The organism is Streptomyces sp. H39-C1 (assembly GCF_027158125.1).
Taxonomy (GTDB): Bacteria; Actinomycetota; Actinomycetes; order Streptomycetales; family Streptomycetaceae; genus Actinacidiphila; species Actinacidiphila fildesensis.
In genome coordinates, this window is the sequence record NZ_JAPVLS010000010.1 from 1 (window position 1) to 57,671 (window position 57,671).

At 70.9% G+C, this 57,671-nt stretch carries 45 protein-coding genes and 1 pseudogene (1 of these 46 running past the window's edge); 24 read left to right on the forward strand and 22 right to left on the reverse strand.

The window, feature by feature from the left end; genetic code table 11:
* Positions 1-31 precede the first annotated feature (31 nt).
* The 4 genes from O3W51_RS08930 to O3W51_RS08945 are packed head-to-tail and all read right to left on the reverse strand — an operon-like array spanning position 32 to position 3,706.
* Entirely contained in the window at positions 32-1,123 is a 1,092-nt protein-coding gene (locus tag O3W51_RS08930) for a hypothetical protein (RefSeq protein WP_138354904.1), read from the reverse strand.
* Between the two features lie 60 nt (positions 1,124-1,183).
* Positions 1,184-2,530: an aldehyde dehydrogenase family protein gene (locus O3W51_RS08935; protein ID WP_198357689.1), complete on the reverse strand. Its 1,347-nt coding sequence runs from the start codon at positions 2,528-2,530 to the stop codon at positions 1,184-1,186.
* Between the two features lies 1 nt (position 2,531).
* Positions 2,532-2,999 carry a hypothetical protein gene (locus O3W51_RS08940; RefSeq protein WP_269285073.1) on the reverse strand — a complete coding sequence of 156 codons (468 nt, stop codon included), beginning with the start codon at positions 2,997-2,999 and terminating at the stop codon, positions 2,532-2,534.
* Positions 3,000-3,034: 35 nt separating this feature from the next.
* A complete protein-coding gene (locus O3W51_RS08945) occupies positions 3,035-3,706 on the reverse strand; it encodes a cyclase family protein (RefSeq protein WP_138354946.1) in 672 nt (223 codons plus the stop codon).
* A 277-nt stretch (positions 3,707-3,983) separates the two neighbouring features.
* Between O3W51_RS08945 and aroF the strand changes: the two genes are divergently transcribed.
* Genes aroF through O3W51_RS08965 form a run of 4 tightly spaced genes read left to right on the forward strand, consistent with a single transcriptional unit; the run spans position 3,984 to position 8,965 of the window.
* Positions 3,984-5,027, forward strand: a complete 1,044-nt coding sequence (aroF, locus tag O3W51_RS08950; RefSeq protein WP_269285077.1) for a 3-deoxy-7-phosphoheptulonate synthase — start codon at positions 3,984-3,986, stop codon at positions 5,025-5,027.
* A gap of 25 nt (positions 5,028-5,052) precedes the next feature.
* Positions 5,053-6,150, forward strand: a complete 1,098-nt coding sequence (locus tag O3W51_RS08955) for an AMP-binding protein (RefSeq protein WP_138354900.1) — start codon at positions 5,053-5,055, stop codon at positions 6,148-6,150.
* 2 nt (positions 6,151-6,152) lie between these two features.
* Positions 6,153-7,652 (forward strand): isochorismate synthase, encoded by a 1,500-nt coding sequence (locus tag O3W51_RS08960; protein WP_198357687.1) that lies wholly within the window; start codon positions 6,153-6,155, stop codon positions 7,650-7,652.
* Positions 7,653-7,705: 53 nt separating this feature from the next.
* Positions 7,706-8,965 carry an ATP-grasp domain-containing protein gene (locus O3W51_RS08965; RefSeq protein WP_164296628.1) on the forward strand — a complete coding sequence of 420 codons (1,260 nt, stop codon included), beginning with the start codon at positions 7,706-7,708 and terminating at the stop codon, positions 8,963-8,965.
* Between the two features lie 79 nt (positions 8,966-9,044).
* Here O3W51_RS08965 and O3W51_RS08970 read toward each other — a convergent pair whose 3' ends face one another.
* Positions 9,045-9,257 (reverse strand): EF-hand domain-containing protein, encoded by a 213-nt coding sequence (locus O3W51_RS08970; protein WP_138354897.1) that lies wholly within the window; start codon positions 9,255-9,257, stop codon positions 9,045-9,047.
* 106 nt (positions 9,258-9,363) lie between these two features.
* Between O3W51_RS08970 and O3W51_RS08975 the strand changes: the two genes are divergently transcribed.
* Both O3W51_RS08975 and O3W51_RS08980 read left to right on the forward strand, forming a co-directional pair.
* Entirely contained in the window at positions 9,364-10,008 is a 645-nt protein-coding gene (locus O3W51_RS08975) for a TetR/AcrR family transcriptional regulator (RefSeq protein ID WP_198357685.1), read from the forward strand.
* Between the two features lie 3 nt (positions 10,009-10,011).
* Positions 10,012-10,491: an acyl-CoA thioesterase gene (locus tag O3W51_RS08980; protein WP_138354895.1), complete on the forward strand. Its 480-nt coding sequence runs from the start codon at positions 10,012-10,014 to the stop codon at positions 10,489-10,491.
* A gap of 304 nt (positions 10,492-10,795) precedes the next feature.
* On the opposite strand, the gene O3W51_RS08985 is transcribed toward O3W51_RS08980, so the two are convergent.
* From O3W51_RS08985 to O3W51_RS09000, 4 genes are all read right to left on the reverse strand, one after another.
* Positions 10,796-11,290: an ATP-binding protein gene (locus O3W51_RS08985; protein ID WP_138354894.1), complete on the reverse strand. Its 495-nt coding sequence runs from the start codon at positions 11,288-11,290 to the stop codon at positions 10,796-10,798.
* A gap of 319 nt (positions 11,291-11,609) precedes the next feature.
* Positions 11,610-12,377, reverse strand: a complete 768-nt coding sequence (locus tag O3W51_RS08990; protein WP_138354893.1) for an enoyl-CoA hydratase/isomerase family protein — start codon at positions 12,375-12,377, stop codon at positions 11,610-11,612.
* Between the two features lie 79 nt (positions 12,378-12,456).
* Positions 12,457-13,731, reverse strand: a complete 1,275-nt coding sequence (locus O3W51_RS08995; protein WP_443048258.1) for a L,D-transpeptidase — start codon at positions 13,729-13,731, stop codon at positions 12,457-12,459.
* Positions 13,732-14,049: 318 nt separating this feature from the next.
* Complete coding sequence (locus O3W51_RS09000) at positions 14,050-15,318, reverse strand: L,D-transpeptidase (RefSeq protein ID WP_138354892.1); 1,269 nt, start codon at positions 15,316-15,318, stop codon at positions 14,050-14,052.
* Positions 15,319-15,586: 268 nt separating this feature from the next.
* On the opposite strand from O3W51_RS09000, the gene glgX reads away from it, so the two are divergent.
* The 7 genes from glgX (at position 15,587) to O3W51_RS09035 (ending at position 27,866) form a co-directional block, all read left to right on the forward strand.
* Entirely contained in the window at positions 15,587-17,938 is a 2,352-nt protein-coding gene (gene glgX, locus O3W51_RS09005; protein WP_381586249.1) for a glycogen debranching protein GlgX, read from the forward strand.
* A gap of 44 nt (positions 17,939-17,982) precedes the next feature.
* Complete coding sequence (locus O3W51_RS09010) at positions 17,983-19,296, forward strand: MFS transporter (protein WP_381586248.1); 1,314 nt, start codon at positions 17,983-17,985, stop codon at positions 19,294-19,296.
* A gap of 33 nt (positions 19,297-19,329) precedes the next feature.
* Entirely contained in the window at positions 19,330-21,123 is a 1,794-nt protein-coding gene (locus tag O3W51_RS09015; protein ID WP_269285091.1) for an ABC transporter ATP-binding protein, read from the forward strand.
* Positions 21,120-23,000, forward strand: a complete 1,881-nt coding sequence (locus O3W51_RS09020) for an ABC transporter ATP-binding protein (protein ID WP_138354890.1) — start codon at positions 21,120-21,122, stop codon at positions 22,998-23,000. Before O3W51_RS09015 ends, O3W51_RS09020 begins: the two co-directional genes overlap by 4 nt.
* Before the next feature lie 328 nt (positions 23,001-23,328).
* Positions 23,329-25,608: a M4 family metallopeptidase gene (locus O3W51_RS09025; RefSeq protein WP_244809439.1), complete on the forward strand. Its 2,280-nt coding sequence runs from the start codon at positions 23,329-23,331 to the stop codon at positions 25,606-25,608.
* A 309-nt stretch (positions 25,609-25,917) separates the two neighbouring features.
* Complete coding sequence (locus tag O3W51_RS09030; RefSeq protein WP_138354888.1) at positions 25,918-26,121, forward strand: cold-shock protein; 204 nt, start codon at positions 25,918-25,920, stop codon at positions 26,119-26,121.
* Between the two features lie 17 nt (positions 26,122-26,138).
* Positions 26,139-27,866 (forward strand): DEAD/DEAH box helicase, encoded by a 1,728-nt coding sequence (locus O3W51_RS09035; RefSeq protein WP_443048261.1) that lies wholly within the window; start codon positions 26,139-26,141, stop codon positions 27,864-27,866.
* A gap of 84 nt (positions 27,867-27,950) precedes the next feature.
* Here O3W51_RS09035 and glgP read toward each other — a convergent pair whose 3' ends face one another.
* The gene (glgP, locus tag O3W51_RS09040; RefSeq protein WP_138354886.1) at positions 27,951-30,569 is read right to left on the reverse strand and encodes an alpha-glucan family phosphorylase; all 2,619 of its coding nucleotides are present in this window, start codon (positions 30,567-30,569) and stop codon (positions 27,951-27,953) included.
* 184 nt (positions 30,570-30,753) lie between these two features.
* Between glgP and O3W51_RS09045 the strand changes: the two genes are divergently transcribed.
* Positions 30,754-31,383 carry a mycothiol-dependent nitroreductase Rv2466c family protein gene (locus tag O3W51_RS09045; protein ID WP_138354885.1) on the forward strand — a complete coding sequence of 210 codons (630 nt, stop codon included), beginning with the start codon at positions 30,754-30,756 and terminating at the stop codon, positions 31,381-31,383.
* A 25-nt stretch (positions 31,384-31,408) separates the two neighbouring features.
* On the opposite strand, the gene O3W51_RS09050 is transcribed toward O3W51_RS09045, so the two are convergent.
* From O3W51_RS09050 to O3W51_RS09070, 5 genes are all read right to left on the reverse strand, one after another.
* Positions 31,409-32,710, reverse strand: a complete 1,302-nt coding sequence (locus O3W51_RS09050; RefSeq protein ID WP_138354884.1) for a flavin-dependent oxidoreductase — start codon at positions 32,708-32,710, stop codon at positions 31,409-31,411.
* Positions 32,707-33,801 (reverse strand): monodechloroaminopyrrolnitrin synthase PrnB family protein, encoded by a 1,095-nt coding sequence (locus tag O3W51_RS09055; RefSeq protein WP_187145028.1) that lies wholly within the window; start codon positions 33,799-33,801, stop codon positions 32,707-32,709. The genes O3W51_RS09050 and O3W51_RS09055 overlap by 4 nt, the downstream gene beginning before the upstream one ends.
* Positions 33,802-33,824: 23 nt before the next feature.
* Positions 33,825-35,267 carry an MFS transporter gene (locus O3W51_RS09060; RefSeq protein WP_138354883.1) on the reverse strand — a complete coding sequence of 481 codons (1,443 nt, stop codon included), beginning with the start codon at positions 35,265-35,267 and terminating at the stop codon, positions 33,825-33,827.
* A gap of 4 nt (positions 35,268-35,271) precedes the next feature.
* Positions 35,272-36,729: a 4-hydroxyphenylacetate 3-hydroxylase family protein gene (locus tag O3W51_RS09065; protein WP_269285098.1), complete on the reverse strand. Its 1,458-nt coding sequence runs from the start codon at positions 36,727-36,729 to the stop codon at positions 35,272-35,274.
* Positions 36,730-36,790: 61 nt separating this feature from the next.
* Complete coding sequence (locus O3W51_RS09070) at positions 36,791-37,756, reverse strand: AraC family transcriptional regulator (protein ID WP_138354881.1); 966 nt, start codon at positions 37,754-37,756, stop codon at positions 36,791-36,793.
* A 111-nt stretch (positions 37,757-37,867) separates the two neighbouring features.
* On the opposite strand from O3W51_RS09070, the gene O3W51_RS09075 reads away from it, so the two are divergent.
* The 6 genes from O3W51_RS09075 to O3W51_RS09100 all read left to right on the forward strand — a co-directional run bounded on the left by O3W51_RS09075 (position 37,868) and on the right by O3W51_RS09100 (position 47,967).
* Positions 37,868-38,785: an SDR family oxidoreductase gene (locus tag O3W51_RS09075; protein WP_164299399.1), complete on the forward strand. Its 918-nt coding sequence runs from the start codon at positions 37,868-37,870 to the stop codon at positions 38,783-38,785.
* A gap of 367 nt (positions 38,786-39,152) precedes the next feature.
* Entirely contained in the window at positions 39,153-41,138 is a 1,986-nt protein-coding gene (locus tag O3W51_RS09080) for an alpha-1,4-glucan--maltose-1-phosphate maltosyltransferase (RefSeq protein WP_269285102.1), read from the forward strand.
* Positions 41,135-42,835: a maltose alpha-D-glucosyltransferase gene (gene treS, locus O3W51_RS09085; protein WP_138354878.1), complete on the forward strand. Its 1,701-nt coding sequence runs from the start codon at positions 41,135-41,137 to the stop codon at positions 42,833-42,835. Before O3W51_RS09080 ends, treS begins: the two co-directional genes overlap by 4 nt.
* 224 nt (positions 42,836-43,059) lie before the next feature.
* The gene (locus tag O3W51_RS09090) at positions 43,060-44,520 is read left to right on the forward strand and encodes a maltokinase N-terminal cap-like domain-containing protein (RefSeq protein ID WP_138354877.1); all 1,461 of its coding nucleotides are present in this window, start codon (positions 43,060-43,062) and stop codon (positions 44,518-44,520) included.
* A complete protein-coding gene (gene glgB, locus O3W51_RS09095; protein WP_269285104.1) occupies positions 44,517-47,168 on the forward strand; it encodes a 1,4-alpha-glucan branching enzyme in 2,652 nt (883 codons plus the stop codon). Before O3W51_RS09090 ends, glgB begins: the two co-directional genes overlap by 4 nt.
* Before the next feature lie 103 nt (positions 47,169-47,271).
* Positions 47,272-47,967, forward strand: a complete 696-nt coding sequence (locus O3W51_RS09100; RefSeq protein ID WP_244809438.1) for a helix-turn-helix domain-containing protein — start codon at positions 47,272-47,274, stop codon at positions 47,965-47,967.
* 17 nt (positions 47,968-47,984) lie between these two features.
* Here O3W51_RS09100 and O3W51_RS09105 read toward each other — a convergent pair whose 3' ends face one another.
* Positions 47,985-49,385 (reverse strand): cation:dicarboxylate symporter family transporter, encoded by a 1,401-nt coding sequence (locus tag O3W51_RS09105; protein ID WP_381586239.1) that lies wholly within the window; start codon positions 49,383-49,385, stop codon positions 47,985-47,987.
* Between the two features lie 106 nt (positions 49,386-49,491).
* Between O3W51_RS09105 and O3W51_RS09110 the strand changes: the two genes are divergently transcribed.
* From O3W51_RS09110 to O3W51_RS09120, 3 genes are all read left to right on the forward strand, one after another.
* Positions 49,492-51,114: a sensor histidine kinase gene (locus O3W51_RS09110; RefSeq protein WP_232485222.1), complete on the forward strand. Its 1,623-nt coding sequence runs from the start codon at positions 49,492-49,494 to the stop codon at positions 51,112-51,114.
* On the forward strand, positions 51,111-51,860 hold the full coding sequence (locus O3W51_RS09115) for a response regulator (RefSeq protein WP_164293406.1): 750 nt from the start codon (positions 51,111-51,113) through the stop codon (positions 51,858-51,860). The genes O3W51_RS09110 and O3W51_RS09115 overlap by 4 nt, the downstream gene beginning before the upstream one ends.
* 126 nt (positions 51,861-51,986) lie before the next feature.
* Positions 51,987-53,015: a chitinase gene (locus O3W51_RS09120; RefSeq protein ID WP_269285106.1), complete on the forward strand. Its 1,029-nt coding sequence runs from the start codon at positions 51,987-51,989 to the stop codon at positions 53,013-53,015.
* A 79-nt stretch (positions 53,016-53,094) separates the two neighbouring features.
* On the opposite strand, the gene O3W51_RS09125 is transcribed toward O3W51_RS09120, so the two are convergent.
* A complete protein-coding gene (locus O3W51_RS09125) occupies positions 53,095-53,568 on the reverse strand; it encodes a hypothetical protein (protein ID WP_138357112.1) in 474 nt (157 codons plus the stop codon).
* Between the two features lie 68 nt (positions 53,569-53,636).
* A complete protein-coding gene (locus tag O3W51_RS09130; RefSeq protein ID WP_331284053.1) occupies positions 53,637-53,930 on the reverse strand; it encodes a response regulator transcription factor in 294 nt (97 codons plus the stop codon).
* A 175-nt stretch (positions 53,931-54,105) separates the two neighbouring features.
* On the opposite strand from O3W51_RS09130, the gene O3W51_RS09135 reads away from it, so the two are divergent.
* Positions 54,106-55,029 carry an NADP-dependent oxidoreductase gene (locus O3W51_RS09135; RefSeq protein WP_198357683.1) on the forward strand — a complete coding sequence of 308 codons (924 nt, stop codon included), beginning with the start codon at positions 54,106-54,108 and terminating at the stop codon, positions 55,027-55,029.
* Positions 55,030-55,090: 61 nt separating this feature from the next.
* Here the strand turns inward: O3W51_RS09135 and O3W51_RS09140 are convergent, their stop codons facing one another.
* The 4 genes and pseudogenes from O3W51_RS09140 to O3W51_RS48410 form a co-directional block, all read right to left on the reverse strand.
* The gene (locus O3W51_RS09140) at positions 55,091-56,116 is read right to left on the reverse strand and encodes an ATP-dependent 6-phosphofructokinase (RefSeq protein WP_164293403.1); all 1,026 of its coding nucleotides are present in this window, start codon (positions 56,114-56,116) and stop codon (positions 55,091-55,093) included.
* 38 nt (positions 56,117-56,154) lie between these two features.
* Positions 56,155-57,174, reverse strand: a complete 1,020-nt coding sequence (locus O3W51_RS09145) for a 2-hydroxyacid dehydrogenase (RefSeq protein WP_164607134.1) — start codon at positions 57,172-57,174, stop codon at positions 56,155-56,157.
* Positions 57,175-57,200: 26 nt separating this feature from the next.
* On the reverse strand, positions 57,201-57,515 hold the full coding sequence (locus O3W51_RS48405) for a hypothetical protein (protein WP_331284052.1): 315 nt from the start codon (positions 57,513-57,515) through the stop codon (positions 57,201-57,203).
* Between the two features lie 21 nt (positions 57,516-57,536).
* Positions 57,537-57,671: pseudogene (locus O3W51_RS48410) on the reverse strand (pyruvate formate-lyase-activating protein); its annotated part runs 66 nt beyond the window's last position; the annotation flags it as partial.

The following is a 57,671-nucleotide window of genomic DNA, read 5'->3' on the forward strand; positions in this document are numbered from 1 at the left end:
CGGCCGGACCGCCCGGTCAACTCTGCGTCGTTCAGGCCCCGATGAGGGTCACCGGGTCACCGAACCTCATCAGGTCGCGGTACAGCTCCGCCCGGGAGTGCCGCATGGTGCGCAGCACGCCGACCGCGCTCTCGGCCGACGCCTCGCCCTGGACGATCGAGCGGTCGTCACCGACCAGACCGGCCGTCACGCTGATGTGCCGCTCGATGTCCTGCAGATCGGCCTCGAGCAACGCGTCGCGGGCGAGCGCCAGTTCGGGGTCGGTCGCCGCCAGTTCGGCGAAGGGTTGCGCGGAGACCTTGACGAGGTTCCGCATGGCTTTGCGGAACGCCTTGTGCTCGGGCTGCGTCCGGCCGGTGAGTGCCACCGGCACGGCCGGCGGTTGCATGGTCGGGCGGACCTTCGCGTCGTAGCACGGAGCCGACATGTCCCCGGAGTGGATCATGGCCGCGGTGAAGCCGCGGACATAGGCGATCGCCTCCTGGAGGGCGTCGAAGGCTGCGTCGCGGTCCCCGTCCACCAGCCCGGCGGCCGCCCGGGAGACGGCCTCGGCCGCCGCGAGGTTGAGCACGAAGTAGAAGTGGTGGGTGATGACCCACCGCGTCAGCTCGTCGTTGCCCGGAACGTACGGGCTCCGGCCCCCCGTGGGGGTCCCGCCGGAGGGCGCCGCGGCGTCGCGCGGCGCCAGGCCCTCCAGGATCTTGGCCATGGCGTGGACCTCGTAGGCCTGATCGTTCAGATCCAGCCGCGCGTCGCGCAGATCGCGGAGCGTCCGCGCGATGATCGTCGTCACTTCCGAGACGAGCCGGGCGTCGTCGACCGGCGCCGTGCGGACCCCGAAGTACTCGTGGTTGGGAACGATCGGCTTCAGCGCCGCGGCGTCCATCGGGACGACCATGGCCTCGACGGCGAGCCGGTCGGTCTCCTCGACCGCCGCGTCCATCGCCTTGCGGACCGCGTCGCCGGCTCCCGCCGGGTTCAGCAGTTCGCCGTGCAGACGCATCAACGCGTCGGTGGCCGTGGTCAGGGCGGTACCGACCGGTGCGGCCGGGCTGGTGCGGCCGCGCACCACGTTGTTCTCGGGAAGGACGACGATCGGGATGTCGGGACAGGCAGCAGACATGTCCATCACCTCACTATCTTCTGAATGACCTGGGAGCGGTCGGTCGGGGCACCGCTGGTTTCACGACCCGGCGAAACCACGGGCCTCCTTGAGGAACTGCCCGATGTACCCGTCGTGCGGCAGATACGGATCCCGGTACCAGCCCGGGACCCTGCCGTGCAGGACCGTGCGGATGCCGGGGGTGTCCAGGGCTTCGTCGACGAGCGCCGCGTTGTCGGTGAGGAGGGTCAGGGCCAGGGAGTCGTCCAGCGGGCCGATGCCCTCCGACGGCTGCCAGGGCGCCACCCATACGCAGGGGAACGGCAGTTCCGTGCCGAGCCCCGGGTGGTCGGACCGGTCCACGCACATCACCGCGGGCCGCAGGGCCGCGGCGTCCTCGTCGACGACGGTCACCGGACCGCCGTCCGCCTCGTAGTACCGCTCCGTCAGATCGACGGCGCCCTGTGCCGCCCGGTCGAGGGCCGCCCGCAGGCCCGCCGCCTCCTTGCGAGGACGGACGGGAAGGACGGCCCCCTCGTCGGTGACCGGAAGGGCCGGCAGCGAGGCCAGTCTTTCGGCCAACGCCTCGGCCAGGGCACGGTGGTCGCCCGAGGTGAGGACCGCGGTGGTGTTGGTGCACCGCACCCCGCCGTCCGCGGAGATCTCGGCGACGAGATGGTCCAGGACCGCCTCGTCGACCGGACCGTCCACGAGGATCTTGCTCCGGCCGGGACCGCGGACCAGCACCCGGTCGTTGCCGCGCAGCCGGGCCACCGTGGCCTCGCTGCCGTAGACCAGGGCCAGATCGGCCGCGTCCACGAGAGCGTCGGCGGCGGCGTGCGACCCGGGCAGCAGGCTGATCCAGCCGGGATCGAGACCTGCCTCCAGCAACGCCCGGACCAGGCGCAGCGGGGTGACGGGGTCACGGGTGCCAGGGCGCACCACGACCCGGTACCCCAGCGCCACGGCCTGGAGCCAGGCTCCGTGGGTGGCCGGGTGGTTGCTGGGGGCCACGACACCGAAGACGGAACCGCGGCGCACCCAGCGGGCGGTGCGGCCTGCGCCGACCGGGGACTGCCGCGCGACGACGTCGCCGAGCAGCCCGCAGTCGTTCTGCATCCGGCCGAGGGTCTGGCGGGCCACGCTGATGGGCACACCGGAGACGAGTGCCTGGATACGGCAGTACTCCTCCGGGGTCTGTCCGCCCAGGGTGGCCCCGGCGAACCGGCGGCCCGCGTCGGCGAGCACCGCGAGGCGCTCGTCCGACGTCATCCGCGGTGCTTCGCGCATGCGTTTGACGGTGAGCCTGGTCACCAGGGCGGGTGCTTCATGGACGGTGGCAAGGGGAGCGCCGTTCACGCCGTGCAGCACACGCGTGTCGCGGGAGCTCCGCTCCTCCCCGTCGCGGAGCACGGGTATGGACAACACGTCAGACCAACTCCTCGGGTACCGGCCGGGAAAGGGGACGCGAGAAGAAATCACCCTCGGTGACGATATCGGGAACGGCGTTCAGCGCCCGCAACGATCTTGCGCTGCAAACCTGCACAATGCGTAACGGCGGGCCGGCGGAACCGGCCACCGGAGCGCACTTGTGGAACTGGCTTTCGCGCGGTAGTTCCTGGTGCACCGGGGTGCACCCGGCAATGCGAACTTCAGCACCGCGCGCGGACGCGCGTATAGCCCGCGCCGGCAGCAGTTCCGGCCGCAGACACGAGCCTGTCCGAAAACCCGGTTTTCGCTGGATCGTGTTTGGCTTGATGACGACACGGTCGCCTCTGCCGGTGTCCGGTAATGGATCACCGAGCAGATCCAGCGCCGCTTCGAGGCCTTCGTCGATGGCGGCGGCTGTTTGGTTCCCGGCTTCTTTCAGAGAAACGGCTGTCTGATTTCCAGCCATGTGGACCCCCTTGTGTGAGTGTTCCGCCGAGGGGGTCAGACCGGCCATCCGTCGAACACCACGGCGCGGGCCGGGGCGGCTTCCACGCCGGAAATCTTGATGGGAAGCGCCATCAGCTGGGCGACCTGGTTGTCGATCTGGTCGAGGTTCTGGATGTTCTCCAGGATCGGGATGTTGGCGGCCAGCAGCCGCCGGTGCACCTGCCCGCTGCGGTCGTCCGGCCGCTCCGTGATGCAGTCCATGCCGACGAGCCGGACGTCGTTGTCGACCATCCAGTCCGCCGAGGACAGGGTGAGATAGGGCGGCTTGTCCCAGTAGTCCTCACGCCCCAGGTACCGGTTCGGGTGGTCGGTACGGATCAGCAGACGGTCGCCGGCCTGCCATACGTCGCGGACCGCCTTCTCCAGTTCGTCGCCGGTGACGGGGTCGAGGTCACGGTGGCCGGAAAGGTCCGCGATGACCACCCGGCCGACGAAGGTCTCCAGCGGGACCTCGTCGATTTTCGCGCCGTCCTCGTAGAAGTGGAATCCGGATTCCACATGGGTTCCGTTGTGCGGGAAAATCTGCAGATCCGAGAAGGTCCGGCCGCCGCCGGCCGGGTCGGTCTCCGGGGTCATCGCCTTGCGTATACCAAACTTCGGATACCACGAGGCGTTATAGGAAGGCATTCCCTCGTACCAACCCTGGCTGATATCGACCATCTTCATGTCGTACCCCCGCTGTTCATGTTGTTCGGTTTCGGCCAACGAAACATCTTTCGGCCAACGGCATCCGCCCTGCCTGAGGACGGCACGGCGATGACAGCACAGGAAGAATACGCTTGGCAATCCCTTCACTTCTGGGTTACTGTCCGGAAGAAGATCTTTCCGGGGGGACGAGTCTCAGTGAAAAGCGATGCCACGACCACGACTGGGTGGCACTCCCCCTGAGCTCCATCGGAGCACTCCCGACAGTCCCTTGGAAGGCACTCCCATGATTGTGGTAATGAGTCCGCAGGCTGCCCGCGAACAAGTTGAATCCGTAAATGAATTACTTCGGGGCAGTGGCCTGATTCCGATATCCAGCACTGTGGCGGGCGTCACAGTGCTCATCACAGAAGGAACCGACGGGCCTGATCTGGCAACGGTTCTGGAGAAGGCGCCCGGCGTCGACCGGGTGGTCGTGGTGTCCGGATCGCAGCGGTTGACCAGCCGGGTGTTCCGTCCCGAGGACACCCAGGTGACGCTCGGCTCCGCCGGCGGAGCGGTGTTCGGCGGCACCGGATTCGCCGTCATCGCCGGTCCCTGCGCGGTCGAGAGCCCGGCGCAGATGAACGCCGTGGTGGACTCGGTCGTCGCGAGTGGCGCCGTCATGCTGCGCGGCGGCGCGTTCAAGCCCCGGACCTCCCCGTACAGCTTCCAGGGGCTGGGACTCGCGGGGCTGACCCTCCTCGCCGAGCAGCGGAAGCGGACCGGCCTGCCGGTCGTCACCGAGGTCGTGACCCCGGGAGACGTGGAATCCGTCGCCGAGGAGAGCGACATGCTCCAGATCGGTGCGCGCAACATGCAGAACTTCGAGCTGCTGCGCGAGGCGGGAGCCTCCGGCCGGCCCGTCCTCCTCAAGCGCGGGATGTCCGCCACCATCGAGGAGTGGCTGCTCGCGGCCGAGTACGTGCTGCACATGGGGAACAGCGACGTCGTCCTGTGCGAGCGCGGTATCCGCAGCTTCGAGCGCGGCACCCGGTTCACCCTGGACCTCAGTGCGGTGGCCGAGGCCAAGCGGCTCACCCATCTGCCGGTGATCGTCGACCCGAGCCACAGCACGGGCAAGCCGCACCTCGTCGCGCCGATGTCCCTGGCGGCGGCCGCGTGCGGCGCCGACGGACTGATCGTCGATGTCCACACGGACGCCTCGAACGCGATGTGCGACGGCGCCCAGGCCCTCAGCGGTGAGCAGTTCGGCACCCTCATGGGCCGGCTCAAGCCGGTCGTGGAGGCCGTGGGGCGCACCCTGTCGCCGGCCCTCACCCACTCCCTCGCCCGGGTCTGATCCCCACCTTCCTTGGAGACACCGCATGTCCGAGCACATCGTCGACCCGTTAACCGCCGATCTCGCGCCTGAGGACTTCATCCACGCCGCGATGCAGTGGCACTTCTCCCCCGCCACCGGCTCGCCGTACTGGGTGAAGCGCGCGGCCGAGCTGGACTTCAATCCGCTCACCGACGTCCACACCTGGGACGACCTCGACCTCTTCCCGGACGTCAGCGACGAGTGGAAGGACGTCCCGGTCGACGCGCTGGTCCCCGCCGGGATCGGCAGGGAGGGCTGGGACTTCCAGGTCTTCGACAGCGGGGGCACCACGGGACGGCCCAAACGCATCGTGGAATCGCGGTCGCGCCGCAACGGTGTCCACTGGGTGAGCGAGGTGCTCGCCGATCACAAGGTCCCGGGCGAGGGCGAGGGCCACTGGCTGCATCTCGGCCCCACCGGACCGCACATCGTCGGCCGTTCCATCGGGCTGCTGGCGCAAATGCGCGGCACGTTCTGCCACTACATCGACTTCGACCCGCGCTGGGTCAAGAACAGCGTCAAGCAGGGCAGGACCGATGAGGCCGCCCGCTATGTGAAGCACATCCTGGCGCAGGCCCAGGACATCCTCTCCACCCAGCCCGTCTCCGTCCTCTTCGCCACCCCGCCGGTGCTCGAAGCGCTGGCCGCCGACGAGAAGCTGCTGGATCTGGTGCAGCGGAAGGTGCGCGGCATCATCTGGGCCGGCACCAGCGTGAGCCCCGAGACGCTCCGGGTCTTCGAGGACGAGCTCTTCCCCGATGCCGCCGTGGTCGGCCTGTACGGCAACACCATGATGGGCATCGCCCCGCAGCGCCCGCGGGACGGCGAACGGGACGACGAACGCTGTGTCTTCATCCCCTTCCACCCGTTCAGCCGGGTCAAGGTGGTGGACCCCGAGAACACCGGCACCTCCGTGGCCCACGGCGAGCGCGGGCAGGCGAAGATCAGCCTCGTCTCCCGGGACCTGCTGCTGCCCTGGACGCTGGAGCGCGACTCCGTACTGCGCATCGCGCCCACCGCGAAGTACCCCCAGGACGGGCTGGCCGACATCAGGCCGCTCACCGTGGCCGGCGGCCAGACCGCTGTCGAAGGGGTGTACTAGGCATGACCTCCGCTGCCGCACCAGTGGTCACCCGTGAACGACCCGTCGCGTTGCTCGACCGCGCCGACCGGGACAGCCTCCTCGCCACCTGCCGGCGCGCCCTCGACCAGGCCCGCCGCAGCCAGCGTCTGGTCCTCGTCAGCTGGGCCAAACCGCTCACCCTCGCCGACCCCGTCGCCATCTGGAGCCGTGCCCGTCGCGGTACGCCGCGTTCGTTCCTGTGGCAGTCGGCATGGGACCGCGGATCCGTCGTCGCGATCGGATCGGCGCGCGATCTGCGGGGACGGGGCGAGAACCGTGTCGCGTCCGTCCGCGACGGATGGCAGGCGCTGACCCGGGACCTCGTCACCGGCGGAACGGCGGTCGCCGAACTGCCCACGGGCGAAGGCCCGCTGGCCATCGGCGGTTTCGCCTTCAGCCCCGAGAACGCCCCGGAGAAGGGACGCCTTCCGGACGCCCTGATGTGGGTGCCCGCCCTGCAGATCCGTGGCACGGTGCCCGACCAGGCCGCCGCCGACCGGCCCGGTCCGGCCGAACTGCGCCTGAACGCCGTTCTGTTGCACGACAGCGACCCCGAGCAGGTGGCCAACGGCCTGCTCCACCTCGCCGACCTCTGCCTTCCGCCCGAAGCCGCCGCCGAAGCCCGGAAACTGGCGTACGCGGACGAACGGACGCACACCAGCGCCGAGTTGCCCGACGCCGACCACTGGAAGGGCCTGGTCCGCCGCGCGACCGGCCGGATCCGGGACGGCGACTTCGAGAAGGTGGTGCTGGCGCGCGAGCTGCGGGTCACAGCTTCCAGCCCGTTCGACGTGCCGACCGCGGTGAACCGGCTGCGCAGCGCCTATCCCGGCACCACCGTCTTCGCGGTGGACCACGAGGAGTACACCTTCCTCGGCGCGACCCCCGAATACCTCGTACGGGTCAACCGCCGGGCGGTGCACGCGCTGGGACTGGCCGGTACGGCGCCCCGCGGGCTCACCCCGGAACAGGACGCGGCTCTCGCCCTCGAACTGGCCGGCAGCGCCAAGATCCAGCACGAGCACGACGTCGTGGTGCAGATGCTCCGCGACGCGCTGCGGGACTCGTGCGTCAATGTCGCCTCCGACGCGGAGCCGAGCGTGGTCAAGCTCGCCAACGTCCAGCATCTGTCCACGAAGGTCCGCGGCGAGCTGGCCGCGGACTCCACCGCGGGAATCCTGGACTTCGTCGACCGTCTCCACCCGACCCCGGCCCTCGGCGGCCACCCCCGCAAGGAGTCGCTGAGCTGGCTCTCCGACAACGAGGGGCTGGACCGGAGCTGGTACGCGGGAGTGGTCGGCTGGGCCGACGGCTCCGGGCAGGGCCAGTTCGCGGTCACCATCCGGTCCGCCCTGGTCGACGGCCCCTCCGCCTCGCTGTACGCCGGCTGCGGCATCGTGGCCGACTCCGATCCCGAGGCGGAGTACGCGGAGTCCTGCGCGAAGCTGCGCCCGATGATGTCCGCCCTGGGAATCGAGTGACCAGCCCGCGTCGCCCCGTCCGTCCTGCCGGATCGCCCATTGGTGAGGTAAGAATGACCGTCAAGCCCGCCGCTCCCCGCGTGGTCGTCATCGTCGACGCGTATTCGAGCGCACGATCCCTTGCCCCGCTCTTCCAGGCGCGCGGCTATGAATGCGTCCACGTCCAGAGCACCCCGGCGATTCCGATGGTGTACGAGAAGAGCTTCCGGGCCTCGGACTTCACCGCCAACATCGTGCACGCGGGGGATGTCGCCGCGACGGTCGCGGCCCTCGCCGCGCACGCGCCGGTCAGTCTGCTGGCGGGCATCGAGAGCGGGGTCGAGGTCGCGGACGTGCTCAGCGAGGCGCTCGGCCTGCGGACGAACGGCACGGCGCTGAGCCCGTCCCGCCGGGACAAGTTCCGCATGATGGAGACGGTCAAGGAGGCCGGGGTGCCGGGCACCGGCCAGATCCTGGCCACCGACCTCGACACGCTGCTCGCCTGGCACAGCGAGGCCGAAGGCCGGGTCGTGCTGAAGCCGTTGAAGAGCGCGGGAAGCGACGGCATCTTCTTCTGCGACGACGCGGACCAGGTGCGCGCCGCGTTCGAGGCGCTGCTCGGCTCCGAGAGCGCGCTGGAGCTGCACAACCACGCGGTGCTGGCGCAGGAGTACCTGGTCGGCAGCGAGTACATCGTGAACACCGTGAGCCTGGACGGGAAGCACCACGTCACGGACATCTGGAAGATGCACCACCTCGGCGCCAACGGGGTGCACGACATGGCGGCCGGCGCCCAGCTGATGCCCCGTCATGGCGTGGAGCAGGACGCGCTGGTCGAGTACAACTGCCTGGTCCTGGACGCCCTGGGGGTGCGCAACGGTCCCGCGCACACCGAGCTCAAGCTGACGCCGCAGGGCCCGCGGCTGGTCGAGAGCGCCGCCCGGATCTGCGGTGCGGACGTGCATGTGCCGGCCAAGGGCGCGATCGGCGAGAGCCAGCTGGACTGGACCGTGGACGCGTACGTCGACCCCGAGCGCTTCCTGGAGCGCTGGGAAGCCGGATATGAACTCGCCCGGCACGCCGGGATCGTCAACATGGTCTCGCCGGCGGCCGGCAAGCTCGTCGGCTATCCGAAGATGGCCGAGCTCCGCGGGCTGGAGAGCTTCCACGACATCACGCTGAACGTGCACCCCGGCGACGAGATCCACCGCTCGATCGACGACTGGACGTACCCGATGCGCGTGTACCTCGTGCACGAGACCGAGAGCGTCGTCATGCACAACATCCTGTCGGCGCGGTACATGGACGGTGAAGGCTTCTACGACATCGTCTGAGCGAGACCCGCCCTCGCGGCAGGAACAGGAACGAGTGGGGCCCGGCACCGGTCATGGTGCCGGGCCCCACTTCTGTGCGTCAGCCCTGCAGCTTGGCCCAGAACTCGTCCCACGAGAGCTGCCCGTCACCGTCGGTGTCGTCGGCGTTGATCACGGCCTGGGCGACCGACTCGGTGGTGTGGAAGTCCCCGAGCTCGGCCATGACCTTCTTGTACTCGGCCGCGGTGATCTGACCGTCCTTGTCGAGGTCATACCGGTCGAATGCCCTCTTCGCTGCCTCGATGTCCGCCACGTGACCCGCCCCTTCTCTGTGCCTGATGGTCGGGCTCAGATTATCGGGGTTTCCGGGCCCAACAATAAGTGCGACCGGTCGGTCGTCTTTCTGTTACGGTGAGGCCATGGCAGACAGCGAGCGGCCCGACGGCAGACGCGTACGCGGAGAGCGCACGCGGCAAGCCGTGCTGGACACGGCCGTGGCGCTCGCCTCGGTGGACGGACTGGACGGACTCTCGCTGGCACGGCTGTCCGGAGCGCTCGGGGTGAGCAAGTCCGGACTGTTCACACACTGGCGGGACAAGGAGCAGCTCCAGCTCGACGTGATCGACCGGGCCCGCAAGCAGTGGGGCGCGCTCGTGATGCGGCCGGCGCAGGACGCGCCGGCCGGCGTGCGGCGGCTGCTCGCGCTGCACGAGGCACGGCTGGCCTTCTACGCCGAGGACGTACTGCCCGGCGGCTGCTTCTTCGCCGCGGTGCAGACGGAGTTCGACGACCGGCCGGGCGCGGTGCGCGACCGCGTCGCGCAGTCGATCGTCGACTGGGTGCGGCACATCCAGGACCTCGTCGAGGAGGCGATCGCCCTCGGCGAGCTGCGGGCGGACGTGGACGCCGCGCAGCTGACGTTCGAGATCGACGCGCTCGGCGAGGCCGTCGTCACCCGCTCCCGGCTCATGGACCGGGCCACCGTCCTCGCCCAGGCGCACCGGGCCGTCCTGGAACGGCTCAGATCCTGCTGCACCGACCCTTCGATCCTCCCGGAGAGCTGAGACATGACGACCACCGCCCAGCCACCGGCCACCCAAGAGGCACCGGCCGCACAGATCTTCCCCGTCCAGATCCACTTCGACGATCTCGACGCCCTGGGAATGGTCCACAACGCCCGCTACGCCCTGTTCGTCGAGCGCGCGATCACCGCCTACTGGGTCGACCGGGGCTGGTCGTACACCGCCGACCGCACCGAGTACGACGACACCTTCCTCGCGGTGCGCGAGTTCCGCATCGAGTACCTGGCGCCGATCCTGGGCGCGGGCGACGGGGCCGTGCACATCTGGATCGAGCACCTGGGCCGCACCAGCATCGTCTACGGCTTCCACGTGCTGTCCGCCGACCACCAGGTGGTGCACGCGTCGGGACGCCGCGCCCAGGTCAAGCTGGACCCGGCCACCCTGCGCCCCAGCCCGCTGAGCGACGAGCTGCGCGCGGCGGCGGCTCCCTTGATGGGCGCGCGGCCCATACGCTCCACTGCATAGCGAATCGTTCGAATGCAAGATCGATACACTGCTTATCCGCTATTTACAAGGCAAGTGGCGCAGTTCACTCCCTTATACGCAAGTGATTGATGAAGAATATTAGCTAATGTCCGATATGTGGGTTTGCCTGCTCCGTACCCCCTGTGTCAGAGTCGGTGCCAACGGCCCCCACTGACCCGGGCTGAGCCGTTCCCAAGGCGCCGCGGACCACACCCCCCTTGCTCCGCGGCGGTACGAAGAGGCCCTCCCTGTGTCGCACTGCGACACCGGAGGGCTTCTTCGCGTTGTGGCGGAGAACGGGCGCTCAGCGGTCCAGGACGCGCAGTTCGAACCACGTCGTCTTGCCGCGTGGCTGGAGGTCGACGCCCCAGCGGTCGGAGAGCTTGTCGACGAGGAAGAGGCCGCGGCCGCTGATGTCGAGCTCGCGGACCGGCAGCAGACAGGGCAGCGCCCGCGAGGGATCGCGGACCTCGACGCGGATCCAGCCGCGGCGGTGCAGCATCCGGATCCCGAAGGTGCGGGCGCCGGTGTGCCGGACGGCGTTGCCGACGAGTTCCGAGACCAGTAACTCGACGGTGTCGGAGAGCTGCGGAAGCGACCACCGGCGCAGCACCGAGACGGAGAGCCGGCGCGCGGTCGAGGCGGATTCGGGGCGCGAGGTCAGCCGGACCTCTTCCACCGACGGATCCCCGACCAGATCGAGGGCTTTGGCAGCGGCCTCGTCGGCGGCCGCCGACGGCCACGCCGCAGCGGCGATGCTCACCCGCTGCGGTTGCTCGGATGCTCCCCGGCCCGCCATGCGTTCATCATGGCCGCACAGGAGGCGGTTCGGGGTGGATCCGGGGGAATTGGCCGACCGGAATGAGGGGTTCCATAAGCGTGTTCAGGCATATGCCATGGACAATGATCGCCCTCGAGAAGCCGTGATGACCTGCAGTGATGAGTCGTTGACGATCAGCTACAGGCTACTGAGGGCAGGGATTCTTTAAGGTTCGCTTAAGACTGCGTTAAGGTCGGCCCACCCGGTCGGCCCAACGTCAACAGGCCCTCGAAAGAGGGGTGATGGGCCGGCCGAGGGTCCACGGCGGACCCTCGGCCGACCCGTCGGCACGACAGGACTAACGGAACTTCGCCTTGCCCGGTCCGTCCTCGACGAAGCTGCGCATGCCCGTCTCGCGGTCGGCCGTCGCGAACAGACCGGCGAACAGGGTGCGTTCGATGGTCAGCCCGGTCTCCAGGTCGGTCTCCAGACCGCCGTCGATCGCTTCCTTGGCCGCGCGCAGCGCGTACGCCGGGCCGCGGGCGAGGCGTTCCGCCCAGGCGCGCGCCTCGGCGTAGACCTGCTCGGCGGGCACGACCTTGTCGACCAGGCCGATGGCCAGCGCCTCCTCGGCCTTCACCATCCGGCCGGTGAAGATCAGGTCCTTGGCCCGGGAGGGACCCACCAGGCGGCTCAGCCGCTGGGTGCCGCCGGCGCCCGGGATCAGACCGAGCAGAATCTCCGGCTGGCCCAGCTTGGCGTTCTCCGCCGCGACGCGGATGTCGGCGCAGAGCGCCAGTTCGCAGCCGCCGCCCAGCGCGTAGCCGGTGATCGCGGCGACCACCGGCTTGGGGATGCGGGCGACCGCGGTGAACGACTCCTGGAGGGCGCGCGAGCGGTCGACCATGCCCTCGTAGGACATGGCCTGCATCTCCTTGATGTCCGCGCCGGCGGCGAACACCTTCTCCCCGCCCCAGACGATCACGGCGCGTACGTCGTCGCGCCGCCCCGCCTCCTCCGCGACCACCTTCAGCCGGTCCTGGGTGGCGATGTCCAGTGCGTTCATCGGCGGGCGGTCGATGCGGATCGTGCCGACGCCTTCGGCGACTTCGAGGCTCACAGTCATGGTCCGGAGACTACTTCGCCGGGCGGGCCCGAAGAACAGGCCCGCCCGGCGACGGAGGTCACATCGACTGGTCAGCGGGTCAGCTGGTCCACTCGCTCCAGGAGAGGTTCCAGCCGTTGAGGCCGTTGTACCACTGCACCGTCTTGTCCTTGGAGTTGATCACCTGGACGACGTCGCCCACGATCGACTGGTTGTAGAACCAGGCGGCCGGGGTGGACGGGTCACCGGCACCGCGGGTGTCGGACAGCCCCACACAGCCGTGGCTGGTGTTGGAGTTGCCGAAGATCGACTTGGCCGCCCAGTAGTTGCCGTGGATGAAGGTGCCCGAGTTGGTCAGGCGGATGGCGTGCGGTACGTCCTTGATGTCGTACTCGCCGCCGAAGCCGACCGTGTCGCCGTTCATCCGGGTCACGTCGTACTTCTCGGTCATCACCATCTTGCCGTTGTACGTGGTGTGCGCCGGGGCGCCCGAGCTGATCGGAATGGTGCGGATCACCGAGCCGTTACGGCTGACCGTCATGGTGTGCTTCGCGGCGTCGACCACGCTGACCTGGCTGCGGCCGATGGCGAACTTCACGTCCTTGGACTGCTTGCCATAGACGCCGGGGGCGCCTTCGACGCCGTCCAGCCGCAGGCTCAGCGTCACCTTGGTGCCCGCCGCCCAGTACTGCTCGGGGCGCAGGTCCAGACGCTGGTTGCCGTACCAGTGGCCCTTGACGGGGACGGACGGAGAAGCGGTGACCTGGACGGCCGCCTCGACGGCCTTCTTGTTGGTGATCGCCCGGTTGAAGTTGAGCGAGACCTCCATGCCGACGCCGACGGTCTGGCCGTCCTCCGGCGTGTAGAAGCCGACGAAGGAATCCTTCGGCGTGATCGTGGTGAACACCGCGTGCTTGGCGGACTCACGGCCGTCGGCGTCCTTGGCGATCGCGTCCACCGTGTACTTGGTGGAGGTGCCCAGGTGCTCGTCCGGCGCCCAGCTGGCACCGTCCGCGGCTGTCTCGCCCTTGACCGACGTGCCCTTGTCGTCCTTGACGATGACCGAGGTGAGCTTGCCGCTCGCGGCCGTCACCTTCAACGCGCCACTGGTGGCCACGTTGTTCGCGCCGTCCTTCGGCGTGATGGTGACCACCGCCGCCGAGGCCTTGGTGTCGGCGCTCGTGCCGGCCTGCGCACCGGCCGGCTTGTTACCACCGGCACCGCCGGTGCTGCCGGTGTTCGTGCCGCCGCCACCGCATGCGGTGGTCATCAACAGCAGCGCCCCCAGCGCCAGTGCCAGCAACGTCTGCCTGGCGCCCGGCGCCGCCTGTATCGGCTTCAACTTTCTGCTCCCCTCACACGGCCGCCCGCCCACGCGTCCGGAATGCCCAGCTACGGCACCCCTGGTAGCGATTCTGCCCGGCCGATCCGACCCTGACCCCCCGGTGCGTGGCCGCTGCAGAGCCGCTGGGGCTTCTGCGCGTAATACCGCTCACGCAAACGACAGATAATCACACGCAAGGTAGGCCCGGTGACACGGGAATGTCACCATTCCGTCCCAGTCGGCTGTGAACGCGCCACGAGGCAGGATCCGGCCCCGGAACCGCTTCCGGAACGGACTCCGGGCCCGGCCCCCACCCGGTGGTCGACCGGGGGCGGACCGGGCCCGGAAGGGACCGCGGGGAGCGCCGCGTCAGGGGTTGGAGCCGGATTCCGGGGACGCGGCGGAGTCGAGGGACGCGGCGGAACCCGCGCGCCACTCCTGCCAGCTGAGGTTCCAGCCGCCCATGCCGTTGTCCGCCGCGACCGTGCGGTCGTGGGAGTTGATCACCTCGACGGTGTCGCCGACGAGCGAGTGCTCGAAGAGCCAGCCCGCCGGCGTCGTCGAGCGGCCGCCCTTCACATCGGCGAGCCCGACACAGCCGTGGCTGGTGTTGGTGACGCCGAAGGTCCCGGGCGCGGCCCAGTAGTTGCCGTGCAGGAACGTCCCGGAGCGGGTGAGGCGCATGGCGTGCGGAACATCCGGAATGTCGTACTCCCCACCGAAACCGACCGTCTGGCCGTTCATCCGGGTGAGGGCGAACTTCTCGGCGATCACCATCGTGCCCTGGTACGTGGGGTGCCCCGGGCTGCCGGCCGAGATCGGCAGCGTCTTGAACAACTGGCCCTCGCGCCGCACGGTCATGGTGTGCGCGTCCGCGTCGACGGTGCTGGTCTGGTCGCGGCCGATGGTGAACCGGACGTCCTTGGACTGGGTGCCGTACATGCCGTCGGCGCCCTCGACATCCTTGAGCCGCAGCGACATGGTCACCTCGGTGCCGGCCCGCCAGTGCTTCCTGGGGCGCAGGTCGAGGCGCCGGCTGCCGAACCAGTGCGGGGCCACGTCCACCGCGGGCTTCGCGTGGACGGTGATCGCCCGCTCGACCGCCGCACGGTCGGTGACCGGCCGGTTGAAGTTGATGGTGATGATCATGCCGGTACCGACGGTGGATCCGGCCTCGGGTGTGTAGAAGCCGATGAACTTGTGCTTGGGCACCAGCGTCGTGAACACGGCGTGCTTGGCGGCCCGGCGGCCCTGGCCGTCCACCGCGTAGGCGTCCACCGTGTACTGGGTGGAGAGCGCCAGCTTGCCCGTGGGCAGCCAGCCGCTGTGGTCCGCGGCGAGGGTGCCGGGGACCGGTACGCCCTCGGCGTCGGCCACCTTGACCTGCGTCAACTCGCCCTTCTCCACTCCGACCCGCAGCTGCCCGTCGGGCAGCACATCGTGCGCCGCGTCGTCCGGCGTGATGCTGATGACCGCTTCCGACACCTGCGGGACGACGTCCCTCGGGGCGGCGTCGTCGCTCCTGCTGCCGACGTCGCCACCGCCTCCCGCCCCGCATCCGGCGAGGAGCCCGCCGAGTACTACCGCTCCTACCAGTCCCGCCCCGGCGCGCAGGGCGCGCCTCACCACATTCGTCACGCAGGGTCAACGAGAGCGGCACCCCCGGGGAAACGTGTCACCGCCCATGTGTACGGGAACAGCAGGGCAACAGGGACGACACCGATCACACGGGTGACTGCACGCGTCCGGAGGGGAAGGAATGGTAGGAGGAGACGGCACCGACCCGGCACGGGACGCCGGGAAGGGCCGCGCCCGGCCAGGGCTTTAGTGGGACGCGTGGGGTTCCGCCGTACCGTGGCCGCGGTCGCGTACGGCTGGATCCTGTCGAGCCGCGGGAGGCGAGCACGTGTCAGAGACACGCGAGCACGAGGCCATGGAGGCCGTTGAGGCGGTCCCCCGGCCGAACGGCCTGCGGACGAGCCCTCCGCCGGCCGTCCCCGGGCCCGCTCAGGAGCAGGCTCCGGGGACGACCCCGGACCCCGGGGCGGCAGGCGGCCCCGAGCCCGGGAGCGCGCCCCGTACGGTCTGGCCCGGCAGTTCCGAACCGCTCGGCGCGCGCTTCCGCACCGGCCCCGACGGCCGGCCGGGCACCAACTTCGCGCTGTGGGCGGGCGGCGCCGAATCCGTGGAGCTGTGCCTCTTCGAGGCGGACGGCACCGAGACCCGGGCGCCGCTCACCGAGCTGACGCACGAGATCTGGCACGGCTTCGTGCCCGGCGTGCTGCCCGGCCAGCGCTACGGCTACCGGGTCAGCGGCCGCTGGGACCCGTGGACCGGCGCCCGCTGGAATCCCGCCAAGCTGCTGCTGGACCCGTACGCCCGCGCGGTGGACGGCGACTTCACGCTGCCCTCCGAGGTCTACGCGCACGTCCGTGACTGGCCGGAGCGGCAGATCGCCGACACCGTCCGCGACAACCGGGACTCGGCCCCGCTCGTGCCCAAGGGCGTCGTCGTCCACGATGACGACGACTGGTCCGACGACCACCGTCCCAAGACGCCGTGGTCCGACTCCGTCATCTACGAACTGCACGTCAAGGGCTTCACCAAGCGCCATCCCGGCATACCGGAGGAGCTGCGCGGCACCTACGCGGGGCTGGCGCACCCGGCCGCGATCGAGCACCTCACCGGGCTGGGCGTCACCGCCGTCGAGCTGCTGCCCGTCCACCAGTTCGCCCATGAGGAGCACCTGGAGCGGGCCGGGCTGAAGAACTACTGGGGCTACAACTCCATCGGCTACTTCGCGCCGCACTCCGGCTACGCGGCCGGCGGCACCCGCGGTGAGCAGGTCGGCGAGTTCAAGCGGATGGTGCGCGCCCTGCACGCCGCCGGTATCGAGGTCATCCTGGACGTCGTCTACAACCACACCGCCGAGGGCGGTGAGCTGGGCCCGACGCTCTCGCTGCGCGGGATCGACAACCGCGGCTACTACCGGCTGCAGGACGACCCGCGCCGCTACGCCGACTACACCGGCTGCGGCAACACCCTGCACGTCGTGCAGCCGCACGTCCTGCGGCTCATCACCGACTCGCTGCGCTACTGGGTGACGGAGATGGGCGTCGACGGCTTCCGCTTCGACCTCGCCGCTGCGCTCGCCCGCTCGATGCACGACGTCGACATGCTCTCGCCGTTCCTCGCCGTCATCGCCCAGGACCCGGTCCTGCGGCGGGTGAAACTGATCGCCGAGCCGTGGGACGTCGGGATGGGCGGCTACCAGGTCGGCGCGTTCCCCCCGCTGTGGACGGAATGGAACGACCGCTACCGGGACGCGGTGCGCGACTTCTGGCGCGGCGCCCAGCACGACGTACGCGACCTCGGCTACCGGCTCTCCGGCTCCAGCGACCTGTACGCCTGGGGCGGCCGGCGGCCGTACGCCTCGGTCAACTTCATCACCGCGCACGACGGCTTCACCCTGCGCGACCTGGTCTCCTACGAGTCCAAGCACAACGAGGCCAACGGCGAGAACAACAACGACGGCACCCACGACAACCGCTCCTGGAACTGCGGCGCCGAGGGCGCGACCACCGACCCCGGGATCAACACCCTGCGCCGCCGGCAGCTGCGCAACCTGCTCTCGACGCTGCTGCTGTCCACCGGCGTCCCCATGCTGGTGGCCGGTGACGAGATGGGCCGCACCCAGGGCGGCAACAACAACGCGTACTGCCAGGACAACGAGATCAGCTGGATCGACTGGTCGCTGCTGGACGACCCCGACTGGCGGGGGCTCAGCACGCTGGCCGCGCGTGTCATCGCACTGCGCCGCGCCCACCCGGTGCTGCGCCGCCGCGCGTTCTTCTCCGGCCGCTCCCAGACCCCCGGCGGGCTGCCCGACCTCACCTGGTTCACCGCCGGGGGCCAGGAGATGACCGACGACGACTGGTTCGCCTCGTCGCACACCATCGGCATGTACCTCTCCGGCGACGACATCCCGCAGCGCGACGCCCAGGGCGTCCCCATCACCGACGACAGCTTCCTGATCATCGCCCACGCCTCGCACCGCCCCGCCCGCTTCGCCCTCCCCGGCCACCCCTGGGCCGACTCCTACGAACTCCTCCTCGACACCACCGCCGAGGACCAGTCCCGGCCACCGGGCACCGGATACCCGGCGGGCGGCTCGGTGACGGTGCCGGGGCGCTCCCTCCTGCTGCTGCGCGCCCTCCCGGCCACCACCACTCCGGCCCCACGGACGTCCAGCCACTGAAACCCCTGGACACGGAGAATTGGTCCAGTCCACACTCGATCCCTGTGACCTCCTCCGCGCCACAGCCCTGCGAGAACCCTCTCCTCATCGATCCGCCGACCGGGCCGGCGGCGGGGTCCGTCACAGCGCCCGCGAAGGGCCCGGGGCTGTGGTCGGCCAACTTCCGGCTGTACTTCACCGCGCGCTCGGTCGCCATGCTCGGCGACTCCATGCTGCCGGTGGCGATGGCCGCCGGGCTGCTGCAGTACGGGTACGGGGCCGGTGCCATCGGGCTGGTGATGGCGTCGTACATGGGGTGCTTCGCCGGGCTGGTGATATTCGGCGGCGTGATCGCGGACCGGTTCAACGCCCGGCTGCTGATGATCGGCGCCGACCTCGTACGGCTCGGCATGATGGCGCTGCTGGCCGGTCTGTTCTTCGCCGACCACGTGGTGCTGTGGCAGGTGTGCGCGATCACCGCCGTCAACGGGGTCGCCGCGGCGATGTTCCAGCCCGGCGTGGCCAGTACGGTGCCGCGGGTCGCCACCGATGTGCAGGGTGCCAACGGGGTGGTGCGGACCGCCGAGTCGATGATGGCGCTGGCCGGTCCCGCGGTCGCCGGGCTGCTGGTGGCGTTCGCGTCGGCGGGCGGCGTGATCGCGGTGGACGCGGTCACCTTCGGGGTGAGCGCGGTCTGTGTGTTCCTGCTCCGGCTGCCGCCGGTCGCCCATGAGACCACCGGGCCGAAGACCAGTACCTTCCGGGCCGATCTCGTCGAGGGGTGGCGGGAGTTCCGGGGCCGCACCTGGATGTGGACGGTCATCGTGATCTGGATGGTCTTCATGGTGACGGTGATGGGCCCGGTGACGCCGCTCACGGCCGGTGAGATCCTGCCGGCGCACGGCCCGAAGGCGTACGGCCTGGTCAACTCCTGCCTGGGCGCGGGCACCGCGCTCGGTGCGCTGCTCGCGATGCGGTTCCGGTCGCACTTCCCGCTGCGGGCGGGAGCCACCGCCCTCTTCGGCAGCGCGCTGTACCCGGCGTCCGTCGGTCTGCACCTGCCGGTACCGGCCATCTGCGGCTGCATCTTCGTCGCCGGTTCCGCCTGGGCGTACTGGGGCGTGAACTGGGCGACCAGCGTGCAGACCCAGGTGCCCGGCGAGATCCTGAACCGGATCCACGCCTACGAGGTCGCCGGGTCGGTCGCGATGCTGCCGGTGGGCCAGGCGCTGTCCGGGCCGGCGTCGTCCGCGTTCGGCGCGCGCCATGTGCTGCTGGCGGGCAGCGTGGTGTCCCTGGTGGTCTGTGTGTCGCTGTTGTCGGTGCCGGCGATCCGCAATCTGCGGCGGGTGGCACAACCGGCCGGAAAAACCGGATGAGCGCTGTCGGTGGTCGCCCGTATCGTCGAATCGATGCCTGAAGCGACTTCTGACCCCGCGCCCCCCGGACCCCGATCCGCCGTCCGCTCCCTGCTGCGGCTGTGGCCGTATGTACGCCCCATCCGCGGCCGGTTGGCCGGCTCCGCGGTGGCGGCCGTCCTCGCGTCGAGCATGGCGCTGCTGATCCCGCTCGTCCTGAAATGGATGGTGGACGGCCCGGTCGCGGACCACGACCCGTCCGGGGTGTGGCTCGGCGGCGGCGTGTTGCTGCTCCTCGGCCTGCTGGAGGCCGGGCTGTTCGGGCTGCGGCGCTGGCTGGTGGCGCGGCCGCTGGCGAGCGTCGAGGCGTCGATGCGCTCCGCCCTGTACGGGCATCTGCAGCGGCTGCCCGTCGCCTTCCACGACCGCTGGGCCTCCGGGCAGTTGCTGTCGCGCGCCACGATGGACCTGCAGATCCTGCGGATGTTCCTGGCGTTCCCGCTGGTGTTCCTGGTGGTGAACGGCGCCGCGATCGTGCTGGGCTTCGCGATCCTGTTCTCCCAGGCCTGGACGCTCGGGCTGGTCCTGCTGCTGCCGATCGTCCCGCTGGTGATCCTCTGCTCGGTGTTCGAGGCCCGGTACTCGCTGGCCGCCCGCTCCGCGCAGGACCAGGCCGGCGACCTGGCCACGGTGGTCGAGGAGTCGGTGCTCGGCGTGCGGATCATCAAGGCGTTCGGCCGGCACCGCAGCCAGACCGAGGCGTTCCGGGCGAAGGCGCACGGGCTGCGAAGTACCGAACTGCACAAGGCGACGTTGCTGGCGGACATCTGGGCGCTGATCATGACGCTGCCCGAGGTCGCCATCGGCGCGGCGCTGATCCTCGGGATCATGCAGGTGTCCGACGGCGAGCTCTCGGCCGGCACCCTCGTCGCGTTCCTGACCACCGCGCTCGCGCTGCGCTGGCCGGTGGAGTCGCTCGGCTTCCTGCTGGCGATCAGCAACGAGTCGGCGACGGCGGCCGACCGGTTCTTCGAGGCGATCGACGCCGCGGAGGCCGACGCCGCCGGCCTCGGCGCCGAGCCCGCCGGGGCCCTGGACGGGGTGCGGTTCGAGGACGTCCGCTTCCGTTACCCGGACGCGCCGGAGAACACCCCCGACCTGCTGCACGGCATCGATCTGCACATCCGCCCCGGCGAGACGATGGCGCTGGTCGGCGCCACCGGCTGCGGCAAGACCACGCTCACCGCGCTGATCCCCCGGCTGCACGACGCCACCGGTGGCCGGATCACGCTCGACGGCGCCGACATCGCCTCGCTGTCCCGGGAGCGGCTGCGCGAACTGGTCGCGGTCGCCTTCGAGGAGCCGACGCTGTTCTCCGCGACCGTGCGGGAGAACGTGGCGATGGGCGCGGGGCCGGGCGGCGCCGACGAGGCCGCCGTCCTGCGGGCGCTGGAGACGGCCCAGTGCGACTTCGTCGCCCGGCTGCCGCACGGTCTGGACACCCAGGTCGGCGAGCAGGGGCTGAGCCTGTCGGGCGGCCAGCGGCAGCGGCTCGCGCTGGCCCGTGCCGTCGTCGGCAGTCCGGCCTTCCTGGTGCTGGACGACCCGCTGTCCGCGCTGGACGTGCACACCGAGGCGCTCGTCGAGGCCGCGCTGCGCGAGGTCCTGGCGGAGACCACCGCGCTCGTCGTGGCGCACCGGCCGTCCACGGTCATGCTCGCCGACCGCGTCGCCCTGATGTCCGAGGGCCGCATCACCGCCGTCGGCACCCATCACGAACTGCTGACCGACAGCGCGGAGTACCGCCATCTGATGTCCGGCGACAGCGAGAGGAGCGTGGCCCGATGACCTCCGTGGCCGAACAGACCGGGCAGGCCGGTTCCGGGGAGGAGCCGGCCGGCGCCGTGGACGACCCGATCCGGCCGCCGGCCCCGGACGACCCGTTCACGAAGGATGTGCTCCCCTCCCCCAAGGGCGCGCAGCTCACCCTGCTGAAGTCGCTGCTGACGCCGCACACCCGCCGGGTCTGGGTGGCGACGGTGCTGCTGCTGGTGCAGCAGGCCGCCGTGCAGGCCGGGCCGCTGCTGGTGGCGTACGCCATCGACCGGGCGATCCCGGCGCTGCGCGACGGCCGGCACGGCCCGCTGATCCTGCTCGCCTGCGTCTACCTGGGCTGCGCGCTGGCCTCCGGGCTGCTGCAACGGGCGTTCATCCGGGTCGCGGCCCGGGTGAGCCAGGATGTGCTGATCGATCTGCGCGGCCGGATCTTCCGGCACGCGCAGGCGCTCAGCCTGGACTTCCACGAGCGCTACACCTCGGGCCGGCTGATCGCGCGCGCCACCTCGGACGTCGAATCGCTGCGCGAGCTGCTGACCGAGGGCATGGAGGAGCTGCTCGGCGTCGTCCTGTCGTCGGTCTACATCTCGGTGATCCTGCTCTGGCTGGACTGGAAGCTGGGACTGGCGGCGCTGTTCTCCTGCGCCCCGCTGTATCTGATGATCCGGTCCTTCCAGAAGCGCTCGATGGTCGTCTACCGCAAGCGGTCCACGGCCATCGCCGCGGTGATCGTGAAGTTCACCGAGACGATGAACGGCATCCGGCCGGTCCAGGCGTTCCGCCGCGAGAAGCCGAACGAGGCGGACTTCGCCGAGCTCAACGGCACCCATGAGCGGATCAACGGGGACGCGATCCTGGAGATGGCGCGCTATGTCGTCGGATCCCGGCTGATGGCCAACGCGGCGATCTCCGGAATCGTGGTGTGGGGCGCGTACCGGGTGGCGGGCGGCGGTCTGGCGCTGGGGGTGCTGGCGGCGTTCGTGCTGTACCTGCGGCGGCTGTACGACCCCATCGACCGGCTCGGGATGTTCCTCAACTCGTACCAGTCGGCCGCCGCGTCGCTGGAGAAGATCGCCGGCCTGCTGGCGCAGCGCCCCTCGGTGCCCGAACCCGAGGAACCCCGCGAGCTGCCCGGCCGCGGCGGCGAGCTGCCGGGCCGCGAGGTGCTCTTCGACGGCGTGCGCTTCGCGTACCGCACCGGCGGCGAGATCCTCCCGGTCTTCGATCTGCGGATTCCGGCCGGGCAGACGGTGGCGGTGGTCGGGGCGACCGGCGCCGGCAAGTCCACCCTCGCCAAGCTGCTGGCCCGCTTCTACGACCCGACGGACGGCCGGATCACGCTGGACGGCGTCCCGTTGCGGGAACTCGCGCTTCCGGAGCTGCGACGCGGAGTCGTGATGGTGACCCAGGAGGCCTTCTTGTTCTCCGGGACGGTCGCTGAGAACATCGCGATCGGCAGACCCGATGCCGGACGCGAGGAGGTCGAGCGGGCCGCGAAAGCGATCGGAGCACATGACTTCATCTCCGCGCTGCCGGACGGCTACGACACGGACGTCCGCAAGCGCGGCGGCCGGATCTCCGCCGGCCAGCGGCAGTTGGTGGCCTTCGCGCGGGCGCTGCTCGCCGATCCCGCCGTCCTCATCCTGGACGAGGCGACGTCCTCGCTGGACGTGCCGGGTGAACGAGCGGTGCAGCACGCGATGGACACGGTGCTGCGCGGCCGGACCGCGGTGATCATCGCGCACCGGCTCTCGACGGTGGAGATCGCCGACCGGGTGCTGGTCATGGAGGGTGGCCGGATCGTCGAGGACGGGGCCCCCGCCGAACTGATCGCGGACCATGGCCGGTTCGCGGATCTGCACGAGGCCTGGCGGGACAGCCTGGTCTGACCGGGGCGGCCCGGTACCGGCCCGCTGACCTGGCCGCGACCGGACCGGTCCGCGATTCGACGCAGCGGCGTCCGTATAACGGGCGCCGCGCATCGGTCAACGGACGGAAATCGGCCAAGTTTTCGCCACCCCAATGACATGTACCGGTAAACAGTGGCACTCTTCCCGCAGCCGCCGTACAGCACTCCCCCAACAGCACCACGGGTCTGTGCAGCAGCAGCGGTCACGCACGTCCCACCCGCACGTCGCTCTACCCGGGCAGCACACAACCCCACCTGCCCGTCTGTTCACGGCCCGACCCCGCGGCCGCCGCAGAAGGAGTTCCGTAGTGAGACGATCCCCCCGCAAGGCAGTCGCGGCAGGCGCACTCGCCGCCACCGCCGCACTGCTAGCCGTAGCGCTGCCCTCGGGCACCGCCGCGGCCGGCACCGACGCACAGAGCGCTTCCCACGTTCAGCCCCGTTCCGGCGCCCTGCCGGCCGCCCTCTCGGCCACCCAGCGCGCGACGCTGCTGGCCGACGCCAACGCCAATGTCGCCCGCACCGCGGGCGAACTGCGGCTCGGCGCCAAGGAGCGGCTCATCCCGACCAGCGTTCTGCGGGACGCCGACGGCACCGTGCACACCCGCTACCAGCGCACCTACGACGGCCTGCCCGTCCTGGGCGGCGACCTGGTCGTGGCGAGCACGCCGGCCGGCGCCACCACGAGCGTCAACCGGGCGACCAACGCCGAGATCGCGGTGTCGAGCACCACGGCCACCACGACCGCCGACTCCGCGAAGTCCTTCGCGATCAGCCGGGCCAAGGCGGACGGCGCGAAGAGCCCGGCCCTGGCCGGCTCCCCGCGCAAGGTCGTCTGGGCGGCCACCGGCGTGCCGACACTGGCCTGGGAGTCCGTCGTCGGCGGACTGCAGGACGACGGCACCCCGAACCAGCTGCACGTGATCACCGACGCCAAGACCGGTTCCCGGCTCTTCGAGTACCAGGGCATCGAGACCGGCGTCGGCAACAGCCAGTACAGCGGCCAGGTCACCTTCGGCACCACGCTGTCCGGCTCGACGTACAGCATGACCGACAACACCCGTGGCGGGCACAAGACCTACAACCTCAACCACGGCACGTCGGGCACCGGTACCCTCTTCACGAAGTCCTCGGACACGTGGGGCAACGGCACCACGTCCAATGCCGAGACCGCGGGCGTCGACGCGGCCTACGGCGCCCAGGAGACCTGGGACTTCTACAAGAACGTGATGGGCCGCAACGGCATACGCAACGACGGTGTCGGCGCGTACTCCCGCACGCACTACGGCAACGCCTACGTCAACGCCTTCTGGGACGACGGCTGCTTCTGCATGACGTACGGCGACGGCAGCGGCAACGCCGACCCGCTGACCTCGCTCGACGTCGCGGGCCACGAGATGAGCCACGGCGTCACTGCCGCCACCGCGGGTCTCAACTACAGCGGTGAGTCCGGCGGCCTCAACGAGGCGACGTCCGACATCTTCGGCACCTCGGTCGAGTTCTACGCCAACAACGCCAGCGACGTCGGCGACTACCTCATCGGCGAGAAGATCAACATCAACGGCAACGGCACCCCGCTGCGCTACCAGGACAAGCCCTCGCGCGACGGGACGTCGCCCGACAACTGGTACTCCGGCATCGGCAACCTGGACGTGCACTACTCGTCCGGCCCGGCGAACCACTTCTTCTACCTGCTCTCCGAGGGCAGCGGAACGAAGGTCATCAACGGCGTCACGTACAACAGCCCGACCGCCGACAGCCTGCCGGTCCCCGGCATCGGCCGGGACGCCGCCTCGAAGGTCTGGTACAAGGCGCTGAGCGAGCGCTTCACCTCGACCACCAACTACGCGGCCGCCCGCACCCAGAGCCTGCAGGCCGCTGCTGACCTGTACGGATCCGGCAGCGCGACGTGGAACACGGTCGCCAACACCTGGGCCGCCATCGGCGTCGGCGCACGGGTGCCGACCAGTGGCGTCACCGTCACCAAGCCGGCCGACCAGAACACCGTCGTGAACACCGCCGCGAGCCTGCAGATCCAGGCCAGCAGCACCAACGGCGGCGCGCTGACCTACACGGCCACCGGCCTGCCGGCCGGCCTGTCGATCAACGCCTCCAGCGGCCTGATCTCCGGCACGCCGACCACGGTCGGCAACAACAGCGTGACGGTCACGGCGAAGGACTCCACCAACGCCACCGGCTCGGCCACGTTCAACTGGACGATCAGCCCCACCGGTGGTGGCGGCAACGTCTTCGAGAACACCACCGACGTCTCGATCCCGGACCACGGCGCGGCGGTCTACTCCAACATCGCGGTGACCGGACGTACCGGCAACGCCCCGAGCACCCTGCAGGTGGGCGTCAACATCGTCCACACCTACCGCGGTGACCTGGTCATCGACCTGGTCGCCCCCGACGGCAGCACCTACCGGCTGAAGAACTCCAGCGGGTCGGACTCCGCGGCCAACGTGGTCGCCACCTACACGGTCAACGCCTCCAGCGAGGTCGCGAACGGCACGTGGCGGCTCAAGGTGCAGGACGTGTACAGCGTCGACAGCGGCTACATCAACAGCTGGAAGCTCACCTTCTGACCCGGAACGGACGCCCTGAGGATCCTCTGAGGGCACTCCGGACCGACTGAACGGCTCGAGAACGGCGGTCGCGCTGTGTGACGGAGGTCATGCGGCGCGACCGCTTTCGGGATGATCGTCCGCGACGTTTCTGGTACAGTGGGCTGCGTTGCAGTTGTGGTACCCATGAACTCCATGTGCGCCCGGTCCTTGCGGCCAGGCGCACATTTGTTTTACCGGCGTCATGTCCGGTGTGGGGAGATCATCGCGGCGACGCGGCATCCGTAAAGTGCGGGTGCTGTATTAACTGCACCCATTAGGGAGACAGACATGGCTACCGGAACCGTGAAGTGGTTCAACTCCGAAAAGGGCTTCGGCTTCATCGAGCAGGACGGCGGCGGCGCTGACGTCTTCGCCCACTACTCGAACATCGCCACCCAGGGCTTCCGTGAGCTGCTCGAGGGCCAGAAGGTCGAGTTCGACGTCACGCAGGGCCAGAAGGGCCCGCAGGCCGAGAACATCCGCCCTCTCTGAGGCACCCCTGAGCGCTCATCGCGCCCAGTAGCGAGAGGCCCGCACCGCCCGGTGCGGGCCTCTCGCGCGCAGCGCAAACAAAACAAGTGCGGCGCTCCGATGAGCGCCGCAGGACGCCGGTCCGCAGGCGTCGAAGCGGCAGTCCGCGATCCGCCGGACGGCCCCTGGCGCCGAGGGTCCTCCCTCGTCTCCGTCACGAGGAAGGTTCCCCCGTGAAGTTGTTCTCAGAACTCTCCATCTCTCCCGCGCTGGTCACCGCGCTGAACGCCAACGGCGTCACCGAGCCGTTCCCGATCCAGGCCGCGACGATGCCCGACGCGCTCGCCGGCCGGGATGTGCTGGGCCGTGGCCGTACCGGCTCCGGCAAGACCCTCGCCTTCGGGCTCCCGATGCTGACCCGCACCGCCGGGCAGCGGGCCGAGGCCAAGCACCCGCTGGCGCTCGTCCTGGTGCCGACGCGTGAGCTCGCGACCCAGGTCACCGAGGCGCTCGCGCCCTACGCCCAGGTGCTCGGGCTGCGCCAGACGACGGTGGTCGGCGGTGCGTCCATCACCCGCCAGATCGCCGCGCTGCGCAACGGCGCCGAGATCCTCGTCGCCACCCCGGGCCGGCTCGCCGACCTGATCGACCGCCGGGCCTGCATGCTCGACCGGGTCGAGATCACCGTCCTGGACGAGGCCGACCAGATGGCCGACATGGGCTTCCTGCCCCAGGTCACCAAGCTGCTCGACCAGGTGAAGCCGAACGGCCAGCGGATGCTCTTCTCCGCCACCCTGGACAAGAACGTCGACCGGCTGGTCAAGCGCTTCCTGCACAGCCCGGTCACGCACTCGGTCGACCCGTCGGCCGCGACCGTGACGACCATGGAGCACCACGTGCTGCACGTGGACGACGACACCAAGCGCGCCGTGACCGCCGAGATCGCCGCCCGCGAGGGTGGCGTGATCATGTTCGTCGACACCAAGCGCGGCGCCGACCGGCTCACCAAGCACCTGCTGGCCGCCGGCGTCACCGCCGTCGCCCTGCACGGCGGGAAGTCCCAGCCGCAGCGCAACCGTGCCCTGGACCAGTTCCGTACCGGCAAGGCCACCGCGCTGGTCGCCACCAACGTCGCCGCCCGCGGTATCCACATCGACGGGCTCGACATGGTCGTGAACGTGGACCCGCCCGGCGACCACAAGGACTACCTGCACCGTGGCGGCCGTACCGCGCGGGCCGGCGAGTCCGGCACCGTCATCACCCTGGTGCTGCCCGCGCAGCGCCGGGAGAACGCCCGCCTGATGGCGCTGGCCGGTATCAAGCCGCACACCGCGCGGGTCCGCCCCGGCGACCCCGAGCTGGTGCGCGTCACCGGTGCCCGCAAGCCGTCCGGCAGTGCCGTCACCATTCACGACCCGGTGCACGCCGCCGCCCAGGAAGCCGCCAGGCCGAAGACGAACAAGGTCTCCGGGACGCGCGGCCGTGGCCGTCGCCCCGCCGGCGCGGCCACTGCCGGCGCGGGCACCACCGCCGCTCCGACGGGCACGCCGCGCAGCGCGGGCAGCACCCGTGGTGGCCGTGGCGGACGCCCCCGTACCGACGCCGAGGGCGCAGCGGCGGGCTCCGGCCGGGCCGGGGTCAACGGCCGCGGCGGCACCCCCGGCCGCCCCGCCGCCGGCAGCCGCACGGCCGCCGGCCGCGGTGGCGCCGTGGGCCGTCGTGCCCGTCGTGAGGACGGCGCGGGCGGCGGCCGCCGCGCGGCCTGACCGCACAGCGGCACCACTGACGAACGCGACGGCCGGTACCAGGGAGTCCCTGGTACCGGCCGTCGCGTTGTCATGCGTGCCGGGTCAGCGGAGTATGCCCGTCGTCATACCCTCGGATTCGGCGGGAGTGGCGATGAGGCCGAGCTCCGCGGGGGCGGCGAGCAGCGGGTGGGTGGGCAGGACACGGACGGTGTAGCCGAAGGGCCCGGGCCGGTCGAGGGTGAGCGGACCCTCGTACAGCCGGCGCCCCTCGATGTCGGGCTGGGAGGACGGCTTGAGGGAGACGATCGCCGGGTCGGAGATCCGGTCGGCGTCGTCCACCCGCCCGGACAGCACCTGGACGTCGACGTCGCTGGTGTCGAGGTCGCCGAGGGTCACCTGGACCCGCAGGGTCAGGGTGGAGCCCAGCTCGGGGGATCCGCCCACGGAGCCGGTCTCCACATGGTCGACGGTGACCCGGTGCCAGTCGCCGCGGACCCGGGCCTTCCAGGCCGCGAGTTCCCGGGCGGCGTCGCCGGCGATGGCCCGGTGCGCGAGGGCGGCCGGGGCGTAGAGCTGCCCGACGTAGTCGCGCACCATACGTCCCGCGAGCACCTTGGGTCCCAGGGTCACCAGGGTGTGCCGGACCATCTCGATCCAGCGGGCGGGCAGGCCGTTCGCGTCATGGTCGTAGAAGCGCGGGGCGACCTGGTTCTCGACGAGGTCGTAGAGCGCCGCCGCCTCGACGTCGTCCCGGCGGTCGGGATCGTCGTCCGCGAAGCCATCCGCGGTCGGAATGGCCCAGCCGTTGTTGCCGTCGAACCACTCGTCCCACCACCCGTCGAGCACGGACAGGTTGAGACAGCCGTTGAGGGCGGCCTTCATCCCTGACGTGCCGCACGCCTCCAGCGGGCGCAGCGGGTTGTTGAGCCAGACGTCGCAGCCCGGGTAGAGGTGCTGGGCCATGCCCATGTCGTAGTCGGGCAGGAAGACGATGCGGTGGCGGACCCGCGGGTCGTCGGCGAAGCGCACCAGTTCCTGGACGAGCCGCTTGCCGCCGTCGTCCGCCGGGTGGGCCTTGCCCGCGACGACGATCTGGACCGGCCGCTCGGGGTGCAGCAGCAGGTCCATCAGCCGGTCCTGGTCGCGGAGCATCAGGGTGAGCCGCTTGTAGGACGGGACCCGGCGGGCGAAGCCGATGGTCAGGACGTCGGGGTCCAGGACGCCGTCGACCCAGCCCAGCTCGGCCTGGCCGGCGCCGCGCTGCCGCCAGGAGGCACGCACCCGGCGCCGTACGTCCTCCACCAGCTGCTCGCGCAGCACCCGGCGCAGTTCCCACACGGCCGGGTCCGGGATCTCGGCGACGGGTTCCCAGCGCTGGGTCTCGCCGATCATCAGGGCGTCCTCGGCGCGCTGCGCGCCGATCTGGCGGGCGCCGAGCCGGAAGACCTCGGGGGCCACCCAGGTGGGGGCGTGCACCCCGTTGGTGATGGAGGCGATCGGCACCTCGTCGGCGTCGAACCCGGGCCACAGCCCGGCGAACATCTGCCGGCTGACGGCGCCGTGCAGGGTGGAGACGCCGTTGGCGCGCTGGGCCAGCCGCAGCCCCATCACCGCCATGTTGAAGACGTTCGCGTCACCACCGGAGTACGTCTCCATGCCCAGCTCCAGCACCCGCTGGATGTCGACACCGGGCAGTTCGCCGCCGTCGCCGAGGTGCTGCCCGACCAGCTCGCGGTCGAAGCGGTCGATCCCGGCGGGGACGGGCGTGTGGGTGGTGAAGACCGTGCCGGCCCGTACCGCCTCCACGGCCGCGTCGAAGGCGAGCCCTTCCCCGCCGAGTTCGCGGATGCGCTCCAGGCCGAGGAATCCGGCGTGGCCCTCGTTGGTGTGGAAGACCTCGGGGGCCGGGTGCGCGGTGAGCCGGCAGTACGCACGCACGGCGCGCACCCCGCCGATGCCCAGCAGCATCTCCTGCAGCAGCCGGTGCTCGCTGCCGCCGCCGTACAGGCGGTCGGTGACATCGCGTTCGGTGCGGTGGTTCTCCTCGACGTCGGAGTCGAGGAGCAGCAGCGGAACGCGGCCCACCTGGGCCTTCCAGATGTGGGCGGTCAGCGACCGGCCGCCGGGCAGGGCGAGGACGACGTGGGCGGGGGTGCCGTCCTGCTCGCGCAGCAGGCTCAGCGGCAGCTCATTGGGGTCGAGGACCGGGTAGTGCTCCTGCTGCCAGCCCTCGCGGGACAGGCTCTGGCGGAAGTAGCCGTGCCGGTAGAGCAGTCCGACGCCGATCAGCGGCACACCGAGGTCGCTGGCGGCCTTGAGGTGGTCCCCGGCCAGGATGCCGAGGCCGCCCGAGTACTGGGGCAGGGCCGCGGTGATCCCGAACTCGGGCGAGAAGTAGGCGATGGCGGCGGGCAGTTCGGAGGACTGCCCCTGGTACCAGCGCGGATTGGTGAGGTAGTCGGTCAGGTCCTCGGAGGCGGAGGAGAGACGGCGCAGGAATCTGCGGTCCTGGGCGAGGGCCTCGAGCCGTTCCCTGGAGACGGCGCCGAGCAGCCGTACCGGGTCTCCGGCAGCGGCCCGCCAGCCCTCCTCGTCGACGGTCTGGAACAGCTCCCGGGACTCCGGGTGCCAGGACCAGCGCAGATTCTGTGCCAGTTCGCCGAGCGGACGCAGCGGTTCCGGCAGGACAGTTCGCACGGTGAAACGACGGATTGCCTTCACGCTACGACGGTAGCCGGGTCCCGCCCCGCGATCCGTCCGCTATCCACGATCCGGTCGTTCAAACGCCCGAACGGACGTGCGCCGGGGCATTCGGGCGGCGCGTCACCGCGCGGGGCGGCGCGGGGTGGGCACCGGGCGGCGCAGGGCCCGGCGGGCTGTCAGAGGTGCCGGTTAGCATCGCCGCATGACCTCTCCTACCTCCCAAGTCCAGCCCGCGAAAGTCGACTTCTACTTCGATCCCGCCTGTCCTTTCGCCTGGATCACCTCCCGCTGGATCCTCGAGGTCGAGCAGCGGCGGGACATCGAGCTGCGCTTCCGCGTGATGAGCCTGTTCGTCCTGAACGAGGGCCGCGAGCTGCCCGAGTGGTACCGGGATCTGGTGGACCGCTCGCTCGGCCCGGTGCGGGTCGCGATCGCCGCCGCAGAGCAGCACGGCGAGGGTGTGCTCCGGGACCTGTACACGGCCATGGGCACCCGGATACACAACGGCGGCAACCGCGAGGACTTCGACACCGTCGTCAAGGAGGCGCTGGCCGAGGTGGGGCTGCCCGCCGAGGTGGCCGCCGCGGCCACCGATCCCCGGTACGACGAAGCGCTGCGCAAGAGCCACCACGAGGGCATGGACCCGGTCGGTGACGACGTCGGCACACCGACGATCCATGTCGACGGCGTCGCCTTCTTCGGCCCGGTGCTGAACTCGATCCCCCGGGGCGAGGAGGCGGCCCGCGTCTTCGACGGCGTCCGGTCGCTGGCCGGCTACCCGGACTTCTTCGAGCTCAAGCGGACGCGGACGGGCTCGCTCTCCTTCGACTGAGCCGCCCGTCCCGCCCGCGACCCGCTCAGCGCACCGCCCGGACGGCTTGGACGGCGCGGACAGCTCCGACGTCGTAGGGGGAACCCTGGTTCACCGTGGCCGGGTCGAACGCGCCGGCCACGGCGTAGCTCCTGGCGATCGTCTCCAGTTCGGTGCGCGGGATCACGTCGTGGATGTCCGTGAAGCCGTCGGGGGCCCGTTCGTGGGCCATGTTGATGACCACCTCCGGGCCCAGCCGGCGGTTGGAGCGCTGCAGTTCGGTCATGGGCGGCCGGCGCTCCGCCTCGTAGGCCAGCAGGGCCCGCGCGGGGTCCTCGTGGGCGGCCATCGCGTGCGCCAGGGCGCGGCCGTCGATGATCGACTGGGTGGCGCCGTTCGAGCCGATCGGGTACATCGCGTGGGCGGCGTCGCCGATCAGCGTCGCCCCGCCGAAGGTCCAGCGCACCAGCGGCTCACGGTCCACCATCGGGTACTCGAAGGCGGCCTCGGCGGCATCGACGACCTCGCCGACATCGACCCCGTCGAAGACCCAGCCCTCGTAGTGGTGGCGGAACTTGGCGGTGGGCACCGGGCGGTTCCAGTCGCTGCGGTCCGGGGCGCCGTCCTGCTCCGCCGGCATCGCCAGCGCCCAGTTGACGAGCACCTTCTCGCCGGGCGCGGCCGGAATCGTCATCGGGTACACGACGGCCTTCTGCCGGTTGTTCCCCGCGATGAACATGAAGGTGCCGACGCGGTCGGCCGGCATCCAGGACACCCCGCGCCAGACCAGCATGCCGTTCCACGGCGGTTCGCCCTCGCCGGGGTACATGGCGGAGCGGACCGCCGAGCGGATGCCGTCCGCGCCGATCAGGATCTCCGCGCCGATGTCGGTGGTGGCGCCGCTGGCCCGGTCCCTGATGGCGACGCGCAGCTGGGCGCCGGGCAGCTCGGTGAAGTCGTCCACCCGGGCGCCGGAGACGACCGCCGCGCGGCCGAGCCGTTCCCGGACCGCGCGGGACAGCACGTTCTGCAGCTGACCGCGGTGGATCGACAGCTGCGGCCAGCGGTACCCGGCGCCGGTGCCGCGCGGCTCCTGCCAGACGAGGCTGCCGCTGCTGTGGTAGTAGCGCAGCTCGCTGGTGGGTACCGACACGGCGGCCAGTTCCTCGTACAGCCCCAGGGCCGCCAGTTCACGGACCGCGTTGGGCATGATGTTGAGTCCCGCGCCGACCGGCTGGATCTCCGGGGCGGCCTCGACGACCATCACGTCGGTGCGGCCGACGGCGTGCAGGCTGAGTGCCGCGGTGAGGCCGGCGATGCCGCCTCCCGCGATGACGATGCGGTTCATCGTTCCCCTTCGGTGGAGCGCCGGACCAGCGTCTCGTTCTCGCGGGTCAGGTCGAGTACGGAGCGCAGCAGTTCGACCGGTGCGCCGCCGCTCCCGTAGTCGTACAGCCGCACCTCGTCGCTGTACGCCTCACGGGCGATACGGATGTGCCGGGCCCGGAAGGTCTTCAGGATGCGCAGCACCCGCGCCAGCGCGACGGCGCTCGCCCGCAGGGTGGGCGGCAGCCGGTCCGCCTCCTCCCAGCTGATCGCGAAGGAGAGCTTGCCCACCGCGGAGGGGCTGCCCTGGTACCGCGCGTGGAAGGTACGCCAGGCCGGGAGGCTGTAGGGCACCGACTCGGTGAGGAAGGACTCGTACCGCCCGGTGCTGCGGTCGGACTGCCAGAGGGTCAGATCGACCAGCCAGAGCGGGACCTGGGCCGCCGCCGGGCCGAGGTATTCGCGGCCGTCGAGGGTGATCTCCTCGAAGTAGGGGCGCAGGACCCGGGCGAAGAACACCGGTGAGACGTTGGCGATGGTGAAGTCGATCGAGTCGACCATGGCCTGGACGAGTCCGGCGAGCCGGTCGAGGCAGGACGAGAAGCGGCTGTCGTGGGGTTCGAGGGTGGCCAGTTCCGAGCAGGCGTCCAGCGAGGCGCACAGGCTGGGGAAGACCATCCGGACGGCGTCCTGGAGGCAGGCCTCCATGGGGTCCCCGGTGTACATGCGCTGGCGGGCGCCGACCGGGTTCCAGGCCGTGTAGTGGTGGACGGTGTCCCGCGGCACCATGCCGGTACGGCGGCCCAGCGCGCGCAGCACCGGCAGCGCCTCCGGTACGGCGTCGAGCGGCTCGGTGCCGTGCCGCTTGACGGAGCCGAGGAAGATGCCCAGGTCCCGCATCGCCGCGAGGTTCTCGACGGTGGAGAAGTCGTCCAGGACGTCGGTGGCCGGAAGGAGTTCGCGCAGCGCGGTGACCATGCCGGACACATCGCCGTCCGCGTTCATGACGCGGAGCTTCTCGCAGGCCTCGTCCGCTCCCAGCGGGTCGACACCGCGTATCTCCTCGATCCGGTAATAGGGCTCTTGCCCTTGGAGCACGTGGAGCACAGACATGTGGGGCACCGTCATTCCGAGGGTCACAGGGATGTGTGTGTGCTGGGTGTGGGGTCGGCCTTCTCCCGCGACGGGCTGCGCAGCAGCAGCGTCAGGAGGGTGGCGGCCGCGGCGAAGGCGGCGCCGGCGAGCAGCGCGGTGCGGAAGCCGGCGGCTTCGGCGGCCGCTCCGGGTCCCGCGGTCCGGGTGTGCGCCGCGGCCACCGCGACGAGTACCGCGAGGCCGAGGACGGAGCCGAACTGCTGGCTGGTGTTGATCAGTCCGGACACCAGTCCGGTCTCGCCGGGTCCGGCCTGCGCGGTCGCGGCGACGTTGGTGGTCACCATGACCAGCGGCAGCCCGATCCCGATCAGCAGGCTGGGGGCGAGGACCGTCGTGGCGAAGGATCCGTCCGGCGACAGCGACAGCGCGAGCCACACCATGGCGGCGGCCACCAGCGCGAAGCCGGAGGTCATCACCGGGCGCAGTCCGAAGCGGGAGACCAGCCGTCCGGTCTGCGGCGCGGTCAGCACGACGACGATCGACAGCGGCAGCAGTCCGAGTCCGCCGGTGACCGGTGCGTAGTCCAGGACGTTCTGCAGATACAGGCTCACGAGGAAGAACATCGGGAACAGCGCCATCTGTGCCAGCGCGCTGAGGATGTTGGCCAGCCGCAGCGCCGGCCGGCCGAGCACACCGGGCGGAACCAGCGGACGGGCGGCGCGGGTCTCGACGACCGCGAACGCCGTCAGCAGGGCCAGTCCGGCCGCTCCGGCGAGGAGGGTGCCGCTGTCGGTCCAGCCCGCGCTACCCGCGTCGACCAGCGCGTACGCGATCAGGCTGAGGCCGCCGGTGGCGGTGAGGGCGCCGCCGAGGTCGAAGTCCCGGAGGGCGCCGGGCGCCGCCGCGGTCCGCTCACGGCGGGCCAGGACGGGGGCCAGCGCGGCCGGTGTCAGGGCGATGAGCGCCGCACCCACCAGAACGTTCAGGACGAACGTGGAGCGCCAGCCGAGGCCGGAGGTGAGGACGCCGCCCAGCACCGTGCCCAGCGCGCCGCCCAGCCCCCCGAGCGCCGCGAACACGCCCAGGGCGCGGTGCCGTTCGGGTCCCTCGGCGAAGAGCAGCAGGACCAGCGCGAAGGCCGCGGCGGCCGCGCAGGCCGCCCCGACCCCTTGCAGGGCGCGGGCGGCGACGAGCAGCCGGCTGTCGCCGGCGAAGGCGCCGCCGAGTGAGGCGGCGGACAGCAGCGCCAGTCCGGCCGTGAAGAGCCGGCGGTGGCCGACGAGGTCGGCGACCCGGCCGGCCAGCAGCAGGAAGCCGCCGAAGGTGATCAGGTACGCGTTGGCGACCCAGGACAAGCCGGCGGCGTCGGTGCCGAGGTCGGCGCCGATGGAGGGCAGCGCCACGTTGATGATCGCGGTGTCGAGGATCAGCAGGAGCTGGGTCGAGGCCAGCAGGGCGAGCGCGAGGCCGCGTCGATGCACCATCGCCTCAGGCCCGGGGCAGCGGCTGCAGTTCGTACCCGTCGAGGCAGGTCCGGGCCAGGCTCTCGCAGGCACCGGTGTCGCCCTCCCACGCCTGCTGCAGCAGATAGACGTGCGGGGCGCCGTGGTAGAAGCGCTCGTACTGCTCGTGCCGTCCGGCGAACTCCGTGCCGAGCGCGTCCCAGGCGAGCTTGAGCAGCTTGACGCGGTCCTGCGCCGGGTTTCCCGGCGAGCGGATGTACTTCGCGATGACGGGGCCGATCTCCGGGTGCAGCAGGTCCTGCGCGGAGGCGGGGAGCTGGATGACGCCGCCACCGGCCAGCAGCTTGATCTCGCTGATCGCCCTGGGGTAGAGGTCACCGGCCATGATCCGGTGGGCGTAGGAGATCTCCTTGTCGGGCATCACGCCGCCGCGTCCGCCGTCGACCTGCTCGTACCCGGCCTCGGCGGCCAGCACCATCGACCTGGCCTGCGCCACCCAGCCCATCAGCCGGCCGATCTGGGTCTGCACCGGCGGCAGCTGGTAGGTGTTGTTGGCCTTGGCGAGCAGGATCGCGACGCCGGTGAGGAACTCCAGCTTGGTCCAGAAGCGGGTGGCGGCCTGGTGGACGAAGTTCACGTACGCGGGGGTCTGCCACCACTGCCCGAAGCAGACGTCGACGTTGCGGTACGCGAGCACGTTCTCCCACGGGACGAAGACGTCCTCGCAGACCAGCAGGGCATCGTTCTCGTCGAAGCGCGAGGAGAGCGGGTTGTCGAAGACGCTGCGGGCCTGGGCCTCGTACGAGGTGCGGGAGATGAACTTCAGGCCGGGGGTGTCGACCGGTATCGAGAAGCACAGCGCGTGCTCGACGTCCTGCGGGGCCAGCGGCTCGATGGTGCCGACGAGGACCTCGTTGCCGAAGACCGCCGCGGTGCCGATCATCTTGGCGCCGCGGACGACGATGCCGCCGTCGCGCTCCGCCACCACCCGGACGACGAGGTCGTCGCGCTCCTGCTCGGCCGCGGACTTCGTCCGGTCGATCTGCGGATTGGTGATGGTGAACGTCGGATAGAGATCGCCCTCCGACATCCGCCGGTGGTATGCCGCGACGTTCGGAGCGCCGTCGAAGGTGTCCGTGGTGAACAGCCCCGGCGCCGCCGCGAAGCCCGCGATCCCGGCCGCCATGTAGTCGGGAGTGCGGCCGAGATAGCCGAAACTCGCCTCTGCCCACACCTTGTGCGCCTTTCGGCGGGCGACCAGGTCCTCGTACGAACGGGGTATCAGGAAGGCCCGGTGGACGCCGCCTTCAGTGAGTACGGCGGAGTGCGCGGAGTCGTGGGAGAGGTCGTACAGTCCCGCGATGGAGTCGACGGTGTTGCGGAAGGCCGGGTGGCGGGTGATGTCCTTGACCCGCTCCCCGTCGATCCATATCTCGCGTCCGTCTCGCAGCGAATCCTTGTACTCCTGGCCGGACCTGGTCACCGTGTCTCCTCAACGATCTTCGACGCGCCGTTGAAGAGACTGCCTCATACACGTGTGCTAATCAATGAACGTCCTGCCGGTCCCGTTTATGAACCGGCCAGTTGCCGCGGTATTCACCAGGCGTTGTCCCGAACCACTTGCGGAACGCCAGATGGAACCCGACCGCGCTCTGGTAGCCGACGCGGGGCGGCACGGCCGCCTGCGGAACCGCCGTCTCGGTGAGCAGCCGGGCGGCCTCCTGCATCCGACGCCCGGTCAGATGCCGGGCCGGCGCCTCGCCCACCAGCTCCCGGAAGGTGGCGGTGAAGGCCGACCGTGACATGCCGACCTCGCGGGCCAGCGCCTCGATCGTCCACGGTTCCGAGAAGCGGGTGGAGACGATGATGAGCGCCCTGCTGATGCCCGGGTGACGCAGCGCGGGCAGCACGGCCGGGTTGTCGGAGAGCTCGCGCAGCAGCGGGCGCAGCGCCAGCACGAAGGCCATCTCGAACGCCCGCAGGGTGACCAGTTGCGATCCCGGCTCGCCGCGCCGCTCGGCGGCGGCGAGCGAGGCGAGGGTGTCGCGCAGCAGCGGTTCCTTGTCTACCTGCGTCCGGTCCAGCACCAGCGACCACGGCAGCGCCCGGTACAGCGAGGTCGCGGCCGTCGCGTCGTAGTGCAGTCCGGCGCACAGGATGCGGCTCCGCTCGCCGGTGCCCTCCACGACGAGCACTCCTGACGTGCCGGGTTCGCGCTCCGGGAGCACCGCCCTGAGCGGGACGCCCTGCCGGCCGGGCAGATCGGAGAGGCGGTGCGCGGTCCCGGTGGGGAAGACCGCCAAGTCCCCCTGGTGGAGCTGGATCGGCGGGCAGTCGCCCGCGCTGATCCAGCAGTCGCCCTCGACCATGTAGTGCAGGATCGCGCAGCTCTGCTCGGAGTCCCCCTCGATCGCCCAGGGCGCCCGCACCGTCCAGAGGCTGTCGAACACGCCGGTCAGGCGCAGTGGCCTGAGCAGTTCGCTGAGGAGGTCGTTCCCGCCAGATTCCATGGACGAACCCTTAATCCCCGTCCCGGTTTGCTTATTGCCGCCCCTGTGCGCCCCGACCAGCCTGAGGTGAGGCGGAATCGCTGATTCATTCTAGCGAAGGGCGACACACCGATGTCGGAGGAGATTCACCAGCGTTGCTTGGTCGTGGGAGCGACCGGCTTCCAGGGGGGCGCCGTGGCCCGGCTGCTCGCCGGACGCGGGCACCGGGTCCGCAGCCTGACGCGGCGGCCGGCCGTAGCGCGCCCGGACATCGCGGGGGTCTCGTTCGTGGCCGGTGACCTCGGTAGCCGGGACGACGTGATGTGGGCGTTCAAGGGCGCCACACACGCAGTAGTGACCATGCCGTTGGAGTACGACCCCCTACGTATTGAGACGTATGCGATGCACATCGCGGAGGCCGCGCTCGAATCCGGGGTGACCCGGATCGTGTACAACGCGAACACCCGCGTGCCCTCGGACACCGCCGGAGTGGCCGCGTTCGAGACCCGCCGGATCGCCGAGGCGGTGCTGGCGGACTGCGGTGTGCCGCTGGTCGTGCTGCGGCCACCGGTGTACCTCGACAATCTGTTCAGTCCCTGGAACGGGCCGGCCCTGGTCGACGAGGGCGTGCTCGCGTACCCGCTGCCGGCCGACCGGCGGATCGCCTGGATCTCGCACGACGACCTGGCGGTCGCGGTGGCCGCCGCGCTCTTCAACGACGGCCTCGACGGCCGGGTCCTGGACATCGGCGGCGGACAGGCCGTCGACGGGAACGAACTCGCCGCCGCGTTCGCCGAGGGCCTCGGCCGGCCCGTCGCGTACCAGGCCCTGCCGCCCGCCGCCTTCGAGGCCGCGCTGGCCAAGGCCATCGGCCCGAACGCGGCCGCCGGCGTCGCCGGGATCTACCACTACATGGCGGAGGGCACGGACGAGCGGTTGATGGACGGCGACCCCCGGGAGGCCGAGCAGGCGCTGGGGATCAAGCTCACCTCCATCGCCGGCTGGGTGGCCGCGCAGCCCTGGCAGACCTGGTCCAGCCGCCCGCTCTGACCGTCCTCCGGCATATTCACCGACCAGCCGTCCGGCCCCTCCCGTCCTGCGGGGCCGGACGGCTTCTCCAACTCCCCGCAAAGTACGCACCGGTACCCCTTCCCGGGAGCTTTTGACTGCCATCCAATGGGAAGGCTCCCGGCAATGCGGAGTCACTTCATCCCCCTCATGACTCCGCCATTCGCCCGACCCTCCAACCGAGTGAACGCGGACAGGAGCGGCCATGCACGCGAGAACACGTCCACAGGAGCAGATACAAAGAGCGGGAGCACGCAAGGAAGCCGCCCGCCGCGCCGCCGCCCGCCGGCGCAAGCAGCCTCCGGAGCATCCCCCTCCTGTCCACTCCCCAGCGCTCCCAGGTGAGGCAATGATCGGTCGCATCCCCGTCCTCGACGTCCGCCCGCTCGTGGACTGCGGCCGCCGGCCGGCCAAAGCGGTCGCCGGCGAGACCTTCCAGGTCACCGCCACGGTCTTCCGCGAAGGCCATGACGCGGTCGCCGCCAATGTCATGCTGCGCGACCCCAACGGCCGCTCGGGACCCTGGACCCCCATGCGGGAGCTGGCCCCCGGCACCGACCGGTGGGGCGCGGACGTCACCCCGCCGGCGGAAGGCCGCTGGACGTACACCGTGGAGGCCTGGAGCGATCCGGTCACCACCTGGCGGCATGTCGCCGGCATCAAGATCCCGGCCGGGATCGACACCGCCCTGGTCCTCGCCGAGGGCGCCCGGCTGCACGAGCTGGCCGCCGCCGGGGTGCCCAAGAACGACGGCCGGGCCGCCGTACTCGCCGCCGTCGACGTACTGCTCGACGAGAACAGGACCGCGGCGGAACGGCACGCCGCGGCCGTGGCCCCCGCGGTCACCGCCGTCCTCGACCGGTTCCCGCTGCGGGAGCTGGTCACCGCCTCCCGTCCGATGCCGCTGCAGGTCGAGCGCCGGCGGGCGCTGTTCGGCTCCTGGTACGAGCTGTTCCCGCGCTCCGAGGGCGCGGTCGTCAAGGAGGGCAGCCCGCCGCGGTCCGGCACCTTCCGCACCGCGGCCGAACGGCTGCCGGCCGTCGCCGCGATGGGCTTCGACGTCCTGTACCTGCCGCCGATCCATCCGATCGGCACGGCCTTCCGCAAGGGCCCGGACAACAGCCTCGTCGCGGGCCCGGACGATGTCGGCTGCCCCTGGGCGATCGGCTCGCCGGAGGGCGGGCACGACGCGATCCACCCCGATCTGGGCACCATCGAGGACTTCGACTTCTTCGTGGAGCAGGCCCGCGAGCTGCGGCTGGAGATCGCCCTCGACTTCGCCCTGCAGTGCTCCCCCGACCACCCCTGGGTCGACAAGCATCCGGACTGGTTCGCCCACCGGCCCGACGGCAGCATCGCCTACGCCGAGAACCCGCCGAAGAAGTACCAGGACATCTACCCCATCGCCTTCGACGCCGACATGCCCGGCATCGTGCGCGAGACGCTGCGCGTCCTGCGGTACTGGATGGAGCACGGCGTACGGATCTTCCGGGTCGACAACCCGCACACCAAGCCGGTGGTCTTCTGGGAGAAGGTCATCGCCGACATCAACCGCACCGATCCCGACGTGATCTTCCTGGCCGAGGCGTTCACCCGGCCGGCGATGATGCACACCCTGGCGAAGATCGGCTTCCAGCAGTCGTACACGTACTTCACCTGGCGCACCGCCAAGGAGGAGCTGACCGACTACCTGACGGAGCTGTCCGGGGACGCGGCCAGTTACATGCGGCCGAATTTCTTTGTCAACACGCCGGACATCCTGCACGCGTACCTTCAGCACGGTGGCCGCCCCGCGTTCGAGGTGCGCGCCGTGCTGGCCGCGACGATGTCACCCACCTGGGGGGTCTACGCGGGCTTCGAGCTGTACGAGGGCGACGCCGTACGACACGGCGGCGAGGAATACCTGCACTCGGAGAAGTACGAGCTGCGTCCCCGCGACTGGGCCGCGGCCGAGGCGGAAGGACGCTCGCTGGCCCCGTTCATCACACGGCTCAACCGGCTGCGGCGCCGCCATCCGGCCCTGCAGCAGCTGCGTGAGCTGGCTTTCCACCCCACGGACAACGACGCGGTGCTCGCGTACTCCAAGCGCAGCGGCGAGGACGTCGTACTGGTGGTCGTCAACCTCGACGCCCACCACACCCAGGAGGCCACCGTCTCGTTGAACATGCCGGAGCTCGGCCTGACCTGGCACGAGTCCGTCCCGGTGCGCGACGAGCTCACCGGCGAGACCTACCACTGGGGCAGGGAAAACTATGTGCGCCTCGAACCGGGCCGTACGCCCGCGCACATCGTTCATCTGCGACCGTCTCCTTCGATCGGAGGGTCACTCAGTTGATCGTCAACGAACCCGTTCCCGACACCTTCGAGGACACACCGGCAAAGGACCGAGATCCCGACTGGTTCAAACGGGCGGTGTTCTACGAAGTCCTCGTGCGGTCCTTCCAGGACAGCAACGGCGATGGTGTCGGTGACCTGAAGGGCATCACCGCCAAGCTCGACTACCTGCAATGGCTCGGGGTGGACTGCCTGTGGCTGCCGCCCTTCTTCGCCTCGCCACTGCGCGACGGGGGCTACGACGTCTCCGACTACACCGCCGTGCTCCCGGAATTCGGCGACCTCGCCGACTTCGTGGAGTTCGTGGACGCGGCGCACCAGCGCGGCATGCGCGTGATCATCGACTTCGTCATGAACCACACGAGTGACCAGCACGACTGGTTCCAGCAGTCCCGTTCCGACCCGGACGGCCCGTACGGCGACTACTACACCTGGGCGGACGACGACAAGGAGTTCCAGGACGCGCGGATCATCTTCGTCGACACCGAGACGTCCAACTGGACCTTCGACCCGGTGCGCAAGCAGTACTACTGGCACCGGTTCTTCTCCCACCAGCCGGATCTCAACTACGAGAACCCGCAGGTCCAGGAGGAGATCCTGGCCGCGCTGCGGTTCTGGCTCGATCTGGGGATCGACGGCTTCCGGCTCGACGCGGTGCCCTACCTCTACCAACAGGAGGGCACCAACTGCGAGAACCTGCCGCAGACCCACCAGTTCCTGAAGCGGGTCCGCGCCGAGATCGACCTGCACTACCCGGACACCGTGCTGCTCGCCGAGGCCAACCAGTGGCCGGAGGACGTCGTCGACTACTTCGGCGACTTCCAGCGCGGCGGCGACGAGTGCCACATGGCGTTCCACTTCCCGGTGATGCCGCGCATCTTCATGGCCGTGCGCCGCGAATCGCGCTACCCCGTCTCGGAAATCCTGGCCAAGACCCCGGCCATCCCGCAGACCTGCCAGTGGGGCATCTTCCTGCGCAACCATGACGAGCTGACCCTCGAAATGGTCACCGACGAAGAGCGCGACTACATGTACGCGGAGTACGCCAAGGACCCGCGGATGCGGGCCAACATCGGCATCCGCCGCCGGCTCGCCCCGCTGCTGGACAACGACCGCAACCAGATCGAACTGTTCACGGCACTGCTGCTGTCGCTGCCCGGCTCGCCGATCCTGTACTACGGCGACGAGATCGGCATGGGCGACAACATCTGGCTCGGCGACCGGGACGCGGTCCGCACCCCGATGCAGTGGACGCCCGACCGCAACGCGGGCTTCTCCTCGTGCGACCCCGGCCGGCTCTATCTGCCGACCATCATGGATCCGGTCTACGGCTACCAGGTCACCAACGTCGAAGCGGCGATGAGCAGCCCGTCCTCATTGCTGCACTGGACCCGGCGCATGATCGAGATCCGCAAGCAGAACCCGGCCTTCGGCCTCGGCTCCTACACGGAACTGCCCTCCAGCAACCCCGCTGTACTGGCGTTCCTGCGGGAATACGGCGACGACCTCGTCCTGTGTGTCCACAACTTCTCCCGCTTCCCCCAGCCCACCGAGCTGGATCTGCGGACGTTCAGCGGCCGGCACCCGGTCGAGCTCATCGGCGGGGTGCGGTTCCCCGCCATCGGCGAACTGCCCTATCTGCTGACCCTCGCCGGTCACGGCTTCTACTGGTTCCGGCTGCGCCGCGACCCCGTGTAGCTCCCCCAGCTACCGCTGGGAGTTACCCCCAGGCCGCCGGCCCCCGACCGGCGGGCCCGCCCGGAACACCCTCCGGGCGGGCCCGTACGGCGGTTTCCTGTCACCCGGCCGGGGCAGGCTCCCCGTGTCGCCGGACAGCCACCGCCCGTCATCCGGGAGGCTTACGCGCACTCCCCGCCGCACGCTTCCGGGCAGGGTGCGCGATTCCCCGGGGAAAGGACGTCATGTCGGACAGCTCCTGGACCCGCACCTCTCCTACCACCGGCCGTTCACCGGCCACAGCCCCCGGGCTGCTGCACTCGCTCAGCCCACTGCTGCTGGAATGGCTACCGCAGCAGCGCTGGTTCGCCGGCAAGGGCCGGCCGATCACCGGCTTCGACCTGGTGTCGGCGACCGAACTGCTGCCCCTGGGCGGCCGCCTGGGCACCCCGGGCCTGCTCCATCTGCTGCTCGACGTGGAGCAGGCCGGCCGCCGCGCCGACTGCTACCAACTGCTGCTCGGCACCCGCACGCTGCTCCCGCCCTCGCTCGCGCCCGCCGCCGTCGGCCAGGCCACCGGCGGGCCACTCGACGGTCTGACGATCTACGAGGGGCTGTACGACCCGCGGCTCACCGCGGTGCTGCTGGAACGTCTCCGCGCCCCCGGCCGCACCGGTCGGCTGCGCTTCCTCACCGAGCCGTCGGCCACCGTCCCGGCCGGGCTGGCTCCGCGGCTGTCCACCGCCGAGCAGTCGAACACCTCGGTCATCTACGGCGACGAGTACATCCTCAAGGTGTTCCGCCGGGTCTCCCCCGGCGCCAACCCGGACCTCGAACTCTCCCTCGCCCTGGCCCGCGACGGCTCCCGGCGGGTCGCGGCGCCGGCCGCCTGGTTCGAGGCGCTGGAACTGCCGGAGCCGGCCGGCACCCCGGACGGCATCGGCGCGGAACCCGCGACGCTCGGCGTGCTGCAGCGCTATCTGCCCGGGTCGGCCGACGGCTGGGAGCTGGCCCTGCGGGCGATGGACGACGGTACGGAGTTCACCGCCGACGCCCGCGCCCTGGGCGCCGCCACCGCCGAGGTCCATGCCGCGCTGGCCCGCGCGCTGCCCACCGGTTCGCTGGACCGCCGCAGGATCCAGCTGATCGCGGCGACCATGGCGCAGCGGCTGGACACCGCCGCGGCCGAGGTCCCGGAGCTGCGCCCGTACCGCACCCGGCTGAGGGCGGCCTTCCACGACCTGTCGGAACTCGGCGGCACCGGAGCGCGGGTGGCCGCCCAGCGCATCCACGGCGATCTGCATCTCGGCCAGGCGCTGCGCACCGCGGACCACGACTGGCTGCTGATCGACTTCGAGGGCGAGCCCTCGCGTCCGCTGTCGGAGCGCCGGCTGCCGGCGCCACCGGTACAGGACGTCGCGGGGATGCTGCGCTCCTTCGACTACGCCGCCCGGCACCGCGATCCGGCCGCACCGACCGCCGGCGCGTGGGCGGAACGGCACCGGGACGCGTTCTGCACCGGCTACGCCGCGACGTCGGGCACCGATCCGCGCGACCAGCCCGTACTGATACGCGCCTACGAGACCGACAAGGCCGTCTACGAAGTCCTGTACGAGGCCCGGCACCGCCCCGCCTGGCTCCCCATTCCGATGTCAGCCATCGACCGCCTCGCATCCAACCCCCCTCCGAGGAGGATCACACCGTGACCGAGCGCCAGCCGTCTCCCCTCACGCCGGGCGCGCCCGCCGCCGTGCCCACCACCGCCGTATCCCCGGCGGAGAAGGCGCCGGGCGAGCCGCTCGGCCGGCCGCCGGCTCCCGTGACGCCCGCCGCGCCGGCGCCCGCGCCCACACCCGCAGTGACTCCGGCGCCTGCTCCTGCTCCTGCCCCGGCTCCGGCTCCGGCGGTGTCGGAGGCCGCCGCACGGGGATACGAGTCCGGGGTGACCCGCCCGCCCGCCTCGGGGAGCGCTCCCCGGCAGACGACGGAGGCCGTTCCGCCGTCCCGGGGCGAGACCCGGGACCCGGGCTCCATCACCACCCCCCGGCCCGGCCCCCCGGCCGCGGCTCCCGCGGCTCCCGCCGCGCCCGCCGCCCCTGTCGTGCCGGCCAGGCCGGTCTCGCCGCCCGCCACCCCGACCCAGGACGCCGCTCCGGCGCGGGTCGCGGTCCGCGGCGTCCGGCCCGCGGAACCGCTGGACGACGCGGACCGTGGCAGGCTGCTGGACGGTGCGCACCACGACCCGCACGGGCTGCTCGGTGCCCATCCGGTGACCGGCGGCGTGCTGTTCCGGGTGCTGCGGCCGTACGCGCTGGGAGTGGCGGTCACCGCGAAGGGACTGCGCGCGGAACTGCTGGACGAGGGCGACGGGCTGTTCGCCGGGGTGCTGCCGCTGCGGGAGATCCCCGAGTACGAACTGCTGGTGCGGTACGCGGACGGCGAGCACCCCGTGCAGGACCCGTACCGGTTCCTGCCCTCGCTCGGCGAGCTGGACCTGCACCTGATCGGTGAGGGCCGCCACGAGCAGCTGTGGGAGGCGCTCGGCGCCCGGCCGATGACCCACCAGGGCGTCACCGGCACCCGGTTCGCCGTCTGGGCGCCCAACGCCCGCGGGGTGCGGGTCGCGGGCGGCTTCAACTTCTGGGACGGCACCGGCTTCCCGATGCGCTCGCTCGGCTCCACCGGCGTGTGGGAGCTGTTCGTGCCGGGGGTCGGCGACGGGACGGCGTACAAGTTCGACATCACCCGCCCGGACGGCGGCCGCACGTTGAAGGCCGACCCGATGGCCCGCAGCACCGAACTGCCGCCCGCGACGGCGTCGATCGTCACCTCCTCGCACCACACCTGGAACGACGCCGACTGGATGGCCCGGCGCGCCGCGGTCCCCGTCCACCAGGCGCCGTTCTCGGTCTACGAGGTGCATCTGACGTCCTGGCGGCCGGGTCTGACCTACCGCGAGCTGGCGGAGCAGCTGCCCACGTACGTCGCCGACCTGGGGTTCACCCATGTCGAGCTGATGCCGGTGGCCGAGCACCCGTTCGGCGGCTCCTGGGGCTACCAGGTGACGTCGTACTACGCGCCGACCTCGCGGCTGGGCTCCCCCGACGACTTCAAGTTCCTCGTCGACGCGCTGCACCGGGCGGGGCTCGGCGTGATCATGGACTGGGTGCCCGCGCACTTCCCGAAGGACGACTGGGCGCTGGCCAACTTCGACGGCGTCCCGCTCTACGAGCACGGCGACCCGAACCGCGCCGAGCACCCGGACTGGGGCACCCTGGAGTTCGACCTCGGCCGCACCGAGGTCCGGAACTTCATGGTGGCCAACGCCGTCTACTGGTGCGAGGAGTTCCACATCGACGGCCTGCGGGTCGACGCGGTGGCCTCGATGCTCTACCTGGACTACTCGCGTGAGCACGGCGAATGGACGCCCAACCAGCACGGCGGCCGGGAGAACCTGGACGCGGTGGCGTTCCTGCAGGAGATGAACGCGACCGTCTACCGGCGCTGCCCGGGGGTCGTGACGATCGCCGAGGAGTCCACCGCCTGGGACGGCGTCACCCGCTCCACCGACTCCGGCGGGCTCGGCTTCGGGCTGAAGTGGAACATGGGCTGGATGCACGACTCGCTGGAGTACGTGGCGAAGGAGCCGGTGCACCGCAAGTACCACCACCACGAGATGACGTTCTCGATGGTCTACGCCTACTCCGAGAACTACGTGCTGCCGATCTCCCACGACGAGGTCGTGCACGGCAAGCGCTCGCTGGTCTCGAAGATGCCCGGCGACTGGTGGCAGCAGCGCGCCACCCACCGCGCGTACCTCGGCTTCATGTGGGCGCATCCGGGCAAGCAGCTGCTCTTCATGGGGCAGGAGTTCGCGCAGGGCGCGGAGTGGTCGCACGACCACGGGCCCGACTGGTGGCTGCTGGACGAGACGTACGCGGCGGCCGCCGACCACCGCGGGGTCCGCGATCTGGTCCGGGAGCTGAACCGCACCTACAACGCGACGCCGGCCCTCTGGCAGCGCGACACCGACCCGGGCGGCTTCGCCTGGATCGACGGCGGCGCGGCCGAGGACAACACCTTCTCGTTCCTCCGCTACGACGCGGACGGCGAACCGCTGGTGTGCGTCAGCAACTTCTCACCGGTGGTCCGCGAGAACTACCGGATCGGTGTTCCCGACCGGGCCTGGCAGGAGGTGCTGAACACCGACGACGCGCGCTACGGCGGCAGCGGCACCGCCACCGGCAGCACCGGGCACCCGCTCAAGGCCGAACCGACGTCCTGGCACGGGCAGGAGCAGAGCCTCCTGCTCACCCTCCCGCCGCTGGCCACGGTCTGGCTGCGACCGGCCTGACCTCCGCACTCGTACGTTCCTCCGAACCGGTGGCGTATTCACGCGCCCCGGTTCGGTGGTCCGCACCATGGGGACGCGGCACCGGCACCCCTACGCTGACCCCGTGCACCGACCCTCTTCTGATCCGCCCCGGCTGCCGTTCGACGCATCGGCGATCAGACGGCTGCGTGCCCAGCTCGGGATGAACCACTCCCACATCGCCCATGCCATGTGGACCTCCTACGGCACCCCCGTACGGCCCGAGACCATCGCCGCCTGGGAGCGCGGTGAACTCGTGCCGCGCGCCTCCGAGCTGCCCGCTCTGGCCGGCGCCCTGTGGTGCGACCCGTCCGATCTCATGAGCACGCCGACCACCCTGCTGGAACACCGCTGGGCCCGCGGTATCGCCCCTTCCGACCTGGCGCGGGCGGTCGGCATGCCGATCTCCGACTACGAACGCATGGAGGTCCAGGGCCGCTGGACCGGCAACGAGCGGCAGACCGCGGCACTGGCCGACGTGCTCGGCCTGTCGCTGCCGGAACTCCTGACGGTCACCGGCGGCGACAAGCGGCTGGACGCACTGCTGCGGGAAGCCGTGGCGACCCGCTGGCAGGCGTACGTCAAACCCGTCACGGCCCTGGTGCCGCTGCCCCGGCACCGGATCGAACCGGTGCTGCGCGGCATGCACTCGGAGTACCAGTCCGTGATGGTCGCGACCCTCAACTGGGGCAACGACGTACCCGCGTCGGGCGGCGCGGGCGGCCGGGCCTTCCTGGACACCGTCAGCGAACGCTTCTGGGCCGGCCTGCAGAACCCCTGACCGCCCTGCGCGAACCGCTAACCGGCCTTCACGGTTTCGTGGTCCCTGGGGGCCGGCATCGTGTCGGCCGTCTCCGCTGTGTCGACCTTCGGGGCCGCCTCGGCGTGGTCGTCCACCAGGGTGGACTCGTCGAAGGGCAGTTCCCCGGCGAAGACCCGGACGGCGCGGTCCTTGTCGAACTCCTTGGTCCAGGTGCCGACGAGGACCGTCGCGACGGCGTTGCCCGCGAAGTTGGTCAGGGCGCGGGCCTCGCTCATGAAGCGGTCGATGCCGATGATGAGGCCGACCCCGTCGACCAGGGCGGGCTGGTGCGACTGCAGGCCGCCCGCCAGGGTGGCGATGCCGGCGCCGGTGACACCGGCCGCGCCCTTCGAGGCGATGATCATGAAGAGCAGCAGGGAGATCTGCTGGCCGACCGACAGCGGGTCGCCCATCGCCTCGGCGATGAACAGCGAGGACATCGTCAGATAGATGGCGGTGCCGTCGAGGTTGAACGAGTAGCCGGTCGGCACGGTGATACCGACCACCGGGCGGCTGACGCCCAGGTGCTCCATCTTGGCGATCAGCCGCGGCAGGGCCGATTCGGACGACGAGGTCGACAGGATCAGCAGGAACTCGCGGCCGAGGTACTTCAGCAGGTGGAAGAGGTTCACACCGGCGACCAGCCGCAGCAGGGTGCCGAGGATCACGACCACGAAGATCGCGCAGGTGACATAGAAGCCGATCATGATCACGGCCAGCGACTTCAGCGCGCCCGTGCCGGTCTCGCCGACCACCGCCGCCATGGCGCCGAACGCGCCCACCGGCGCCGCCCACATGATCATCGACAGCACCCGGAAGACGAGCCGCTGGATATGCCCGACGCCCCGCAGCACCGGCTCCCCGGCCTTTCCGAGCGCCTGAACGGCGAAGCCGACCAGGAGCGCGACCAGCAGCGTCTGCAGCACCTGGCCCTCGGTGAAGGACGACACCATCGTCTTGGGGATGATGCCGAGCAGGAAGTCGACGGTCCCCTCGCTGCCGGCCGCCTGCTTGTGCCCGGCCGCCTTCGCCGCCGTGGTCAGGTGCAGGCTGCTGCCCGGGTGCAGCACATTGCCGACCACCAGGCCGATGGCGAGCGCCACCGTCGACATCACCATGAAGTAGCCGAGCGCGAGCCCGCCCACGGCGCCGACCTTGGCGGCCTTGCGCACCGATCCGATGCCGAGCACGATCGTGCAGAAGATGATCGGCGAGATCATCATCTTGATCAGGTTCACGAAGCCGGTGCCCAGCGGCTTGAACTCCTTGGCCACACCGGGTGCGGCCAGTCCCAGCACGATCCCGGCGACGACCGCCGCGATCACTGCCAGATACAGATAGTGCGTACGGTCCTTCTTGCGGCTCTGCGTGGTCACGTCGCGGCTCTGCGTCGTCACGTCTGCCTCCCGAGGTCTCGGTAACTTCGGTGACTATGCGCGGCCGCGTGACCGGGGTCACGTTTGCGTTCATTGAGTTCTCGGTAGGGCGTGCAGACTGTGGGGCATGCCGATGATCCGGCGCGCTCCCTCGCGTCCCCGCAGCCTCGCCGGCCAGCTGTTCGCCATGCAGGTGGTGATCGTGGCCGTCGTCGTCGCGGGGTGCGCGGTGCTGGCCTACGTCCAGGCGCACAGCCGGGCCGAGGACGGGGCGGACGGCCGGGTGCGGGCGGCGGCCGCGTCGATCGCCGACTCCCCCACCGTCCGGCAGGCCGCCCTCGCGGCGCCCGGCACCGATCCGAGCACGGTGCTCCAGCCGTACGCGCAGCGGGTGGTCGCCGACGCCGGCGTGGACTTCGTGACGATCATGGCGCCTGACGGCATCCGCTGGACCCACCCCGACCCGCAGCGGATCGGCGAGCCGTTCCTCGGCCACACCGCGCGGGCCCTGCGCGGCGAGACCTTCACCGAGACGTACACCGGCACGCTCGGCCCGTCGGTGCGGGTCGTGGCACCGGTGCGCGACGGGCCCGGCGGCCGGGTCATCGCGCTGGTCAGCGTCGGCATCAAGGTGGACGCGATCAGCCACGAGGTGCGCGGCCAGCTGACCGTACTGATCGCCGTCGCGGCCGCCGCGCTCGCGATCGGCGGCCTCGGCACGTACCTCGCCAACGCCCGGCTGCGCCGCCACACGCACGGCATGGCCGCCACCGAACTGAGCCGGATGTACGACTACCACCAGGCGACCCTGCACGCGGTGCGCGAGGGGCTGATCCTGCTCGGCGCCGACCGCCGGGTGCTGCTCTGCAACGACGCGGCCCGCGAACTGCTCGGTCTCACCGGCGAGGTCGTCGGCGGCTACGTGGACGGCCTCGGGCTGCCCGCGTCGCTCACCGGCGCGCTGCTCGCGGCCGAGCCCCGCGTCGACGAGGTGCATCTCACCGCCGAGCGGGTCGTGGTCGTCAACACCTCACCGGTGCTCGGCGGGGAGCGCCGGGGCACCGTCGTCACCCTGCGGGACCACACCGATCTGCAGGTGCTGACCGGCGAGCTGGACTCGGTGCGGGGCTTCGCCGAGGCGCTGCGCTCCCAGGCGCACGAGGCCTCCAACCGGCTGCACACCGTGGTCTCGCTGATCGAACTGGGCCGCGCGGACGAGGCGGTGGACTTCGCCACCGCTGAACTGGAGCTGGCGCAGGCCCTCACCGACCAGGTCGTCGGCGCCGTCGGTGAACCGGTGCTCGCCGCGCTGCTGCTGGGCAAGGCGGCCGAGGCCAACGAGCGCGGGGTCGAGCTGACCGTCACCGAGGACAGCCGGATCGACGACGGCGTCCTGCCCGACGGATTCGCGGCGCGCGACCTCGTGACAATCCTGGGCAATCTTGTCGACAATGCCCTGGACGCCGCTGTCGAGGGCACCGGCCGGCCGAAGGTCGCGGTCACCGCGCGGACCGAAGGGAACGAATTGCTGCTGAAGGTCACCGACACCGGGCGCGGTGTGGACCCCCAGGTGCTGCGCGAGGTGTTCCAGCGCGGCTGGACGACGAAGAGCGAGGGGCGCGGGCTCGGCCTGGCCCTGGTCGAGCAGGCCGCACGGCGCGGCGGCGGCACGGTCGAGTTGGGGCAGGACGACCGGGGCGGTGCGGTGTTCACCGTCCGCATGCCGCTGCAGCGGGAGGCACGGACATGAGCGACATCGCGCACACCGGACAGAAGACCGTGCACAGCCCCGGCACCAGCCGGGTCCTGGTGGTCGAGGACGATCCGATCGCCGCCGCGGCGCACGGGCTGTATGTCGAGCGGGTGGCCGGCTTCACGGTCGTCGGCACGGTGCACTCCGGCGGGGACGCGCTCCGCTTCTTCCGCCAGCACCCGGTGGACCTGGTGCTGCTCGACCTCCATCTGCCGGACGGGCACGGTCTGCAGGTCGTCCAGGCGATGCGGGCGGCCGGTCACACCGCCGACGTCATCGCGGTGACGTCCGCCCGCGACCTCGGGGTGGTGCGGCAGGCGGTGTCCGCCGGCGTCGTGCAGTACCTGCTCAAGCCGTTCACGTTCCCCACCCTGCGCGACCGCCTCGACCGGTGGGCCCGGTTCCGCCGTGAGCTGGCCGGGGGCGAGGCCTCGGGGCAGGACGAGGTGGACCGGGCGCTGGCGTCGCTGCGCAGCCCGGAGTCACCGGTGCTGCCGAAGGGGCTCAGCGCCCCGACGCTGGAGGCGGTCACGGCAGCGCTGCGCGAGGCGGTGAGCGGGATCTCGGCGAACGCGGCGGCCGCGGCCGTCGGTGTCTCGCGGATCACCGCCCGGCGCTATCTGGAACATCTGGTGGACACCGGGCGCGCGGTGCGCAGCCCGCAGTACGGGCAGGTGGGGCGGCCGGAGCTCAGCTACCGCTGGTCCGCGGGGCCCGGCCGGGACGGCCGTACCGGCGGCTGAACGGCTCTTCTTCCCATGGCAATAGGAAACTTTCCTAACCAATCTCTTGTCGCAGGCATGCAGGACCACTAGCGTTCACGCAGCATTCCCAGAGCCAACTCCCGTACACGCTAGGAGTTCTCCCCCATGCTCGTCTTCCCGCACTCCCGCCGCGGCCGCATCGCGCTGGCCGCGACCGTAGGGCTCGCCGCGGCGTCCGCGCTCGGCGCGACCGCCCAGGCCACCACCCCCACCGCCGCGAAGGCCGCCCCGCAGGCCGCCGCCGCTCTCCCCAGCGGCATCGCGGCCCCGTACCTGTACCTCGGCTGGGGCACCCCGCCGTCCGCGACGTCCGTCATGTCGGCCACCGGCATCAAGCAGTTCACGATGGCCTTCATGCTCTCCGACGGCGGCTGTAATCCCAAGTGGGACGGGAGCCGCGCGCTCACCGGAGGCACCGACGCGTCGACGATCAACGCGATCCGCAACGCGGGCGGCGATGTCACCGTCTCCTTCGGCGGCTGGAGCGGCAACAAGCTCGAAGAGAAGTGCACCTCGGCCTCCGCACTGGCCGGCGCGTACCAGAAGGCGATCACCGCCTACAAGCTGAAGTCCATCGACATCGACATCGAGGCTTCGGCGGTCGAGAACTCCACGGTCCGCAAGCGCACCGTGGACGCCCTGAAGATCATCAAGACCAACAACAGCGACGTGAAGATGTACATCACCTTCGGAACCACCCCCACGGGGCCCGACTCCAACGGCAAGGACCTGATCAAGAAGGGCGCCGCAGCCGGGCTGAACGCGGACGGCTGGGCGGTCATGCCGTTCGACTACGACCAGGGCGCCGTCGACATGGCGGCCACCACCAAGTCCGCGGTCGACGGTCTGAAGAACGCCGTCGCCAGCGCTTACGGGCTCTCCTCGGACGCGGCCTACCGCAAGGTCGGCTTCTCCTCGATGAACGGCATCACCGACAGCGCCGGCGAGAAGGTCACCCTCGCCAACTTCAAGTCGATGGTCTCCTACGCGACCAGCCACCACCTGGCCCGCGTCAGCTTCTGGTCCGTCAACCGCGACCGCAAGTGCGGTTCCGGCACCGACGCGGACGCCTGCAGCGGAATCAGCCAGAACAACTGGGACTTCACCAAGGCGCTCGCGGTCTACACCGGCTGAGACCGGCTGACACCGCACCTGTCGCACGGATGGATTCCGCGCCCCGGCCCGCAGCCCCGAGCTGTCGCCCGGGGCGCGGTCATGCGCTGCCGGAGAACGCCCCGCCGAACCGCCGGCAGCCGCGCGCCACCACGTGCGCGACACCGGCCGCGGCCAGCGCCGGGACGAGCAGCATCGGCAGCCCGGGGCCGCCGGAGAAGAACTGCTCGACGGCGCCCTCGGAGGTGAACGCGTCGACGGTGCCCAGCTCCAGCAGGACCACCACCGCGGCGGCGGAGGACGGCGCCGTCCCCGGGGCGAACGCCCAGCGCGGCGGCAGACAGACCAGCAGCCCGCCGGCCAGACCGCCCGAGACCGCTCCGAGCGCGCCACCGACGATCGGCCCGAGGGCGAGATAGGTGTACTGCCCGTACTCGGTGAGTTCGAAGAGAGTGCCGCCCAGCGCGCCGCCGAGCAGACCCGCGGCCGCCAGGCAGCAGAACAGCGTCCACCGCCAGTCGCCCGCGCCGTGACCGGAGCCGTAGCCGGGCGCCTCGTCCGCTGTCGTCGCCACGCGGGGCACCTTCCCTCATCCGCCGCCGTCGTCGGATGGATCAGACTGCACCGCCGGTGCCCACCGGATCAAGTACATGGTCCGTTCGGGGTACTTCTGGTGAATCGCCCCTCAAGCCGCCGCAATGTCCCCCCGGAACGGGCCAGCGCCGCGGCCTCGCCGCGGGTGTCGACATCGAGTTTGTTCAGGATGTTCGCGACGTGGAACTTCACCGTGGACTCGCTGATGTGCAGGTCCTCGGCGATGGCCCGGTTGCGGTGTCCCCGTACGAGATGTGGGTCGGCAGGGTCTGGCCGAGCGGGGCCTGGACGACTTCCAGGGCCACGGTCAGAGCGTGTTCCGGTTCGTTCCAGCCGCTGGATTCCATAGCGTCAACGGAACTGGGCGCGCTGCGGCTACGGCCTGGCTTTTCGGACAGCTGGGACTGTCCGAAAGGCGGGGCGGGTTTCCGGGACGCGCGGGCCAGGCTGTGAACACCACGACGAGGCCGGGCCGGAACGGTTCGGTGCTGTCCACCACTTTGAGGAGTGCGTTCCCATGACGAAGGCCATTGCGTTCGCGGCGTACGGCGACGCCGACGTCCTGCAGCCCACCGACATCGAGGTGCCCGCTCCCGGACCGGGCCAGGTGCGGCTGACCGTGCACGCCGCCGGCGTGAACCCGCTCGACTGCAAGATCCGCAGCGGCGCGGTCTCCGCCGTCTTCCCGGTGGAACTGCCGCACGTACCCGGTCTGGAGGCGTCCGGCACCGTGGAGGCGGTCGGCGAGGGCGTCACCGGCCTGGCGGTCGGCGACGAGGTCTTCGGCCCGGTCGCCGGCGCCTACGCCGAGCAGCTGGTGGTCGACGCCGGCCGGCTGGCGGTCAAGCCCGCCTCGCTGTCCTGGGCCGAGGCCGCGGCGCTGCCCGTCGCCGCCGAGACCGCCTGGCGCACCCTGGAACTGCTGGACGTGAAAGCGGGCGAGACCCTGCTGATCCACGCCGCGGCCGGCGGCGTCGGCACGCTGGCCGTGCAGTTCGCGGTGGCCCGCGGCGTCCGGGTCATCGGCACGGCGAGCGAGGCGAACCACGAGTACCTGCGCTCGCTGGGCGCCGTTCCCGTGACATACGGCGACGGCCTGGCCGAGCGGGTCCGCGCCGTGTCCGGCGGCCCCGTCGACGCCGTCCTGGACGCGGCGGGCCGGGACGTGCTGGGCGTCTCGGTGGAGCTGGCCGGCGGCCCGGAGCGGGTGGTGACCATCGCCGACGCGATGCACGCCCCCGCCCACCAGGTGCGCTTCTCCAGCGGCGGCCCCGGCCAGGACCGCACCGAGGGGGCGCTGGCCGGTGCGCTGGCCCTGCACGCGGAGGGTTCGCTGCAGGTGAGCATCGCCCGCACGTACCCGCTGACGGACGCCGCCGAGGCGCACCGCGCCAGCGAGCACGGCCACCACACCGGGAAGATCGTCCTCACCATCGGCTGAACCACCGCCCTGGAACGGGCCCTGGAAGCGGTCCCGGCGAAGCGGCCAGGGAACGGCCGGGTCAGAACACCGACTCGGCCTCGTCCATCCGCTCGTCCGGGACCCGCTTCAGCTCCACCACCGCGTCCGCGAGCGGCACCATCTCGATCTGGGTGCCGCGCAGCGCGGTCATGTGCCCGAAGGCGCCCTTGTGGACGCCTTCGACGGCGTGCCAGCCGAAGCGGTTGGCCAGCACCCGGTCGTAGGCGGTCGGGACGCCCCCGCGCTGCACGTGGCCGAGGATGACGGGACGCGCCTCCTTGCCGAGGCGCTCCTCCAGTTCGACGGCGAGCCGGGTGCCGATGCCGGCGAACCGCTCGTGCCCGAACTTGTCGACCTCGCCGACGCCGTAGTCCATGGTGCCCTCGGCGGGGTGGGCGCCCTCGGCCACGCAGATGACGGCGAACCTCTTGCCGCGGGCGAAGCGCTCCTCGACCATCGCGACCAGGTCGGCGGGGTCGAACGGCCGCTCCGGGATGCAGATGCCGTGCGCGCCGCCCGCCATACCGGACTCCAGGGCGATCCAGCCGGCGTGCCGGCCCATGACCTCGACGACCATGACGCGCTGGTGCGATTCGGCGGTGGTCTTCAAACGGTCGATGGCCTCGGTGGCGACCATGACGGCGGTGTCGAAGCCGAAGGTGCGGTCGGTGGCCGAGATGTCGTTGTCGATGGTCTTCGGCACGCCGACGACCGGCATTCCGGCGTCCGACAGCATCTTGGCGGCGGTCAGGGTGCCTTCGCCGCCGATCGGGATGAGGGCGTCGATGCCGTACTGGCGGCACAGCTCCTCGGCGTTGTCCGCGGCCTCGCGCAGCCGGCCGCGCTCCAGGCGCGCGGAGCCGAGGATGGTGCCGCCGCGGGCCAGGATGCCGCTGACCGAGTTGAGGCCGAGCGGGCGGTAGCGGCCTTCGAGCAGCCCGACGAAGCCGTCCTCGAAGCCGATGACCTCGTCGCCGTGCCCGGTGAGCGCGCGGTGCACGACCGATCGGATCACGGCGTTGAGGCCGGGGCAGTCGCCGCCTGCGGTGAGGACTCCGATACGCATGGGCTGGTCTCTCCTGGATGGTTTCGGGGCCTGGGGTGTCACGGGGCGGGGGCCGGGCTCGCCGGGCGTTTCGGGACCAGGGTGCCGGCACCGACCCGGCCGGCCAGGAAGTCGTCGACGTTGCGGACCGTGGCCTCGACGATCTGGTCGAGCGCGTCCACGGTGTAGTAGGCCTGGTGCGAGGTGATCAGGACGTTGGAGAAGGTGAGCAGGCGGGCCAGCGTGTCGTCCGTCATGATCTCCAACGACTTGTCGAAGAAGAAGACGCCGGCCTCCTCCTCGTAGACGTCCAGGCCCACGCCGTCGAGCCGGCCGGCTCGCAGCGTCTCGACCAGGGCCGCGGAGTCGATGAGCCCGCCGCGGCTGGAGTTGATGAGGATCGCGTCGTCCTTCATCCGGGCCAGCGCGTGCGCGCCGACGAGATGGTGGGTGTCGGGAAGCAGCGGTACATGCAGGGAGATCAGGTCGGACTCGGTGAGCAGCACGTCCAGTTCGACATACTCCATGCCCAGCTCGACACAGGCTGGATCGGGTACGACGTCCCAGCCCAGCAGCTTCATCCCGAAGCCGTGCGCGATCCTCGTGAACGCCGCGCCGATCTTGCCGGTGCCGACGACGCCGACCGTACGGCCCCGGAAGTCCCGGCCGAGCAGGCCGTCGAGGCGGAAGTCGAAGTCGCGGGTGCGGGTGGCGGCGCGGACGATCCGGCGGTTGAGGGCGGTGGCCAGCGTCCAGGCGAATTCGGCCACCGAGTACGGGGAGTAGTAGGCGACGCGGGCGACGGTGAGGCCGAGACGTTCGGCCGCGTCCAGGTCGATGTTGTTGAATCCGGTGGACCGCTGGGCGATCAGCTTGGTGCCGCCCTCGGCGAGCACCTCCAGGACGTCGGCGTCCAGCTGCGCGTTCACACTGGTGCTGACGATCTCGTAGCCTGCGGCGAGCGGCACGGTGTCGATGGTCAGGAAGGTCTCCAGACAGCGCAGCTGGTAGCGGGCGGCGAAATCCCGCTCCAGCAGGGGCCGCTCGTCCTTCTGCACTCCGGTCGCCAGGATCTCCACCGACACTCCTCTCTCATCACCTTATTTCACCCTATGGGAACCGTGCGGAGATGCGTACCACCCCGCATCCCCGCTTCCGCCGGCCCGTGGGGCGAAGGTCGGACCATGTGCAGGCCGTGCGCCCGGAGCTGGGCCCGTACCCGGTCCATGACCTGCGGATCCGGCGACGGGGTGGCGGCCGGCGGGAACCTCTTGCCGAGCGCCTCGTACGTTCCCGCACCGGGCTTGTGGAAGGGCAAAGCGTCCACCCGGGTGACGTTCGGCAGGCCGCCGGCGAAGGCGGCCACGCCCTCGACGTCGGCCTCGCCGTCCGTCAGTCCCGGTACCACGACGAAGCGCACCCGGACCTCCTTGCCGAGCGTCTCCAGCCGGCGGGCGAAGTCCAGGGCCGGCCGCAGCTCGCGCCCGGTGAGCTCCCGGTACAGCCCCGGTTCCCAGGACTTGATGTCCAGCAGGACGAGGTCGGTGTCGGCCAGCAGCGCGTCGTGGGCCCGGCT

What these genes read in the sequence shown, in the direction of transcription:
- O3W51_RS08930 (WP_138354904.1), bottom strand. Translation starts at nt 1,123, where the DNA reads ATGTCTGCTGCCTGTCCCGACATCCCGATCGTCGTCCTTCCCGAGAAC.
- O3W51_RS08940 (WP_269285073.1), bottom strand. Translation starts at nt 2,999, where the DNA reads ATGGCTGGAAATCAGACAGCCGTTTCTCTGAAAGAAGCCGGGAACCAA.
- O3W51_RS08945 (WP_138354946.1), bottom strand. Translation starts at nt 3,706, where the DNA reads ATGAAGATGGTCGATATCAGCCAGGGTTGGTACGAGGGAATGCCTTCC.
- aroF (WP_269285077.1), top strand. Translation starts at nt 3,984, where the DNA reads ATGAGTCCGCAGGCTGCCCGCGAACAAGTTGAATCCGTAAATGAATTA.
- O3W51_RS08955 (WP_138354900.1), top strand. Translation starts at nt 5,053, where the DNA reads ATGTCCGAGCACATCGTCGACCCGTTAACCGCCGATCTCGCGCCTGAG.
- O3W51_RS08960 (WP_198357687.1), top strand. Translation starts at nt 6,153, where the DNA reads ATGACCTCCGCTGCCGCACCAGTGGTCACCCGTGAACGACCCGTCGCG.
- O3W51_RS08965 (WP_164296628.1), top strand. Translation starts at nt 7,706, where the DNA reads ATGACCGTCAAGCCCGCCGCTCCCCGCGTGGTCGTCATCGTCGACGCG.
- O3W51_RS08975 (WP_198357685.1), top strand. Translation starts at nt 9,364, where the DNA reads ATGGCAGACAGCGAGCGGCCCGACGGCAGACGCGTACGCGGAGAGCGC.
- O3W51_RS08980 (WP_138354895.1), top strand. Translation starts at nt 10,012, where the DNA reads ATGACGACCACCGCCCAGCCACCGGCCACCCAAGAGGCACCGGCCGCA.
- O3W51_RS08985 (WP_138354894.1), bottom strand. Translation starts at nt 11,290, where the DNA reads ATGGCGGGCCGGGGAGCATCCGAGCAACCGCAGCGGGTGAGCATCGCC.
- O3W51_RS08990 (WP_138354893.1), bottom strand. Translation starts at nt 12,377, where the DNA reads ATGACTGTGAGCCTCGAAGTCGCCGAAGGCGTCGGCACGATCCGCATC.
- O3W51_RS09015 (WP_269285091.1), top strand. Translation starts at nt 19,330, where the DNA reads ATGCCTGAAGCGACTTCTGACCCCGCGCCCCCCGGACCCCGATCCGCC.
- O3W51_RS09020 (WP_138354890.1), top strand. Translation starts at nt 21,120, where the DNA reads ATGACCTCCGTGGCCGAACAGACCGGGCAGGCCGGTTCCGGGGAGGAG.
- O3W51_RS09030 (WP_138354888.1), top strand. Translation starts at nt 25,918, where the DNA reads ATGGCTACCGGAACCGTGAAGTGGTTCAACTCCGAAAAGGGCTTCGGC.
- O3W51_RS09045 (WP_138354885.1), top strand. Translation starts at nt 30,754, where the DNA reads ATGACCTCTCCTACCTCCCAAGTCCAGCCCGCGAAAGTCGACTTCTAC.
- O3W51_RS09050 (WP_138354884.1), bottom strand. Translation starts at nt 32,710, where the DNA reads ATGAACCGCATCGTCATCGCGGGAGGCGGCATCGCCGGCCTCACCGCG.
- O3W51_RS09055 (WP_187145028.1), bottom strand. Translation starts at nt 33,801, where the DNA reads ATGTCTGTGCTCCACGTGCTCCAAGGGCAAGAGCCCTATTACCGGATC.
- O3W51_RS09060 (WP_138354883.1), bottom strand. Translation starts at nt 35,267, where the DNA reads ATGGTGCATCGACGCGGCCTCGCGCTCGCCCTGCTGGCCTCGACCCAG.
- O3W51_RS09070 (WP_138354881.1), bottom strand. Translation starts at nt 37,756, where the DNA reads ATGGAATCTGGCGGGAACGACCTCCTCAGCGAACTGCTCAGGCCACTG.
- O3W51_RS09075 (WP_164299399.1), top strand. Translation starts at nt 37,868, where the DNA reads ATGTCGGAGGAGATTCACCAGCGTTGCTTGGTCGTGGGAGCGACCGGC.
- O3W51_RS09080 (WP_269285102.1), top strand. Translation starts at nt 39,153, where the DNA reads ATGATCGGTCGCATCCCCGTCCTCGACGTCCGCCCGCTCGTGGACTGC.
- O3W51_RS09090 (WP_138354877.1), top strand. Translation starts at nt 43,060, where the DNA reads ATGTCGGACAGCTCCTGGACCCGCACCTCTCCTACCACCGGCCGTTCA.
- O3W51_RS09110 (WP_232485222.1), top strand. Translation starts at nt 49,492, where the DNA reads ATGCCGATGATCCGGCGCGCTCCCTCGCGTCCCCGCAGCCTCGCCGGC.
- O3W51_RS09115 (WP_164293406.1), top strand. Translation starts at nt 51,111, where the DNA reads ATGAGCGACATCGCGCACACCGGACAGAAGACCGTGCACAGCCCCGGC.
- O3W51_RS09120 (WP_269285106.1), top strand. Translation starts at nt 51,987, where the DNA reads ATGCTCGTCTTCCCGCACTCCCGCCGCGGCCGCATCGCGCTGGCCGCG.
- O3W51_RS09135 (WP_198357683.1), top strand. Translation starts at nt 54,106, where the DNA reads ATGACGAAGGCCATTGCGTTCGCGGCGTACGGCGACGCCGACGTCCTG.
- O3W51_RS09140 (WP_164293403.1), bottom strand. Translation starts at nt 56,116, where the DNA reads ATGCGTATCGGAGTCCTCACCGCAGGCGGCGACTGCCCCGGCCTCAAC.